The organism is Microbacterium sp. NPDC090007 (assembly GCF_044748345.1).
In the GTDB taxonomy this organism is placed as follows: Bacteria; Actinomycetota; Actinomycetes; order Actinomycetales; family Microbacteriaceae; genus Microbacterium.
The window spans coordinates 1,474,518-1,531,632 of the sequence record NZ_JBIVFV010000001.1 but is presented as its reverse complement, the minus strand read 5'-3'; the positions used below and the strand labels follow the sequence as shown (position 1 = coordinate 1,531,632).

At 70.9% G+C, this 57,115-nt stretch carries 52 protein-coding genes (1 of these 52 running past the window's edge); 15 read left to right on the top strand and 37 right to left on the bottom strand.

Going from position 1 to position 57,115, the window contains the following annotated elements:
• The 3 genes in view from ACIPVB_RS07165 to ACIPVB_RS07155 are tightly spaced (at most 47 nt apart) and all read right to left on the bottom strand, a layout consistent with a single transcriptional unit that may run on beyond the window.
• Nucleotides 1-460, bottom strand: the 5' end (the start) of a protein-coding gene (locus ACIPVB_RS07165; RefSeq protein WP_400367824.1) for a proline--tRNA ligase. 1,337 nt of this gene lie to the left of the window's left edge; the window shows 460 of its 1,797 coding nt (coding positions 1-460); the start codon lies at nt 458-460; its stop codon lies off the left edge, out of view.
• A 47-nt stretch (nt 461-507) separates the two neighbouring features.
• Nucleotides 508-1,641, bottom strand: a complete 1,134-nt coding sequence (locus tag ACIPVB_RS07160) for a hypothetical protein (protein ID WP_400367823.1) — start codon at nt 1,639-1,641, stop codon at nt 508-510.
• Nucleotides 1,638-2,165 carry an RNA polymerase sigma factor gene (locus ACIPVB_RS07155; RefSeq protein WP_400367822.1) on the bottom strand — a complete coding sequence of 176 codons (528 nt, stop codon included), beginning with the start codon at nt 2,163-2,165 and terminating at the stop codon, nt 1,638-1,640. The genes ACIPVB_RS07160 and ACIPVB_RS07155 overlap by 4 nt, the downstream gene beginning before the upstream one ends.
• Nucleotides 2,166-2,269: 104 nt before the next feature.
• Between ACIPVB_RS07155 and ACIPVB_RS07150 the strand changes: the two genes are divergently transcribed.
• Nucleotides 2,270-3,067: an NADH:ubiquinone oxidoreductase subunit 4 (chain M) gene (locus tag ACIPVB_RS07150; RefSeq protein WP_400367821.1), complete on the top strand. Its 798-nt coding sequence runs from the start codon at nt 2,270-2,272 to the stop codon at nt 3,065-3,067.
• A gap of 54 nt (nt 3,068-3,121) precedes the next feature.
• Here ACIPVB_RS07150 and ACIPVB_RS07145 read toward each other — a convergent pair whose 3' ends face one another.
• Nucleotides 3,122-4,306 (bottom strand): benzoate/H(+) symporter BenE family transporter, encoded by a 1,185-nt coding sequence (locus tag ACIPVB_RS07145; RefSeq protein ID WP_400367820.1) that lies wholly within the window; start codon nt 4,304-4,306, stop codon nt 3,122-3,124.
• Between the two features lie 60 nt (nt 4,307-4,366).
• The gene (gene ispG, locus ACIPVB_RS07140; protein WP_400367819.1) at nt 4,367-5,518 is read right to left on the bottom strand and encodes a flavodoxin-dependent (E)-4-hydroxy-3-methylbut-2-enyl-diphosphate synthase; all 1,152 of its coding nucleotides are present in this window, start codon (nt 5,516-5,518) and stop codon (nt 4,367-4,369) included.
• A 214-nt stretch (nt 5,519-5,732) separates the two neighbouring features.
• Here ispG and ACIPVB_RS07135 point away from each other — a divergent pair, with 214 nt between their 5' ends.
• Nucleotides 5,733-7,679, top strand: a complete 1,947-nt coding sequence (locus tag ACIPVB_RS07135) for a chorismate-binding protein (RefSeq protein ID WP_400367818.1) — start codon at nt 5,733-5,735, stop codon at nt 7,677-7,679.
• A gap of 95 nt (nt 7,680-7,774) precedes the next feature.
• Here the strand turns inward: ACIPVB_RS07135 and ACIPVB_RS07130 are convergent, their stop codons facing one another.
• Nucleotides 7,775-9,091: a M50 family metallopeptidase gene (locus ACIPVB_RS07130; protein WP_400367817.1), complete on the bottom strand. Its 1,317-nt coding sequence runs from the start codon at nt 9,089-9,091 to the stop codon at nt 7,775-7,777.
• Nucleotides 9,092-9,178: 87 nt separating this feature from the next.
• Here ACIPVB_RS07130 and ACIPVB_RS07125 point away from each other — a divergent pair, with 87 nt between their 5' ends.
• Nucleotides 9,179-10,843, top strand: coding sequence for a Mur ligase family protein (locus ACIPVB_RS07125; RefSeq protein WP_400367816.1), 1,665 nt, complete (start codon nt 9,179-9,181; stop codon nt 10,841-10,843).
• A 128-nt stretch (nt 10,844-10,971) separates the two neighbouring features.
• Here ACIPVB_RS07125 and dxr read toward each other — a convergent pair whose 3' ends face one another.
• Together dxr and ACIPVB_RS07115 are read right to left on the bottom strand one after the other, a co-directional pair.
• Nucleotides 10,972-12,054 (bottom strand): 1-deoxy-D-xylulose-5-phosphate reductoisomerase, encoded by a 1,083-nt coding sequence (dxr, locus tag ACIPVB_RS07120; protein ID WP_400367815.1) that lies wholly within the window; start codon nt 12,052-12,054, stop codon nt 10,972-10,974.
• A gap of 9 nt (nt 12,055-12,063) precedes the next feature.
• Nucleotides 12,064-13,074 carry an FKBP-type peptidyl-prolyl cis-trans isomerase gene (locus ACIPVB_RS07115; protein ID WP_400368204.1) on the bottom strand — a complete coding sequence of 337 codons (1,011 nt, stop codon included), beginning with the start codon at nt 13,072-13,074 and terminating at the stop codon, nt 12,064-12,066.
• Between the two features lie 123 nt (nt 13,075-13,197).
• Here ACIPVB_RS07115 and ACIPVB_RS07110 point away from each other — a divergent pair, with 123 nt between their 5' ends.
• From ACIPVB_RS07110 to dhaM, 4 genes are all read left to right on the top strand, one after another.
• Nucleotides 13,198-13,899, top strand: a complete 702-nt coding sequence (locus ACIPVB_RS07110; protein WP_400368202.1) for a lysophospholipid acyltransferase family protein — start codon at nt 13,198-13,200, stop codon at nt 13,897-13,899.
• 94 nt (nt 13,900-13,993) lie between these two features.
• Nucleotides 13,994-14,989, top strand: coding sequence for a dihydroxyacetone kinase subunit DhaK (dhaK, locus tag ACIPVB_RS07105; RefSeq protein ID WP_400367814.1), 996 nt, complete (start codon nt 13,994-13,996; stop codon nt 14,987-14,989).
• Nucleotides 14,986-15,621 carry a dihydroxyacetone kinase subunit DhaL gene (gene dhaL, locus ACIPVB_RS07100; RefSeq protein ID WP_400367813.1) on the top strand — a complete coding sequence of 212 codons (636 nt, stop codon included), beginning with the start codon at nt 14,986-14,988 and terminating at the stop codon, nt 15,619-15,621. The genes dhaK and dhaL overlap by 4 nt, the downstream gene beginning before the upstream one ends.
• Complete coding sequence (gene dhaM, locus ACIPVB_RS07095) at nt 15,618-16,361, top strand: dihydroxyacetone kinase phosphoryl donor subunit DhaM (protein ID WP_400367812.1); 744 nt, start codon at nt 15,618-15,620, stop codon at nt 16,359-16,361. Before dhaL ends, dhaM begins: the two co-directional genes overlap by 4 nt.
• Nucleotides 16,362-16,397: 36 nt before the next feature.
• Here the strand turns inward: dhaM and ACIPVB_RS07090 are convergent, their stop codons facing one another.
• The gene (locus ACIPVB_RS07090; RefSeq protein WP_400367811.1) at nt 16,398-17,363 is read right to left on the bottom strand and encodes a sugar-binding transcriptional regulator; all 966 of its coding nucleotides are present in this window, start codon (nt 17,361-17,363) and stop codon (nt 16,398-16,400) included.
• Between the two features lie 112 nt (nt 17,364-17,475).
• Here ACIPVB_RS07090 and ACIPVB_RS07085 point away from each other — a divergent pair, with 112 nt between their 5' ends.
• From ACIPVB_RS07085 to glpK, 3 genes are all read left to right on the top strand, one after another.
• Nucleotides 17,476-19,194, top strand: a complete 1,719-nt coding sequence (locus ACIPVB_RS07085; protein WP_400367810.1) for an FAD-dependent oxidoreductase — start codon at nt 17,476-17,478, stop codon at nt 19,192-19,194.
• Between the two features lie 121 nt (nt 19,195-19,315).
• Nucleotides 19,316-20,071 carry an MIP/aquaporin family protein gene (locus ACIPVB_RS07080; protein ID WP_400367809.1) on the top strand — a complete coding sequence of 252 codons (756 nt, stop codon included), beginning with the start codon at nt 19,316-19,318 and terminating at the stop codon, nt 20,069-20,071.
• Nucleotides 20,072-20,149: 78 nt separating this feature from the next.
• Nucleotides 20,150-21,661: a glycerol kinase GlpK gene (gene glpK / locus ACIPVB_RS07075; RefSeq protein ID WP_400367808.1), complete on the top strand. Its 1,512-nt coding sequence runs from the start codon at nt 20,150-20,152 to the stop codon at nt 21,659-21,661.
• A gap of 114 nt (nt 21,662-21,775) precedes the next feature.
• On the opposite strand, the gene ACIPVB_RS07070 is transcribed toward glpK, so the two are convergent.
• Both ACIPVB_RS07070 and ACIPVB_RS07065 read right to left on the bottom strand, forming a co-directional pair.
• Entirely contained in the window at nt 21,776-22,255 is a 480-nt protein-coding gene (locus ACIPVB_RS07070; protein WP_400367807.1) for a hypothetical protein, read from the bottom strand.
• A 167-nt stretch (nt 22,256-22,422) separates the two neighbouring features.
• Nucleotides 22,423-22,893 (bottom strand): OsmC family protein, encoded by a 471-nt coding sequence (locus tag ACIPVB_RS07065; RefSeq protein WP_400367806.1) that lies wholly within the window; start codon nt 22,891-22,893, stop codon nt 22,423-22,425.
• A 72-nt stretch (nt 22,894-22,965) separates the two neighbouring features.
• Here ACIPVB_RS07065 and ACIPVB_RS07060 point away from each other — a divergent pair, with 72 nt between their 5' ends.
• The gene (locus ACIPVB_RS07060) at nt 22,966-23,949 is read left to right on the top strand and encodes an asparaginase (protein WP_400367805.1); all 984 of its coding nucleotides are present in this window, start codon (nt 22,966-22,968) and stop codon (nt 23,947-23,949) included.
• Between the two features lie 14 nt (nt 23,950-23,963).
• Here ACIPVB_RS07060 and ACIPVB_RS07055 read toward each other — a convergent pair whose 3' ends face one another.
• The 17 genes from ACIPVB_RS07055 to prmC form a co-directional block, all read right to left on the bottom strand.
• Nucleotides 23,964-25,496 (bottom strand): APC family permease, encoded by a 1,533-nt coding sequence (locus tag ACIPVB_RS07055; RefSeq protein WP_400367804.1) that lies wholly within the window; start codon nt 25,494-25,496, stop codon nt 23,964-23,966.
• 44 nt (nt 25,497-25,540) lie between these two features.
• Complete coding sequence (locus ACIPVB_RS07050; protein ID WP_400367803.1) at nt 25,541-26,314, bottom strand: PP2C family protein-serine/threonine phosphatase; 774 nt, start codon at nt 26,312-26,314, stop codon at nt 25,541-25,543.
• A 117-nt stretch (nt 26,315-26,431) separates the two neighbouring features.
• Entirely contained in the window at nt 26,432-27,412 is a 981-nt protein-coding gene (locus ACIPVB_RS07045; RefSeq protein ID WP_400367802.1) for an aldo/keto reductase, read from the bottom strand.
• 72 nt (nt 27,413-27,484) lie between these two features.
• On the bottom strand, nt 27,485-28,216 hold the full coding sequence (locus tag ACIPVB_RS07040) for a large exoprotein (RefSeq protein WP_400367801.1): 732 nt from the start codon (nt 28,214-28,216) through the stop codon (nt 27,485-27,487).
• 100 nt (nt 28,217-28,316) lie between these two features.
• A complete protein-coding gene (locus ACIPVB_RS07035; RefSeq protein ID WP_400367800.1) occupies nt 28,317-29,066 on the bottom strand; it encodes a YaaA family protein in 750 nt (249 codons plus the stop codon).
• 69 nt (nt 29,067-29,135) lie between these two features.
• On the bottom strand, nt 29,136-29,396 hold the full coding sequence (locus tag ACIPVB_RS07030; protein ID WP_400367799.1) for a F0F1 ATP synthase subunit epsilon: 261 nt from the start codon (nt 29,394-29,396) through the stop codon (nt 29,136-29,138).
• A gap of 1 nt (nt 29,397) precedes the next feature.
• A complete protein-coding gene (atpD, locus tag ACIPVB_RS07025) occupies nt 29,398-30,846 on the bottom strand; it encodes a F0F1 ATP synthase subunit beta (protein WP_400367798.1) in 1,449 nt (482 codons plus the stop codon).
• Between the two features lie 22 nt (nt 30,847-30,868).
• Complete coding sequence (locus tag ACIPVB_RS07020; RefSeq protein ID WP_400367797.1) at nt 30,869-31,771, bottom strand: F0F1 ATP synthase subunit gamma; 903 nt, start codon at nt 31,769-31,771, stop codon at nt 30,869-30,871.
• 25 nt (nt 31,772-31,796) lie between these two features.
• Entirely contained in the window at nt 31,797-33,428 is a 1,632-nt protein-coding gene (gene atpA / locus ACIPVB_RS07015) for a F0F1 ATP synthase subunit alpha (RefSeq protein ID WP_400367796.1), read from the bottom strand.
• Between the two features lie 62 nt (nt 33,429-33,490).
• The gene (locus ACIPVB_RS07010) at nt 33,491-34,279 is read right to left on the bottom strand and encodes a F0F1 ATP synthase subunit delta (RefSeq protein WP_400367795.1); all 789 of its coding nucleotides are present in this window, start codon (nt 34,277-34,279) and stop codon (nt 33,491-33,493) included.
• Nucleotides 34,279-34,851 (bottom strand): F0F1 ATP synthase subunit B, encoded by a 573-nt coding sequence (locus ACIPVB_RS07005; RefSeq protein WP_400367794.1) that lies wholly within the window; start codon nt 34,849-34,851, stop codon nt 34,279-34,281. The genes ACIPVB_RS07010 and ACIPVB_RS07005 overlap by 1 nt, the downstream gene beginning before the upstream one ends.
• A gap of 29 nt (nt 34,852-34,880) precedes the next feature.
• On the bottom strand, nt 34,881-35,120 hold the full coding sequence (gene atpE / locus ACIPVB_RS07000; RefSeq protein ID WP_055834851.1) for a F0F1 ATP synthase subunit C: 240 nt from the start codon (nt 35,118-35,120) through the stop codon (nt 34,881-34,883).
• A 43-nt stretch (nt 35,121-35,163) separates the two neighbouring features.
• Nucleotides 35,164-35,967 (bottom strand): F0F1 ATP synthase subunit A, encoded by an 804-nt coding sequence (gene atpB, locus ACIPVB_RS06995; RefSeq protein ID WP_400367793.1) that lies wholly within the window; start codon nt 35,965-35,967, stop codon nt 35,164-35,166.
• A 152-nt stretch (nt 35,968-36,119) separates the two neighbouring features.
• Nucleotides 36,120-36,581, bottom strand: coding sequence for a hypothetical protein (locus tag ACIPVB_RS06990; protein WP_400367792.1), 462 nt, complete (start codon nt 36,579-36,581; stop codon nt 36,120-36,122).
• Entirely contained in the window at nt 36,578-37,732 is a 1,155-nt protein-coding gene (locus ACIPVB_RS06985; protein WP_400367791.1) for an MraY family glycosyltransferase, read from the bottom strand. Before ACIPVB_RS06985 ends, ACIPVB_RS06990 begins: the two co-directional genes overlap by 4 nt.
• A complete protein-coding gene (locus ACIPVB_RS06980; protein ID WP_400367790.1) occupies nt 37,729-38,484 on the bottom strand; it encodes an L-threonylcarbamoyladenylate synthase in 756 nt (251 codons plus the stop codon). Before ACIPVB_RS06980 ends, ACIPVB_RS06985 begins: the two co-directional genes overlap by 4 nt.
• Nucleotides 38,485-38,550: 66 nt before the next feature.
• Complete coding sequence (gene prmC, locus ACIPVB_RS06975; protein ID WP_400367789.1) at nt 38,551-39,444, bottom strand: peptide chain release factor N(5)-glutamine methyltransferase; 894 nt, start codon at nt 39,442-39,444, stop codon at nt 38,551-38,553.
• Nucleotides 39,445-39,543: 99 nt separating this feature from the next.
• On the opposite strand from prmC, the gene cysK reads away from it, so the two are divergent.
• The 3 genes from cysK to ACIPVB_RS06960 are packed head-to-tail and all read left to right on the top strand — an operon-like array spanning nt 39,544 to nt 42,493.
• The gene (cysK, locus tag ACIPVB_RS06970; RefSeq protein WP_400367788.1) at nt 39,544-40,482 is read left to right on the top strand and encodes a cysteine synthase A; all 939 of its coding nucleotides are present in this window, start codon (nt 39,544-39,546) and stop codon (nt 40,480-40,482) included.
• Nucleotide 40,483: 1 nt separating this feature from the next.
• A complete protein-coding gene (epsC, locus tag ACIPVB_RS06965; RefSeq protein WP_400367787.1) occupies nt 40,484-41,053 on the top strand; it encodes a serine O-acetyltransferase EpsC in 570 nt (189 codons plus the stop codon).
• A gap of 39 nt (nt 41,054-41,092) precedes the next feature.
• A complete protein-coding gene (locus ACIPVB_RS06960; protein ID WP_400367786.1) occupies nt 41,093-42,493 on the top strand; it encodes an amidase in 1,401 nt (466 codons plus the stop codon).
• 1,381 nt (nt 42,494-43,874) lie between these two features.
• On the opposite strand, the gene prfA is transcribed toward ACIPVB_RS06960, so the two are convergent.
• From prfA to lysA, 6 genes are all read right to left on the bottom strand, one after another.
• Nucleotides 43,875-44,951, bottom strand: coding sequence for a peptide chain release factor 1 (gene prfA / locus ACIPVB_RS06955; RefSeq protein WP_400368200.1), 1,077 nt, complete (start codon nt 44,949-44,951; stop codon nt 43,875-43,877).
• Between the two features lie 33 nt (nt 44,952-44,984).
• A complete protein-coding gene (gene rho, locus ACIPVB_RS06950) occupies nt 44,985-47,336 on the bottom strand; it encodes a transcription termination factor Rho (RefSeq protein ID WP_400367785.1) in 2,352 nt (783 codons plus the stop codon).
• 152 nt (nt 47,337-47,488) lie between these two features.
• Nucleotides 47,489-48,421 (bottom strand): homoserine kinase, encoded by a 933-nt coding sequence (gene thrB, locus ACIPVB_RS06945; RefSeq protein WP_400367784.1) that lies wholly within the window; start codon nt 48,419-48,421, stop codon nt 47,489-47,491.
• Entirely contained in the window at nt 48,418-49,500 is a 1,083-nt protein-coding gene (gene thrC / locus ACIPVB_RS06940) for a threonine synthase (RefSeq protein ID WP_400367783.1), read from the bottom strand. Before thrC ends, thrB begins: the two co-directional genes overlap by 4 nt.
• Before the next feature lies 1 nt (nt 49,501).
• A complete protein-coding gene (locus tag ACIPVB_RS06935) occupies nt 49,502-50,860 on the bottom strand; it encodes a homoserine dehydrogenase (RefSeq protein WP_400367782.1) in 1,359 nt (452 codons plus the stop codon).
• A complete protein-coding gene (gene lysA / locus ACIPVB_RS06930; protein WP_400367781.1) occupies nt 50,857-52,308 on the bottom strand; it encodes a diaminopimelate decarboxylase in 1,452 nt (483 codons plus the stop codon). Before lysA ends, ACIPVB_RS06935 begins: the two co-directional genes overlap by 4 nt.
• A gap of 269 nt (nt 52,309-52,577) precedes the next feature.
• Between lysA and ACIPVB_RS06925 the strand changes: the two genes are divergently transcribed.
• Complete coding sequence (locus tag ACIPVB_RS06925) at nt 52,578-53,699, top strand: hypothetical protein (RefSeq protein ID WP_400367780.1); 1,122 nt, start codon at nt 52,578-52,580, stop codon at nt 53,697-53,699.
• Nucleotides 53,700-53,711: 12 nt separating this feature from the next.
• Here the strand turns inward: ACIPVB_RS06925 and ACIPVB_RS06920 are convergent, their stop codons facing one another.
• The 3 genes from ACIPVB_RS06920 to ACIPVB_RS06910 all read right to left on the bottom strand — a co-directional run bounded on the left by ACIPVB_RS06920 (nt 53,712) and on the right by ACIPVB_RS06910 (nt 57,077).
• Nucleotides 53,712-54,494 carry a DUF2993 domain-containing protein gene (locus ACIPVB_RS06920; protein WP_400367779.1) on the bottom strand — a complete coding sequence of 261 codons (783 nt, stop codon included), beginning with the start codon at nt 54,492-54,494 and terminating at the stop codon, nt 53,712-53,714.
• A 3-nt stretch (nt 54,495-54,497) separates the two neighbouring features.
• Nucleotides 54,498-56,162, bottom strand: a complete 1,665-nt coding sequence (argS, locus tag ACIPVB_RS06915; RefSeq protein ID WP_400367778.1) for an arginine--tRNA ligase — start codon at nt 56,160-56,162, stop codon at nt 54,498-54,500.
• A 111-nt stretch (nt 56,163-56,273) separates the two neighbouring features.
• Nucleotides 56,274-57,077 carry a transglutaminase family protein gene (locus ACIPVB_RS06910; protein WP_400367777.1) on the bottom strand — a complete coding sequence of 268 codons (804 nt, stop codon included), beginning with the start codon at nt 57,075-57,077 and terminating at the stop codon, nt 56,274-56,276.
• Nucleotides 57,078-57,115: the final 38 nt, after the last annotated feature.

The following is a 57,115-nucleotide window of genomic DNA, read 5'->3' as shown; positions in this document are numbered from 1 at the left end:
CGCGCAGGAGTCCCGCGCGGGGACGCGCCTCGTCGCGGTACTTGTCCTGGATCTGGTAGATCGTCAGCGGCAGGTCCTTGTACGACGAGTACAGGTCCTTCACCAGCAGGGTGAACATCTCTTCGTGCGTGGGCGCGAGCAGGTAGTCGGCGCCCTTGCGGTCCTGCAGGCGGAACAGCGCGTCGCCGTACTCCTCCCAGCGGCCCGTGACCTCGTACGGCTCACGGGGCAGCAGCGCCGGGAAGTGCACCTCGAACGCGCCGGCGTTCGCCATCTCGTCGCGCACGACGGCCTCGATCTTGGCCTTGACCTTCAGGCCCAGCGGCAGCCACGCGAAGACGCCCGGGGCGTTGCGACGGATGTAGCCGGCGCGCACGAGCAGGCGGTGGCTCGTGACCTCGGCATCCGAGGGGTCTTCGCGAAGCGTGCGGAGGAAGTAGTTCGACAGACGGGTGACCACGAGAGACGAGTCTAGGCCGCGCGGGTAGGAGGGGCGGATGCCCCCGGTCACTCGAGAGCGCCGAGGATTCCCGCCGTGATGGTCGCAGCAGAATCCCGGGCGAGGTTGCTGAACTCCACTTCGACGACCCCTCCCGGTGCGGATGCGAGGATGCGCGCGCCGATTCCTCCCTGAGACGGGATCCACCAGGCGCTGTCCGCGCCGGTCACGCTGATGGGGTCACCGCCGAAAGCTGCGACGTCCTCGGCATCCGATCGAGCGCCCGCCGCCAGGCTGACCCGCAGACTCGGAGCGTCGACTACTGCATCCGCCGCCGCGGTGAAAGAGCACCAGGCCGCGTGACCGCGGGCGGTTAGAACGTCCCAGACCTGACCGTGCGGAACGTTGTCGGTGCCGATGGGGCGCAGGTCGTCGCGCCCCAGTCCGGTTGCCACCGCGTTGCGAACCTGCTCCTCGCAATCGACCAGCCGCCAAGCGGTCGCAGCGAGCGGTCTGTCGCCTCCCGGGAACAGCGCTGCACGGGCACCGACCTGGTCCGCCGCCGAGACGGCGGTCGAGGCGTCGGAAGCGGCCACGACGACCCAGGCCGCACCGTAGCGTTGCGAATAGTCGCAGATCGCGCCACCCTCGCACTCAGGGACGACACCCGACTTCGCACGTTGCGCCTCGGGGACGCTCGCCCACGGCAGCACCGTCACGCTCAGCGCCTGCCACGTCTCGGTGTCGACGGCCCGCCACCCGCAATCCACTCCCCCCAACCATCTCGCGTCCCAGACCGGAAGGAAAGACGCCGCCCGCATCGGCGTCCCCGACAGCTCGGTCGCCGCCTCGTCCGTGAGGACTTCGGAGCAGTCCCCGCCGAACGCCGCGCTCGGGGCAGCCTGCGTCGGCGGCACCGTGGGAGTCGGAGGAGTCGACGGGACCGGGGTCGGTGTCGGCTCCGGTGTCGGTGTCGGCTCCAGGGGAGCGCTCGGCGTCGGAGACGGCGTGCTCGCCACCGGCGGCGCGCTGAGCGTCGCCGTCGCGGCCACTCCCCCGGCGAGCGCGACCACGAGCAGTGCCGCCACGGATCCGGCGATCCACGCGCCCCGATGGGCTCCCGCGGGCGTGATGTCACGGGCCCCGCCCACGATGCGTGCACGCAGGGCGGCGCGCTCGTCGGGCGACAGTTCGTCGTTCATGCCCGTACCCCTTCCAGCGCGAGCTCGTCGCGCAACCTCGCCTTCGCGCGGGAGAGCCGCGACTTCACCGTTCCAGCCGGGATGCCCAGCGCCTGGGCGATCTCGCGCTCGGGGTAGCCCTCGAGCACCGACAGCACCACGACCGCCTGTTCCCTCTCGGGCAGCCGCTCGAGCGCCGAGAGCACCCCGCTGTCGTCATGCCCCGCTGACGTGCTCTGCGCCACCGGCGCCCGATCGAGCAGAGCGCGATACCGCCTGCTCGACCTCTCGAGATTCCGCGCGCAATGGGCGACCGTCGTCAGCAGCCACGGGAGGGGCGACCCGTCGACCAGCCGCACCGAGGCGCGCTTGCGCCACAGCTCGAAGAACGCCACGGTCACGGCATCCTTCGCGTCCTCCCGATGGGTCAGCAGGCGCGACGCGTGCCGGAACAGCCGTGCGTCGTATCGGTCGAACAGCGCGGCGAGCGCGAGCTCGTCGCCTTGGCGCACCCGGGTCCACAGCCCGGCGTCGTCGTCATCCACACTCAAGAGTGTCCGCGAACGTGCACTCGGTTCTCGCCGAGACGCCGTTTTCGATAACGAATCCGCAACACCCATCGCCGCGCGCGGACGCCTATCGTGAGCACATGCGCGCACGATGGACCCTCGTCCTGGGGTTCTCGCTCGCCCTGCTCGTCGGAGTGGGCGCCTGGGTCGGTGTCTCGGCTCTGGGCGCGGACGACTCCCGCTCCCCCTCCCCGGCCGACGGGGACTTCGCGATCACCGCGTCGTACGGCCTCACCCCCGACGGCGCGCTCGACCCCGCACCCGACGAGCGCGCGCAACGCGTGTGGGACGAGTTCATCCGCGTCGCGACGCCCGAGTTCGTCCGCACGAACGTCACGGGCTACCGCGTCGGCGACGACGGCACCAGCGACACCCTGGCCTACGTCGTCAGCGACGACGACGACCCGACCCGGTGGGTGTTCGCCGCCAACCTCGCCTTCGCCGACGATCCGCGGTTGCTGCTGACCACCCTGGTGCACGAATACGCGCATCTGCTCAGCCTGGGCGTCGACGACGTCGATCGGGATGCCGAGACCTGCGACACCGAGTGGAGCGGGGCCGGATGCCTGTCGGCCGACGCCGACCTGCAGGTCTTCGCCGACCGCTTCTGGGCCGTTTACGACGACGCGCCCGCGCGAGACAACGTGGACGCCGACGTCGCCGCGGAGTTCTACGCCGCGCACGAGGCGGACTTCGTCAGCGATTACGCGGCCACCAATGCCTCGGAGGACTTCGCCGAGACCTTCGCGACGTTCGTCCTCGAACCCGAGATCGTGGGCGACTCGGTCCTCGCCGACAAAATCGCCTCCTTCGCCGCGCTCCCCGAGTACGCCGAGGCGCGCGAGCGGATCCGCGCCGACTTCGCCCTGGGCGCCTGACCGGCTGAGCGCCGGAACACGAGGACCGCGGCATCGGTGCCGCCCGGCGGGGAGTCAGCCCGCGCGGCGCCCCAGATGCAGCACGCCCCGCACCAGCAGTCCCGCCACCAGAGCCCAGAACGCCGCGCTCACCCCGAACACCGCGATACCGGATGCCGCGACCAGGAACGTCACCACGGCCGGCACCCGCTCGCCCGGATCGTCGATCGCCTGCTGCACCGCCGCCCCGAAAGCACCGAACAGGGCGACGCCGGCGACGGCGGGGATCACCCCGGCCGGGGCGAGCAGTACGATCGCCGCGAACGCGGCCGAGAGCGCACCGAGCACCAGGTAGGTCGCCCCGGCGGACAGCCCGGCGACCCAGCGCCTTCTCGGGTCGGGGTGCGCGTCGGGACCGGCGGCGATGGCCGCGGTGATGGCGCCGAGGTTCATCACGTGGCCGCCGAACCCCGCCGCCGCCGCCGACCCCAGACCGGTCACGACCATCGCGGGTCGCCAGGGCACGGTGTAGCCGAGGCTCTTCATCACCGCGACCCCGGGGACGTTCTGCGAGGCCATGGTCACCACGAACAGCGGCAGGGCGATGCCGATCACGGAGCCGACGCTGAGCGCGGGCACGGTGAACTCCAGGCGCGGCAGCAGGGTCGCGGCATCCATCCGTGCACCCGAGCGGGCCAGCTCGATCGCGACGACCGCGATCGCGGCGACGAATGCGAGAGGCACCGCCCAGCGGGGCAGCAGACGGGATGCCACCAGCCACACCACGAGGACGGGCGCCACGCCCCAGGGGTCGTCGACGAGCCCGACGAACGGCGCCACGCACAGGGGCAGCAGGACCCCGGCGAGCATGGCCTGGGCGATCGACGGCGGGATGCGCGCGATGAGCGCCCCGAGCGGGGGGAAGAGCGCGGTGCACAGGATCAGCGCGGCCGTCACGAGGAACCCGCCGACCACCGCCGGCCACCCGCCCTCGACCGCTCCCGTCGCCGCGAGCAGCGCCACTCCGGGCGTGGACCAGGCGACCGTGATCGGGATGCGGGAGCGCCCGGCCAGCACGATGCAGCCGATCCCCACCGCGAGGGTGATGGCGAGCAGGCCGCTCGCGGCCTGTTCGGCGGTGGCGCCCACCGCGCGCAGACCGGTCAGCACCACGGCGAAGGTGCTCGTGAAGCCGACGAGGGCGGTGACCACCCCCGCGGTCAGCGGACGAGCGAGCGTGGCGTCGGACGATGCGGTCATGTGACCTCCGACGCTATCGGACGGCCGCCCGGTCTCCGGGCGCCACGATGCGCGCGGGCGTCAGGCCGTGATGACCTGGGCGGTGCCGGTGGCCGCGTCGGGGCCCATCTCGTCGGCGAGGCGGTTGGCCTCTTCGATCAGGGTCTGCACGATCTCGGCCTCGGGCACGGTCTTGATGACCTGGCCCTTGACGAAGATCTGCCCCTTGCCGTTGCCCGACGCGACGCCCAGATCGGCGTCGCGCGCCTCGCCGGGGCCGTTCACGACGCAGCCCATGACGGCCACGCGCAGCGGCACGGTCATGTCTTTCAGGCCCTCGGTGACGTTGTCGGCGAGCGAGTACACGTCCACCTGCGCGCGGCCGCACGAGGGGCACGAGACGATCTCGAGCTTGCGTTCGCGCAGGTTCAGCGACTGCAGGATCTGGTGGCCGACTTTGACCTCTTCGGCCGGCGGCGCCGACAGCGACACGCGGATGGTGTCGCCGATGCCCTCGGACAGCAGGATGCCGAACGCCGTGGCGCTCTTGATGGTGCCCTGGAACGCGGGGCCGGCCTCGGTCACGCCGAGGTGCAGGGGCCAGTCGCCCCGCTCCGCGAGCAGGCGGTACGCCTTGACCATGACGACCGGGTCGTTGTGCTTGACCGAGATCTTGAAGTCGTGGAAGTCGTGCTCCTCGAACAGCGAGGCCTCCCAGACCGCGCTCTCCATGAGCGCCTCGGGGGTGGCCTTGCCGTACTTCTCGAGCAGGCGGCGGTCGAGCGAACCCGCGTTCACGCCGATACGCAGCGACACGCCCGCCGCCTTCGCGGCCTTGGCGATCGCGCCGACCTGGTCGTCGAACTTGCGGATGTTGCCGGGGTTCACGCGTACCGCGCCGCACCCCGCGTCGATGGCCTGGAAGACGTACTTCGGCTGGAAGTGGATGTCGGCGATGACCGGGATCTGGCTCTTCTTGGCGATGATGTGGAGCACGTCGGCGTCGTCCTGCGAGGGCACGGCGACGCGCACGATCTCGCACCCGGATGCCGTGAGCTCGGCGATCTGCTGGAGGGTCGCGTTGATGTTGGTCGTGGGCGTCGTCGTCATCGACTGGACGCTCACCGGGGCGTCGCCGCCGACGAGGACCTTGCCCACCTTGATCTGGCGGGTCTTGCGACGAGGCGCGAGGACCTCCGGCACGCGGGGCATTCCGAGATTCACAGCAGGCACGGGCTCAGCCTACGCCGCCCGCGCTGAACGGAGTCCGAACCGGCCGCGAATGCTCGCTGTGATAAATTCGGCGCCATGCGCGCGTCCTGCAAGTGGTGGCCCACCGTCTAGGCGGTGTGCACGCGTGCGACAGACCGCCCTCCCTCGGGATCCGGGCGGTCTTCGTGTTCTCGGCGGCCGCGTAGGACCCTCGCTCACAGACGGAAGTACTTCGATGACCGGGCCCGACCCCTCCTCCCTCCTGCACGACCTCCTGACCGGCGACGCCCCGTTCGCCCTGATCGCGCGAGACCTCGACACCGTCGAGGTGCTCACCGGCGACGTCGTCGACGTGGATCTGCTGGCCGACATCCCCCTGCTGGACGCCGCGGGCGTCCCGCGCGAGGTGCTCGCACTCGTGCCGTTCCGACAGGTCCGCGAGCGCGGCTTCGTCTGCCACGACGACGGGGCGCCGCTGCGATGCCTGGTCATCGGCGAGCGCAACGTGCTGCCGCGGGCGGAGGTCATGGCATCCCTCCCCTCCTCCCCCGTGGAGCTCGAGGGAGCCGGTTTCGACATCGCCGACGAGGAGTACGCCGACATCGTCCGCCGGGTCATCGCCGACGAGATCGGTCGTGGAGAGGGGGCGAACTTCGTCATCCGCCGCGATTTCGTCGCGGGTGTCGCCGCCGACCCCCGCGAAGCCGCGCTGACGTGGTTCCGCGCGCTGCTCGCGCACGAGAAGGGCGCCTACTGGACTTTCGCCGTCGTCACCGAGGGGCACATCGCCGTCGGCGCGAGCCCCGAGGCGCACGTGAGCGCCCAGGACGGCATCGTCACGATGAACCCGATCTCGGGCACCTTCCGTCACCCGGCGGGCGGCGCCACCGCCGACACGCTCGCGGAGTTCCTGCGCTCGACCAAAGAGACCGAGGAGCTCTTCATGGTCGTCGACGAGGAGCTGAAGATGATGAGCGCCGTCTGCACCGACGGCGGACGCATCACCGGGCCGCACCTCAAAGAGATGTCGCGGCTGACCCACACCGAATACATGCTGCGCGGTCGCAGCGACCTCGACCCGCGCGACATCCTGCGCGAGACGATGTTCGCCCCCACCGTCACCGGCTCGCCCATGCAGAACGCGTGTACCGTCATCGCGCGCCACGAGACCGCGCCGCGCGGCTACTATTCCGGTGTCGCCGCGCTGTTCACCCCGAACGGGGCGACCGATGGGCCGACCCACGACCTGGACGCCCCGATCCTCATCCGCACCGCCTACCTCGTCGACGGGCGCCTGCGCGTTCCGGTCGGTGCGACCCTCGTGCGCCACTCCGACCCGTACGGCGAGGTCGGCGAGACCCACGGCAAAGCCGCGGGCGTGCTCGGCGCGATCGGGGCGATCCCCCGCGACGTGCCCACCGCCCCCGCCGACGCCGACCCCGACGCCCCGGCCGGAGCGCGGCGGCCGCTGGCCGAGGATCCCGCGATCGCCGAGCTGCTGGCATCCCGCAACGATCGACTCGCCCCGTTCTGGATGAACCCGCAGGACCCGGATGAGATGGGTCCCTTCGCCGGGCGCACGGCCCTGGTCGTGGATGCCGAGGATCGTTTCACCACCATGCTGGCGCACCAGCTGCGCCACCTCGGCCTCGATGCGAGGATCGTGCACTGGTCGCGAGTGACGGACACCGAGCTGGATGCCGCCGACCTGGTCGTCTCGGGCCCCGGTCCCGGCGACCCGCGCGACGACGACAGCGCGCGCATCGCCGCGATGCGTCGCGTCGTGTCGCGGCGCCTGCACACGGGCGCTCCCCTCCTGGCGGTGTGTCTCAGCCACCAGATCCTCGCCGATCAGCTGGGCATCGACCTGGCACCGCTCGCGCAGCCGCACCAGGGCCTGCAGAAGAGCGTCGACGTGTTCGGCGAGGCGGCGTCGATCGGCTTCTACAACACCTTCACCGCGCGCGTCGCGCCCGGGACCACCGGCCGGGGGCTCTCGGTCGGCGACGGGTTTTCGGCGCCGGCGCGCGACATCCCGGTCGAGGTGGCCGCGGATGCCGAGACCGGCGACGTGTACGCCCTGCGGGGCCCGGCGGTCGCGAGCGTGCAGGGGCACCTCGAATCGATCCTGTCGCGCGACGGGATGCGCACGCTCGAGCGGCTGATCGCCCACGCGCTCTGACGCCGCGGGTCCGGTGCGGCGCCCGGCCCTCGACGGGCTCGGGACCTCGGTCGCGCACGATGGCGGAGCCCGTCGCAGCCCCCGCGTCCCGCGCGTTACAGCAGCTGCACGGGGTTGAAGATGTCGGCGAGGAACAGCACGCCGCCCATGCCCACCAGCAGCACCACGACGACGAAAGTCACGGGCACGAGCTTGGTGGCGTCGACCGGCCGCGCCACCGTGCCGCGCAGGCGGGCGACCAGGCGCTTGATGCCGTCCCACAGCGCCACGACCACGTGTCCGCCGTCCAGCGGCAGCAGTGGGATGAGGTTGAACACGAACAGGGCCACGTTCAGCCCGGCCAGCAGGGCGATGATCGATTGCACGCGGGCCAGGATGGGGGCGTCCACGGCCGCGATCTCCCCCGCCATGCGACCGGCGCCGACCACGCTCATGGGGCTGTTCTCGTCGCGCGGCTGCCCGCTCAGGGTGTCGGCGGCCGCGTCGTAGATGCGCACGGGCAGCTGCGCCATGATCTGCGCGACGGTGCCGATGTACTGACCCGTCGCCTCGACGCTGGTCGTCAGCGGCTGCGGCACGAGCGCCTCCTGCGCGCGGAGCCCCGCAAAGCCGACCGTCTCGTATTCGGGTGCGCCGGTCGCATCGGTCACCGTGCGTCCACGATCGTCGGACACGGCGCGATCGGTGCTCTGCGGGGTGAACTGCACCGTCTGCGGCGTGCCGTCGCGATCGATGACGACCGACAGCCGTTGTCCCGGTGAGCGCTGGATGATGGCCGCCGCGTCGGCGAACGTCGCGACCGCAGTGCCGTCGATCGACACCAGCCGGTCTCCGGGCTGGATGCCGGCGGCCGCGGCCGGGGCGACCGGATCGGCCGTCGTGCACGCGTCGCGCTGCTGACTCGCGGGGATCACGCACTCGCTCACCGAGGCGACCGTGGTGGTCGCCGTCTGCACGCCGATGCCGCTCAGGGCGATCGCGAAGAGGACGACCGCCAGCACCAGGTTCATCACCGGGCCGCCGAGCATGACGATGACGCGCTTGAAGACCGGCAGCTTGTAGAAGACGCGGTCATCCGCGGCGATGAGCGTCTCGGCGTTGGCGTCGCGGGCGTCCTGCACCATCGTGGCGAAGAAGCGGGAGCGCTTCTTCCCGGTTTCGGCGTCGTCCGGCGCCGGCGGGTACATGCCGGCCATCGAGATGAAACCGCCCAGCGGCAGCGCCTTGAAGCCGTATTCGGTCTCGCCGATGCGCTTGGACCAGAGCGTCGGGCCAAACCCGATCATGTACTGACCGACGCGCACGCCGAACAGCTTCGCGGGCAGCAGGTGCCCGATCTCGTGCAGTGCGATCGAGATGGCCAGGCCGATCACGAGCACGAGCACGCCGATGAGGAAGGCGATCGCGGTCACCCGCTGACGATACCGCCGCCGAGCTTTGAACGACCCGTGCGGCCGCGATGCGAAGTCTGTGGGATGCCGGATGAGACAATGGAGGCGATGTCGACCGACGCTGCCTCGAACCTCCCGCCCGTGCTCCGACCGGAGCGGCCTCCCCGCCGCGACCTCGCCGAACTCGCCCGCCTCTTCGGCGCGCGCGCATTGGGTGACGTCGAGGGCACCACCCTGACCGGCCTCACGCTGGCGACCGCCGATCTGCGCGAAGGAGAGGCGTTCGTCGCCATCCGCGGCGTCAACCGCCACGGTGCCGAGTTCGCCGCGACCGCGGCCCAGCGGGGGGCCGTCGCGGTCATCACCGACGAGGACGGCGCCGCGATCGCGGCATCCACGGGTCTGCCGATCGTCGTGGTCGACGATCCCCGCGCACTGCTGGGCGATCTGTCGGCCTGGGTGTACGGCACCGGGCTGCACGACGACCTGCCCCGCCTGCTCGCCACCACCGGCACCAACGGCAAGACCAGCGTGTCGCACCTGCTCGAGGGCATCCTCGATCAGCTGGGCGTCGTCACGGGACTGTCGTCGACGGCCGAGCGGCACATCGCGGGCGAGGTGATCGTGTCGCGCCTGACGACCCCCGAGGCGTCCGAGTTCCACGCCCTGCTCGCGCTGATGCGCGAACGCGGGGTCGAAGCCGTCGCGGTCGAGGTCAGCGCGCAGGCGCTCACGCGTCACCGCGTCGACGGCCTGGTCTTCGACGTCGCCGGGTTCACCAACCTCACGCACGACCACCTCGACGATTACGCCGACATGCGCGAGTACTTCGAGGCGAAGTTGCCGTTGTTCCGGCCCGACCGCGCGCGACGCGGCGTGGTGTGCCTCGACACCGCGGCGGGGATCGAGATCGCCGCGCGCGCCGAGATCCCCGTCGTCACCATCGCGACGCCCGCGATCGCCGAAGACGCCGCGGCCGCGGCATCCGCCGACTGGATCGTCGACATCGTCGACGAGCGCCAAGAGGGGACCGCGTTCACCCTGTCCGACGGCAAGGGGCGTTCGCTCACGACCGTCGTCCCGGTCATCGGCCGTCACATGGCCGCCAACGCGGGTCTCGCCATCGTGATGCTGCTCGAGGCGGGCTACACCTGGGAGCACCTGTACAGCACGCTCGACGCAGAACGCATCGACGCCTCTCTGCCGGGGCGCACGCAGCTCGTGTCAGGCCCCGACGGCCCCGCCGTCTACGTGGATTTCGGCCACTCCCCCGACGCGTTCGAGAAGACGCTCGCGGCCGTGCGCCGCGTGACCCCCGGCAAGGTGGTCATGGTGTTCGGCGCGGACGGCGACCGCGACGCCACGAAGCGCCTCGACATGGGACGCACCGCCGTCGAGGGCAGCGACATCCTGGTCGTCACCGACCACCACCCGCGTCACGAGGATCCGGATGCCATCCGCGCGGTCCTCGTCGAGGGCGCCCGCCGTGCCCGGCCCGACGCCGAGATCCACGAGTTCACTCCGCCCGAGCGCGCCATCCTCGAAGCCGTCAAGCTGGTCGGCGAGGGCGACGCCATCCTGTGGGCCGGGCCGGGGCACCAGGACTACCGCGACATCCGCGGCGTGCGCACGCCCTACTCGGCACGCGAGCTCTCGCGCCGCGCGTTGCGCGCCGCCGGGTGGGCCGTGCCCGACCCGCAGTGGCCCGTGCCGTATCCGGTCGACGCCACCCCGTCGTCCGACCCCGAGCGTCCGGTCGAGTTCCCCGCCTGACGGCGGGGTCGGTGACGGATCGGGCCTCCCGTCGCCGGCGCTGCACAACTCCTGCGCATCCGCACCGAACGCCGCGAGAACCGCGGTCAGCGACGCTCTTGCAGGAGGTGTGCGGCGCTCACGCGCCCTCAGCGCGAGGCGATGATCTCGTCGGCCGTGCGACGCGCCCAGGCCTCGGCCTCGGCGAGCGACTCCCGGGTGAGCGACGCGGGCGGCTCGTGGCGGTCGACCACCCGCTCGATGAGCTCGACGATCTCGAGGAAGCGCAGGCGTCCTTCGTGGAACGCATCGACGGCCTGCTCGTTCGCCGCGTTGAACACCGCGGGATAGGTGGCTCCGGCGCGCCCGACGCGCTTGGCCAGCGCGACCGAGCCGAACGCCTCTTCGTCGAGGGGCTCGAAAGTCCACTGCGCGGCGCGCGTCCAGTCCAGGGGTGCGCCGACACCGCCGATGCGATGCGGCCAGTCCAGCCCCAGCGAGATCGGCAGCCGCATGTCGGGGGGCGAGGCCTGGGCGATGGTCGAGCCGTCGACGTATTCGACCATGGAGTGCACGATCGACTGCGGATGCACGGTGACGTCGATGCGGTCGTACGCCACGTCGAACAGCAGGTGCGCCTCGATGACCTCGAGGCCCTTGTTGACCAGGGTCGCCGAGTTGGTGGTGACGACGCGCCCCATGTCCCAGGTGGGGTGGGCGAGCGCCTGCGCGGGTGTCACCTCGGAGAGCTCGGCGCGCGAGCGTCCACGGAAGGGCCCCCCGGATGCCGTGAGCACGAGCCGCCGCACCTCGCTCGCCGCGCCCGAGCGCAGCGCCTGCGCGATGGCCGAGTGCTCTGAGTCGACCGGCACGATCTGCCCCGGAGCGGCGAGCGCCGTCACGAGCGCCCCGCCGACGATCAACGACTCCTTGTTGGCGAGGGCGAGGGTGCGGCCCTCTTCGAGGGCGGCGACCGTCGGGCCTAAGCCCACCGACCCCGTGATGCCGTTCAGCACCACGTCGGCGTCGACATCGCGGACGAGCTGTTCCGCCTCGACCGCGCCGAGGGCGACGTGCTCCACCCCGAACGCGGCGGCCTGCGCCTCGACACCGGCGCGGTCGGAACCGGCCGCCAGTCCGACGACCTCGAATCGGTCCGGATTGGCGCGGATGACGTCGAGCGCCTGCGTCCCGATCGAACCGGTGGAACCGAGGATGAGGACGCGGCGCATGCCGTCAGCCTACTGAGCGGGTGCGGTGGCGTGCTGGACGCCGAGGATGTCGACCACGAAGACGAGCGTGGAGTTCGCCGGGATCTCACCCTGCGCCTGGTCGCCGTAGCCTTGTGCAGGCGGGATGACCACGAGCACCTGCGACCCCACGGTCTGGCCCTCGAGGGCCTGGCGGAAGCCGTCCACCACCTGGTTGGTGACGAACTGCGCGGGCGTGCCCCGCTCCCAGCTGGAGTCGAACACGGTGCCGCCGTCGTACAGGGCGCCGGTGTACTGCACGATCACCTGGTCGCCGGGGTTGACGACGTCGCCGGCGCCCTGGCGCAGGTTCTCGATGCGCACCTCGGTGGGAGCCGGGGTCGAGGGCATGGTGATGGTGGGGGCGCCCTGGTCGTCGAAGGTGACGGTGGGAAGGCCCTCGACCGGAGCGACCTCGGCGCCCTCGGCGCGCGTGGGCTGCTCCGAGATGGCATCCGCGACGAGGACGAACGCGGGCGACCCCTCACCGAGCGTGCCCGCGGGGAACGACGACACCGTGCGGGAGCCGATCGTGGAGCACTCGAGCGCAGCTCCGAAGATCTGCTGCGAGGCGATCAGCGTGTCCATACCGTCGGGAGCGGTGTCGAGCGACTTCAGCTGCGTCTCGCCGGAGGCGGCGTCGATGAGGGTGTAATTGGCCTTCAGCACGTCGCCCGCGCGGACCTGCGGACCGGAGCCCTCGATGAGGGTGGTGCGCTGCAGATCGGCCGGGTCGTATCCCGCCGGCAGGGCCACCTCGACCTGGGTCGAGAAGTCGCCCGTGACCTCGAGGCCGTCGGGCGCGGGGGCCTCGGTGAGCGCGCTCTGGCACTGGTCCGCGTCGGCGGAGCCCGTGGCATCCGGAGTCTGCGCCTGGTCGGGAGAGCCTGAGCAGCCCGCGAGCAGCAGCACCGCGGCGGCGGCGACGGACAGGGAAGCGATCGGGCGGAAGCGCACGGCAGACCTCTCGAAGGGGATCGGGAAGCTCCCATCTTTGCGCATCACGCTTTGGCGAGGCTGGGAGGGGGGTGTCCGCCCATGCACGCCCGGGAATGCCGCGCCGAGTAAAGTCGTCGGGTGAGTTCCGACCCGACCGCCGAGACCCCCGCCGCAGAGCCGCAGCAGATGGGCGCGGCCTACGGTCTCGGACGATTCCTGATCGCCCCCCTGGCCCGCGCCGTCTACCGGCCCCGCATCGAAGGACGCGACAACGTCCCCCGGACCGGGCCGGTGATCTTCGCCAGCAACCACCTGTCGTTCATCGACTCCATCGCCATCCCGGTCGCCGCTCCCCGGCCCGTGCACTTCATGGCCAAATCCGCCTACTTCGAGAAGTGGGCGTCTCGGCAGTTCTTCACCGCGATCGGCGCGATCCCCGTCGAGCGGGGAGCGGGCCAGAAGGCCCTCGACGCCCTCGACCAGCAGCGGGTGCTGCTGGAGGACGGGCGCGCGGTCGCCCTCTACCCCGAGGGCACCCGGTCGCTCGACGGTCGCCTGTACAAGGGACGCACGGGCGTGGCGTTCCTCGCCCTGCAGACCGGCGCCCCGGTCGTCCCGGTGGGGCTGATCGGCACCGACAAGGCCATGCCCGTGGGCGCGAAGTTCCCCAGCACCACGGAGCGCGTCACCGTCCGCTTCGGCATGCCGCTGGACCTCTCCCCGCACGGTCCCGCTTCATCGGGGCGCGCCCGACGCGGTGCGACCGACGAGATCATGGCGGCCATCCACGCCCTGAGCGGCCAGGAGCTCGCCCACGCGTACAACGAGGCGCCCGCTCAGAACCCGATCGAGCGCATCAAGCAGGTCCTGCCGCACGAGCGCCTCTGAACCCGGCACGCCGTCCGCCCTTGACGCGGGGCGGCCCGGCGAGCATCGTCGTGGGAGACGGCCCGAACCGTCGACGCCACAACGAGGAGGCACCGTGAAGAAGTTCGTCAACGACCCGGCAGACGTGCTGGCCGAGGCCCTGCGCGGCATCCGCGCGGCACACCCCGAACTGAGAGTGGATGCCGAGAACCGGGTCATCCTGCGCGCAGAGCCCACGCGCGCGGGCAAGGTGGCGCTGGTCTCGGGCGGCGGGTCGGGACACGAGCCCATGCACGGCGGGTTCGTCGGGCGGGGCATGCTCGACGCCGCCGCCGCCGGCGAGGTGTTCACCTCGCCCACCCCCGACCAGGTGCTCGCCGCGACCCAGGCGGTCGACTCGGGAGCCGGCGTGCTGCACATCGTGAAGAACTACACCGGGGACGTGCTCAACTTCGAGATGGCCGCCGAGCTCGCCGCGGCCGAGGGCGTGCAGGTCGAATCGGTCGTGGTGGCCGACGACGTCGCCGTGCAGGACTCCACGTGGACGGCCGGTCGGCGCGGCACCGGAACGACGGTCGTCCTCGAGAAGATCGTGGGCGCCCTCGCCGAGGAGGGCGCCGATCTCGCCGCGGTCGCCGCCCTCGCGCGGCGCGTCGCCGAGGCCGGGCGCTCCATGGGCGTCGCGTTGACCAGCTGCACCGTGCCCGCGGCGGGGCGGCCCACGTTCGAGCTTCCCGAGGACGAGATGGAGGTCGGCGTCGGCATCCACGGCGAACCCGGCCGCTCGCGGGTCAAGCTGGCATCCGCACACGAGATCGCGAAGCTGATGGTCGACCCGATCGTGCACGACTTCGGCGACGCGTCGGGTCCGGCGATCGTCCTGCTGTCGGGGCTGGGCGGCACGCCCCTGATCGAGCAGTACCTGCTGTGGGGCGAGATCGCACCGCTGCTCGCCGAGGCGGGGGTCGACGTGCAGCGCGTGCTCGTCGGCGACTACATCACCAGCCTCGACATGGCGGGAGCCTCGCTCACGGTCGTCCGGGCCGATGACGAGATGATCCGCCTGTGGGATGCCCCCGTCGTGACCCCCGGCCTGCGGTGGGGCGCATGACCGGCGACGTCTCGACCGACGATCTCGTCTCCTGGATCCACGGCTTCCGCGACGCCGTCGCCGCCCACAAGGACGAGTTGACCCGTCTGGACTCCGAGATCGGGGACGCCGACCACGGTTCGAACATGGCGCGGGGCCTCGACGCCGTCGTCGCCAAGCTCGACCCCGCACCCGCGAACGCCGCCGAGCTGTTCAAGACCGTCGGGATGACGCTCGTCTCGACCGTGGGCGGGGCGAGCGGTCCCCTCTACGGCACGCTCTTCCTGCGGATGGGCCCCGCCCTCGCATCCGCCGAGCGGATGGATGCCGCGACCCTCGGGGCGGCGCTGCGTGCCGGCGTCGAGGGCGTCATCGCCCGCGGCAAGGCGGAGCTGGGCGACAAGACCATGATCGACGCCCTCTCCCCCGCCCTCGATGCGTGGGACGGGGCCGCCGATCAGGGGCCGCCCTCGGCCGCGCGGGCCGCGGCCGAGGCCGCCGCGCGCGGCCGCGATGCGACCGAACCGCTCGTGGCCCGCAAGGGGCGCGCGAGCTATCTCGGCGAGCGCAGCGCGGGGCACCTCGATCCGGGCGCCGCGTCGGCGACGCTGCTGCTCGAGGCGCTGCGCGACACGCTGGCGGACGCCGCGTGATCGGCATCGTCGCCGTCTCGCACAGCCGCGCCCTGGCCGAGGCGGCGGTCGAGTTGGCCCTGCAGATGGGCGGCGGGAGTCCTCCTCGGGTGCGGATCGCCGCCGGCGGTCCCGACGGCGATCTGGGGACGGATGCCGTCGCCATCGCCGAGGCGATCGACGAGGCGGACGCGGGCGACGGCGTCCTCGTGCTCATGGACCTCGGATCGGCGATCCTGAGCGCCGAGACGGCCCTCGAGTTCATCGCCGATGCGGATCGCGTGACCCTGAGCCCCGCCCCCTTCGTCGAGGGCCTGGTGGCGGCGGTGGTGACCGCGGCCGGCGGCGCCGATCTCGCCGCGGTCGCCGCCGAGGTGCGCGGGGCCGCCGAGTCCAAGCGACGGCATCTCGGCGACGCGGACGACGCGGGCGTCCCGGCATCCCCCCGCCTCGCGACCGGCACGACGGGCGGATCCGATGACGACGTCGCCTCGTTCGAGGCGGTGATCGTCAACCCTTCGGGTCTGCACGCGCGGCCCGCGGCGACCTTCGTCAAGGCGGCGTCGCGGTACGACGCCGATGTGCGCATCGTCGACGTCGATGCGGGCTCGGACGAGGTCTCGGCCCGCAGCCTGCTGGCGCTCATGGCGTTGGGGGTGCGGCAGGGCGCCCGGGTGCGGGTCAGCGCCACGGGTCCGCAGGCGCGTCAGGTGCTCGACGAGTTGCGGGCGCTGATCGACGACGGCTTCGGCGAGGGCTGACGGCCGCGCCCGCGGGTCACGGGGTCCGGCCGATGCTCAGCGCGTCACGCTGAGCAGGCGGCGCGCCAGGGACTCCTCGACGACGAGCTCGGTGATCAGATCGGCGGCGAGAGCACCGCGCAGACCGTCGAGCTTCGACAGGCTCGAGACCACGCAGAAGCGCCGCGGGACGCGCCGGACGGTGTCGAGGTCCGGCCCGCTGGAGCGCTCGTTCAGCTCGGGCACGTCGCTGGAGCCGTCGGCGCGGTAGAACACCGTCGCGCAGTCGCCGACGATGCCCTCGCGCTCGATCACGGCGCGGTCGCGCTCGTCGAAGTAGTCGCCGCTGTAGACGTGCGAGGGCACGTCGGCGTGGGGCGAGCCGAGTCCGAACACGAAGAGGCCGACGCGTTGCTGGATCTCGAGCACCGAGCGCACCGAGCGCTCGCGCCACATCGCCTGTTTGGTCCGCGGATCGTCGAAGAGCGCCGGTACGGGGAACTGGTGCACGGACGACGACCATGCCGCGCCGAACTTGGAGAGGATCTCCCCCGCGTAGGGGATGCCGGAGGTGCGGACGTTCGCGGCGCCGTTCATCTGCACGATGTGCGTGTCGTGCACGTCTTTGAGGGGCACATGGCGGGCGACCGCCGAGAGCGTGGACCCCCAGGCGACCCCCACGGTCATCGAGGACTCGACCCGCTCGGCGAGGATTCTCGCGGCCGTGAGCGCCGTGCGCTCCAGCCGCTCCGCCTCGGAGGTGCGGGTGGGGGTGGGCACGACGTGCGCGGTGATCCCGAAACGATCGGCGATCCGCTGCGCCATCTGCCCGCGGGCATCGTCGGGCGGGCTGATCGAGATCGTCACGAGCCCGACGTCGCGGGCGTGCTGCAGCAGGCGCGACACCGACGAGCGCGAGACGCGCATCTCGTGGGCGATGGCATCCATCGTGAGGTCCTGCATGTAGTACAGCTGGGCCGCGCGCAGAGCGTCGCGCGAACGCTCCTCCGCTGCCGTCGTCACGGTCGATACTCCTGCATGGACACCATTGTGCACGTTTGTTCAAGGGGCTTGCAACAACGTGCAGAGAGGCGCATCCTGATCGTCGTACCAACAACGAAAGGTCGCAGTCGACATGTCGTCCCCCGCTTCTCCGCTCCGCGCCGACGTCCAGGCGCTCCGCGACGCCGAAGATCTCGACGTCCTCATCATCGGTGGAGGCATCAACGGCCTCGCCACCCTGCGCGACCTGGCCCTGCAGGGCGTCAGCGTCGCCCTCGTCGAGCGCGGGGACTTCGTCTCCGGCGCCTCCTCGGCCTCGAGCCACATGGTCCACGGCGGCATCCGCTACCTCGAGAACGGCGAGTTCCGTCTCGTCAAAGAGGCGGTCACCGAGCGCAACGACCTGCTCAAGACGGCCCCGCACTACGTCAAGCCGCTCGAGACCACGATCCCGATCTACAAGACGTTCTCCGGCATCCTGTCCGCCCCGTTCCGACTGCTGGTGACGCACGGACGCGGGAAGCCGAACGAGCGCGGCGCCCTGCTGATCAAGGTCGGGCTCATCATGTACGACACCTTCTCGCGCGACGGCGGCAGCGTGCCGCGTCACAAGTTCCTGGGCAAGAAGAAGTCGCTCGCGGAGCTGCCGAAGCTCAACAACGACCTCGCCTACACGGCGACGTACTTCGACGCATCGATGCACGACCCCGAGCGCATCGCCCTCGACGTCCTGCGCGACGGCATCGAGGCGGGCGCAGGGCGCACCCAGGCCGTCAACTACGTCTCCGCCGTCGGTGCCGACGAGAACGGCGTCCGCGTCCGCGACGAGGTCTCGGGCGAGGAGTTCAGCGTCCGGGCCAAGGTCGTCCTGAACACCGCCGGCCCGTGGACCGATCTCGCCAACCAGGCCATGGGACTTCAGACGCAGTTCATGGGCGGCACGAAGGGCTCGCACATCGTTCTCGACAACCCGGAGCTGCTCGCGGCGACCGGTGGCCGCGAGATCTTCTTCGAGCACTCCGACGGCCGCATCGTCCTGATCTACCCGCTCAAGGACCGCGTGCTCGTGGGCACCACCGACATCGACGCCGACCCGTCGAAGCCCGTCGTGTGCACCGACGACGAGATCGAGTACTTCTTCGACCTCATCGGGCACGTCTTCCCCACCGTCGGTGTCGACCGCTCGCAGATCGTGTACACCTTCAGCGGCATCCGTCCCCTCCCCCGCCACGACGACACCGCCCCCGGTTTCGTGTCGCGCGACTACCGCATCGTCGAGGACGAGATCGCCGGCGTCCCGGCGATGAGTCTGGTCGGCGGCAAGTGGACCACCTTCCGCGCCCTCGCCGAGCACCTCAGCATGAAGACGCTGCAGAAGCTGCGCCGCCCGCACCGCGTGAGCACGCAGGGCCTGTCGATCGGCGGCGGCGCCGGCTTCCCGGCCACGCCCGAGCAGCGTCGACGCTGGGTTTCGTCGCGCACGAATGCGCACTCGGCGGAGCTGGTGGATGCCATGCTGGAGCGCTACGGCACCCGTGCCGATGTGATCCTGGCGGCCCTGCCCGGCGAGCCCACGCCGGTCCCGGACGCTCCCGGGTACTACCGCGAGGAGCTCGCCTGGATCGCCGAGAACGAGCAGGTCGTGCACCTGATCGACGTGCTGCTGCGCCGCACCCACCTCGCCTTCGTGGGCGGGATGACCGAGCGGACCCTCCGCGAGGTCGCCGAAGCCGTCGCCGGTCCGCTCGGATGGGACGCCGCACGCATCGACGACGAGGTGGCGGAGACCGCCGAGACGCTGCGTTCGGCCCACCGCGTGGACCTCGCACAGGCGGGGGTCGCCCGAATCTGAGAGAACGTGCGGGCGTGCCTTCTGTTGCACGCCCGCACGCGCCCCATAGGTTCGGATCACCGAGCCGCAACACCACCCGAGCCGAAGGTGTCCGGGTGTCAGAAGAAAGGTCGATGACGACATGCAAGAAGTGAATCTGGGGCTGTACTTCCTCTCGGAGGTGGTGGGCACCGCGATGCTGATCCTGTTGGGTTGCGGTGTGGTCGCCAACGTCGCCCTCGCCAAGACCAAGGGCAACGCCGGCGGAACGCTGATGGTCAACTGGGGCTGGGGCCTGGCGGTCTTCGCCGGTGTCATCGTCTCGGCGTACTCCGGAGCACAGCTGAACCCCGCCGTCTCGATCGGCCTGCTCGTGGCCGCCAAGATCGGCTTCGTCCAGTTCCTGGTCGCCGTGGCCGCGCAGCTGGTGGGTGCCATCATCGGTGCCGTGCTCGCCTGGGCGTCCTACAAGCAGCACTTCGACGACGAGCCCGATCCCGCCGCCAAGCTGGGCGTGTTCTCGACGGGTCCGGCGATCCGCTCGTACGGCTTCAACTTCCTCACCGAGGTCATCGCCACCTTCGTCCTGGTGTTCGTGATCTTCGGCTTCAGCGACTACGGCGTCGCCGACATCGGCGTCCCCGGCGGCATCGGCGGTCTCGCCGCCGTTCCGGTGGCCCTGCTCGTCGTCGGTATCGGCGCATCGCTCGGCGGTCCCACGGGCTACGCCATCAACCCGGCCCGCGACCTCGGCCCCCGCATCGCGCACGCGATCCTCCCCATCAAGGGCAAGGGGTCGAGCGACTGGGGCTACGCCTGGGTGCCCGTCGCCGGCCCCCTCGTCGGCGGTCTGCTCGCCGGTGTGCTGGCGCCGGTCCTGCTGGGCCTGGGCAACTGATCCCGCGCGGGGGCGTCACCCGGCGCCCCCGCATCCTCCCTCTTCACCATTCACCGAAACAGACAAAGGAGTCCATCCATGGCCGACTACGTCCTCGCCATCGACCAGGGCACGACCTCGACGCGCGCGATGATCTTCGACAAGTCCGGGAGCGTCGTCTCCGTCGGACAGAAGGAGCACGAGCAGATCTTCCCGCGCGCGGGATGGGTCGAGCACGACCCCGCCGAGATCTGGCGCAACACCCAGGAGGTGATCGGCCTGGCCCTCAGCCGCGCCGACATCACCCGCCACGACATCGCCGCCGTGGGCATCACCAACCAGCGCGAGACCGCGGTGGTCTGGGACAAGAACACCGGCAAGCCCGTGTACAACGCCATCGTCTGGCAGGACACGCGCACGCAGTCGATCGTCGACCGCCTGGCCGACGGCGACCCCGAGCGCTACAAGAGCATCGTCGGCCTGCCGCTGGCGACCTACTTCTCGGGGACCAAGATCGTCTGGATCCTCGAGAACGTCGACGGAGCCCGCGAGAAGGCCGAGGCCGGCGACCTGCTGTTCGGCACGACCGACACGTGGGTGCTGTGGAACCTCACCGGCGGCACCGACGGCGGCGTGCACGCGACCGACGTCACCAACGCCAGCCGCACCCTGTTCATGGACCTCGAGACCCTGTCGTGGCGCGAGGACATCCTCGCGGACTTCGGCGTGCCGGCCTCGATGCTGCCCGAGATCCGCTCGTCGTCCGAGGTGTACGGCACGGTCGAGTCCTCGTCGCTGCTGCGCGAGACCCCGATCGCGGGCATCCTGGGCGACCAGCAGGCCGCGACCTTCGGTCAGGCGGCCTTCGACCCGGGCGAGAGCAAGAACACCTACGGCACGGGCAACTTCCTCATCTTCCAGACGGGTGAAGAGATCGTCCGCTCCGAGAACGGTCTGCTGACGACGCTGGGGTACAAGCTGGGCGACCAGCCGGCGCGCTACGCGCTCGAGGGGTCGATCGCCGTCACGGGTTCACTCATCCAGTGGCTGCGCGACCAGCTGGGCATCATCTCGTCCGCTCCCGAGGTCGAGGCGCTCGCCTCGGGCGTCGACGACAACGGCGGCGTGTACTTCGTGCCGGCGTTCTCGGGCCTGTTCGCACCGTACTGGCGCCCCGACGCCCGCGGCGCGATCGTCGGGATGACCCGCTACGTCAACAAGGGGCACATCGCGCGCGCGGCGCTGGAGGCGACGGCCTTCCAGTCCCGCGAGGTGCTCGACGCCGTCAACGCCGATTCCGGTGTCGACCTCGCCGAGCTCAAGGTCGACGGCGGCATGACCGCCAACGACGCGCTCATGCAGTTCCAGGCCGACATCCTGGGCGTCCCGGTCGTTCGTCCGGTCGTCGCCGAGACCACCGCTCTGGGTGCCGCGTACGCCGCGGGCCTCGCTGTCGGCTTCTGGGACAACCTCGACGACCTGCGGGCCAACTGGCAGGAGGACAAGCGCTGGGAGCCGAACATGGACGGCGCCGAACGCGACCGCCAGCTCCGCCTCTGGAAGAAGGCCGTGACGAAGTCCATGGACTGGGTCGACGACGACGTGGAGTGACCCCCACGTGAGTCAGGGAACCCCGTCGGCCTCGCGCCGGCGGGGTTCCGTCGTCCCCAGCACTCTGCGGTCCCCGGGCGCGTCGAGGGGCACCGGCATCCGGATGCCGAGGACTCAGCGCCGCGGCTTGGGGAATGCCGCGCGTATGGTGTCCGACTGCAGGTAGTCGCTCACGCCGATCAGCAGGATCGCGAACAGGATCTGCTCGGTGACCACCCAGAACGGGTACAGACCGGGGATCGCCGCGAGCACCAGCGCCACGACGGGGAAGATCCGGCTGAACAGCTGCAACCGTCGGAAGGCCCAGTACCAACCCGCGTGCGCGCGCCAGAGGAAGTAGAACAGCGTCGTCGTGATCGCGAGCACCACCAGGCACCGCATCCACACGGCGATACCGACGTCGTCGCCGTTCGCCGTCATGACCAGGGCGACGACCACCGTGGCGACCCCCAGCATGAAGCCGGCGCTCAGCAGCACCGTGATGGCACGGAAGGCGCGGCGCACCGCGGGTTCGGGCGAGACGTCGACGCGGTGATCGGCCTGGCGACCCCCGGCGATTTTGTCGAGGCGGCGCAGGGTGGGTTCGAGCTGCATGCGCTCACTGTACGACGCGACGTGCGGGCCACGATCTCGATCGGGACCGCGTCACCGTGCCCGCGCGCGCGGCGGCGTTCGGATCACACCACCCGTTTCGCCAGCCGGTTCGAACCAGGTCATCCTCGCGCGGTCTCCTCCGCCGCCCAGAGCACCGCCGCGACGCATCACCCGACGGTGACGACGGGCTCGTGCCGCACCGGGAAGTTCACGGAGTTGGCGATGAAGCACCACTCCCGCGCCTTCCGGTGGGCGGCGACGGCGGCCTCCACCATCGACTCGTCCGCGACGCTCACGCGCGGGCGCAGAACGACCTCGGTGAACGCTCCCCCGCTGTTGCCGTCCTCCTGCAGCGTCCCCGACGCCTCGTCTTCGTATCCGGTCACCACGACACCGGTCGTGACGCACGCGTGCAGATACGACAGCAGATGGCACTCGCTGAGCGCGGCGAGCAGCAGTTCCTCGGGGTTCCACTTGGCGGGGTCGCCGCGGAAGGGCCTGTCGGCGGATGCCGCGAGGGCGGGCTTGCCGTCCACCTGCAGCGTCACGGACCGGTCGTAGTCGCGGTACCCGCTCGTGCCGGTGCCGCGGTCGCCGGTCCAGGTCGAGCGCAGGCGGTAGTGGTGCTCTCCGTTCATCCCCCCAGTCTGCCCCTCTCGCGCGCGCGCACGGGCCGGTGGCCCGCACGGTCGCCGGGATACGATGGAGGGATGCCCGCCACGCCCCCCGCCTCCGTCGAACTCGCCGTCGTCGAACGCAGCGGCTTCGTCGAGTCACGCCACGACGGCGTCGCCATCGTGCTCGCCCCCGACGGTACCGAGAAGCTGACCCTGGGCGAGGCGACGGCTCCCTTCCTCCCGCGCTCGAGCATGAAACCGCTGCAGGCGCTCGCCTGCCTGTCGGCCGGCGCCGATCTCGCCGATGAGCGCCTCGCGATCGCGATGGCGAGCCACTGCGGCACCGAGCGCCACGCCGAAGTGGTGCGCGGCATCCTGCAGTCGGCCGGACTCACCGAGGACGCCCTGGGGTGTCCGGCCGCGTGGCCCACCGACACCGCCTCGCGCGACGAGATGGTGCGCGATCACGCCGCGCCGTCCCCGCTGCGCATGAACTGCTCGGGCAAGCACGCCGCGATGCTGGTGACCTGCGTCGCGAACGGGTGGCCCACCGAGGGCTACCTCGAGGTGCAGCACCCGCTGCAGGTGCACATCCGCGAGGTCATCGAGCGCCTGGTCGGCGAGCGCATGACCACGACCGCGATCGACGGGTGCGGCGCCCCCGTGTACGCCATGAGCCTGGTGGGATTGGCGCGCGCGATCCAGCGCATCGCGACGTCGTCGGAGCGCTCCCCCTTCGCCCTGCACCGCAGCGCGGGTACCCTCGTGCGCGCCGTCCGCGAGAACCCCTGGACCATCGACGGTCCCGGCCGCCCCGACACGGTGGTCATCGAGCGGCTCGGCGTGTTCAGCAAGATGGGCGCCGAGGGCGTGCAGGTCATGACGGCCCCCGACGGGACCACCGTCGCCCTCAAGATGCTCGACGGCTCCAACCGCGCGGGGTGGGCCGTGGCCCTGCGCCTGCTCGAGCGGGCCGGCGCTCTGGCGGCGCAGGACGTCTCGGACACCCTCGCGCTGCTCCCGCTGACGATCTCGGGCGGCGGCCACGAGGTCGGCGCCATCCGCTCCGCGGTCTGACGCCGACCCCGGACTCAGATGCCGCCGTCGACCGAGCGCGGGTAGGCGATCGGTTCGTCGGGTACGAGCACCTCGGTGTCGCGGTTCAGGCTCTCGCCGCGGAAGAACGGCTTCGCGCCCGGGAACGCGAACCAGACGAGCATCAGGACGACGCCGATGGCGAGGGCGCCGATGCCCACCACGAACGTGCCGCCGATCCCCAGCAGCACCGTGTTCCCGTACTCGGGATCCCACATGTCGATCGCGGACTGCACGAAGGCGTACGTCAGCATGAGCGCACCGAGCAACGGCAGGATGCCGCGGTAGACGAGGTTCCTGGCCGACGAGAACAGTTCGCGGCGGAAGTACCAGACGCACGCGTACCCGGTCATCGCGTAATAGAACGCGATGGCCAGGCCCAGCGACAGGATCGAGTCCTGCAGGATGTTGTCGCTGATGATCGTCATGCCGAGGTAGTAGACGCTCGCGACGACGCCCATCACCAGGGTCGAGAAGGACGGCGTGCGATACCGCGGATGCACCGTACGGAATCGCGACGGCAGTGCCTTGTACGCCGCCATCGCGAGGGTGCCGCGCGCGGTCGGCAGGATCGTCGTCTGGGTCGACGACACCGCCGAGATGAGCACCGCCACCACGAGCAGCCAGCCGAACGGTCCGAACAGTCCGTCCTTGAGGGCCAGGAAGACGTCGTCGGCGTTGTCGGGGTTGGCCAGGCCCGCCCCGTCCTCGCCGACGCCGGCGTACATCATCGCCGCGACCGTCACCGTGACGTAGGTGCCGAGCAGGATGACGGTGGTCAGCAGTGCCGCCCGACCCGGGATGCGCTTCGGGTCCTTCGTCTCCTCGTTGAGGGCGAGACAGGTGTCCCAGCCCCAGTAGATGAAGAGGGCGAGCAGCACCGCCTCGGTGAAGCCGCTCCAGTCGGTGAAACCCAGCGGGTTGAACCAGGCGATGTCGAAGGGCGTCGGGTTGGGTGCCGTCCCGTCGAAGAACTTCCACAGTGCCAGCACCACGAACAGCACCAGCACGAGGTACTGCACCGCGAGCAGCACGTTCTGGATGCGCTCGCCGATCTCGACCCCGCGGTAGCTGACGTAGGTCATCGCGGCGATGAAGGCGACGCCCGTGGCCGTGACCAGGGGCACGTTCTCGGCGAGCGAGCCGTCACCCACCAGCGTCCACAGGTAGATGCCGGCGATCTGCGACAGGTTGGCGAGCACGACCATGCCCGCCACGGCCACGCCCCAGCCGCCCATCCAGCCGATCCAGGGACCGAACGCCTTCGTCCCCCACGTGAAGGTCGTACCGCAGTCGGGCACGTCGTTGTTCAGTTCGCGGTAGGCGAAGGCGATGAACAGCATCGGGATGAAGGCGAGGACGAAGGCGATGGGGGCCGAAGCGCCCACCGCCAGGACGACGAAGCCCAGAGTGGCCACGAGCGAGTACACCGGTGCGGTGGATGCCAGACCGATGACGGTCGAGCCCCAGAGCCCCAGAGTGCCGCTGGCCAGTCCTTTGCCGTCGGTCCGTTCGGGTGCGGAGGTCATATGCCGAACGTAGAATCCGCGGCTGGCGCGGTCAAGGAATATTCTCAGGCGGTGCGGCGAGACACGTCGAGCACGACGATCGTGATGTTGTCGCGGCCGCCGTTCTCGAGCGCGGCGCCCAACATCGATTCGACGGCGGCGGCCGGGTCGGCGTTCGCTTCGAGGAAGTGCCGGATGCCGAAATCCGTCAGCTCTTTCGTGAGGCCGTCGGAGCAGATGACGAAGCGGTCGCCGTCGAGGACGTCGAGACGCAGGTAGTCGGGCTTGACGCTGTCGCTCGGGCCCACGGCGCGCGTGATCACGTTGCCGTAGGGGTGGTTCTCGGCTTCTTCGGGGCTCAGGCGACCCGCGGCGATCAGTTCCTGGACCACGGAGTGGTCGGTCGTGACCTGCACGATCTCTCCGTCGCGCAGCAGGTAGACACGCGAATCGCCGATGTTCAGCGTCACCCAGTGCGGTTCGTCGGTGTGCGTCTCGAGGTACACGCCGGTGAGCGTCGTCCCCGTGCCTTCGTCGGTCGTGTCGGGGTGCGAGATGATGTCCTTGACCGCACGCGAGAGGGCCTTCTCGATGTTCTTCGTCGAGACGGATCCGCCCGCGACCATCGCCCGTAGACGGTCCACGGTGCTCGCGCTGGCGATCTCGCCGCCCAGGTGTCCGCCCATCCCGTCGGCGACCACGAACAGGGGGTAGTCGGCGAGCACCGCGTCCTGATTTACCTCGCGACGACGACCCGTGTCGGTGGTGGCGGCCCAGGACAGCTCGAGGGTGCTCTCGCCCAGGGGGACGCTGTGCGTGTGTGTGGTCACCTCGGGCACGAACGATCCTCCGGTTGGCCGACAGCTGCGCCGGCGGATGCGCACGGCGTTGTCATCCTAGTCGACGCCGGGGCCCGATCCGGGGAGGCTCCGCTGCGTCGGCCTCGCGGTCGCGGCTCATCCCGCTGCGGGATCATCGGGGAGAGGCAGGATGCCGTCGATCTCGGCGAGGTCGTCGGCGGTCGGCGTCCAGGCGGTCGCCGCGGCGGCGTTGGCGCGGACCTGCTCGGCGCTGGTCGCTCCCGCGATCACGCTGGAGATGAGCGGGTCGGCCAGGAACCACCCGAACGTGGCCTCCAGCATGGTGATGCCGCGCTGCGCGCAGAATGCCTCGTAGCGCTCGAGGGCGTCCCAGGGCGCTTCACGCCACAGGTGGGGGCGCTGACGCATGATGCGACTGCCCTCGGGCCCGCCCGCACGGGTGAACGCGCCGGTCAGCAGCCCGTTGTGCAGGGGGAAGAACGGCAGGAAGCCCAGTCCGAAGCGCTCGACGGCCGGGAGGACCTCGCGCTCGGCCGCGCGGGCGAGCAGACTGTACTGGTTCTGCGCCGACACGAAGCGCTCTCGCGTCGCCCGGTGATCGGCATCCGCGATCTGCCATCCCGAGAAGTTCGAATGGCCGATGTAGCGCACCTTCCCCTCTCGGATGAGGTCGCTCAGCACATCGAGGGTCTCGTCGATCGGGGTCGTCGGGTCGGGCGTGTGCAATTGGTACAGATCGATCCAGTCGGTGCGCAGACGCCGCAGCGACGCCTCGACCGCGCGTCGCACGTGCGCCCGTGACGCCTTCGCTCCGCCGGTGAGGGCGGGCGCGAGGGCGGCGTGCCCGAACTTCGTCGCGAGCACGACCTCGTCGCGCCGACCCTCCAGGGCCTCCCCCATGAGCGTCTCGGAGAGTCCGACCTCGCGGCCGTAGACGTCGGCGGTGTCGAAGAAGGTGACTCCCGCCTCGATCGCGGCGTCGAGGACCGCGCGGGTGCCGTCGAGGGTTTCGGTCGCCGTTCCGACGCGACCGAAGTTGTTGCAGCCGAGACCGACGGCCGAGACGCGGAGTCCGGAGCGACCGACGGGACGCAGAGGGGGTGGGGCGGGGATCATGCCTTCACGCTAGCCCCGCACGACGGCGACGAGCTCCCCGCCTCGCGGCGGAGAGCTCGTCGGTGCACGGTGTCAGACCCGGGGGCCGGCGGGCGGGGCCGGCGGAGGGGGCGTGGTGCCCGAGGCGGGCGGGGCCGGCGGAGGGGGCGTGGTGCCCGAGGCGGGCGGGGTCTGCGGGGGCGTGTAGCCCTGCGCCGGCGGGGCTGGGGGGGTGCCGTACGCCGAGCCGGGGTAGCCCGAGCCGCCGTAGCCGGGACCGTTCGTGCCCCCGGCGACCTGTTGACCGGGCTGGACGGGGATGCCGTTCCACACCGTCTTGTCGGCGAGGAAGCTGTTCGCCCACGGAGCGGGTCGGATCGCGGGGTTCCAGGGGTTTCTGCCGAAGGCGAGGATCGCGAGGAAGATCCACTGACCGAGCGGGCCGAGCAGGAACAGCAGCAGCAGCGGCCACTCACGTCCGAACTTCGCATTCACGCGATACGAGATCATGACCAGAGCCACGACCAGCCCGAGACCCGCGAGGACGTTCAGGATCGGGATGGCGCTGGCCACCGCCAAGCCCAGCACGATCCAGGGCGACACGTCACCGAGCTTGGCGAAGACCAGGTAGTTGTACAGCGGCACCCACGCGCGCCACTTGCCCTGCACCCCCGCCTTGTCGAAGATGCGCATGAGCAGGAACGACGAGATGACGTACCCCGCGATGGCGAGGAGGAACAGGAACAGGTACGTGATGGCCAGGAGCGCCGCCTCGCCCGCGCTCGGCGCCCCGTAGTCGGAATAGGCGAGATAGTTGATGTCCACATCGATCCTCTCGAACGGCGGACGCCCTCTGGGTCCGCCGGCGGGTGTCTCCCGCGCCACACATGCTAGCGAACCTGGGTGTTCCCTGACACTCCCGCTTTCAGACGACGAGTTCGATGTCGCCCGTGTCCGTCGTCCGAACGGTCCACGCGTTCGCGTGCGCCCATTCGAGCAGGTCCCCGAGGTCGTCGACCTCGGGCCGGGACATCGCGAGCGCGCGGACGAAGGCGCCCTTCGTGTGCTTGTTGAAGTGGTTGAGCGCGCGCACCGCCCCCGCCTCGCCCGCGGTGACCACGCGGACGTAGGCCGAGGCGACGTCGGCCGGGACGGGCCCGAGCGCGACATACGCCTCCGACCGCAGATCGAGTACGAACCCGGGATTCGCCTGCCCCAGCGACGCGGTGACCGCGGCCGCCCATAATCGCCGCAGCGGCGCCACGCCCGGCAGGCTCGTCCCCGCCGCGAGACGGTAGGCGGGGATGGCATCGAGGGCGCCGACGGGACCGAAGGGGGCGGAATGGATGCCGACGTGCGCGCCCAGCCAGGACCGCGCGGCGTCGTCGAGGGTGTCGGCATCGAGGGCGTCGAAGAGGACCCCGGTGTAGCGGTCGACCGCGGGCATGGTCGCGGCCGTGCGCAGAGCCGCGTTGTCGGCGATCTCGTGCCGGCGTCTCGCGCTCAGCTTCAGCACCCGCGCCGCTTCGTCCTCGTCGGCCGACAGCGCGATCAGCGCGTCGATGACCGATTCGCGTTGCGGCCGAAGGGCCGGCAGGGCGAGCGCGTCGACGTCGAGCGGCGCGCCCTCTCCCCCGGGACGCTTGGTCTCGGACGGCGGAAGCAGGACCAGCATGGACCCTCCGGAAACGGGCGACGCGCGCCGCCCGGAAGACCGGGCGACGCGCGTCGGCGAGGAAAGGCGTCAGGAAACGAGGGCGGCGTGTCCGGCGGCGATGGTGAGTTCGTCGTTCGCCATCGACAGGAAGCCGTCCTCGGCGTTGGCCAGGATCTTCGTACCGTCGGCGCGGGTGATGCGCACCTCGCCCTGGGCGAGGATCGCGAGCACCGGCTCATGCCCCTGCATGAAGCCGATCTCACCCTCGACGGTCTTGGCCACGACGAGCGAGGCCTCTCCCGTCCACACCTCGGCGTCTGCCGACACCAGGCTCACGCGCAACGACATGTCAGCCGTTCTCCTTCTGGATCTGCGCCCACTTGGCCTCGACGTCGGAGATGCCGCCGACGTTGAAGAACGCCTGCTCGGCGACGTGGTCGAAGTCACCCTTGACGATCGCGTCGAACGACTCGATGGTCTCCTTGATCGGGACGGTGGAGCCTTCGACGCCGGTGAACTTCTTGGCCATATAGGTGTTCTGCGAGAGGAACTGCTGGATGCGACGTGCGCGCGACACGACGATCTTGTCTTCCTCGGAGAGCTCGTCGACACCGAGGATCGCGATGATCTCCTGCAGTTCCTTGTTCTTCTGCAGGATCTGCTTCACGTTGGTGGCCACGCGGTAGTGGTCGGCACCGATGTAACGCGGGTCGAGGATGCGGCTGGTCGAGGTCAGCGGGTCGATGGCCGGGTACAGGCCCTTCGACGCGATCTCACGGGAGAGCTCGGTCGTGGCGTCGAGGTGGGCGAACGTGGTCGCCGGCGCCGGGTCGGTGTAGTCGTCGGCGGGGACGTAGATCGCCTGCAGCGAGGTGATCGAGTGACCGCGCGTCGAGGTGATGCGCTCCTGGAGCACACCCATCTCGTCGGCGAGGTTCGGCTGGTAACCCACGGCCGAGGGCATGCGACCGAGAAGGGTCGAGACCTCGGAGCCGGCCTGCGTGAAGCGGAAGATGTTGTCGATGAACAACAGCACGTCCTGCTTCTGCACGTCGCGGAAGTACTCCGCCATCGTCAGGGCCGACAGGGCGACACGCAGACGCGTCCCCGGCGGCTCGTCCATCTGGCCGAACACGAGGGCGGTCTTGTCGAAGACGCCCGCCTCTTCCATCTCGCCGATGAGGTCGTTGCCCTCACGGGTGCGCTCGCCGACACCGGCGAACACCGACACGCCACCGTGGTCCTGCGCGACGCGCTGGATCATCTCCTGGATGAGGACGGTCTTACCGACACCCGCACCACCGAAGAGACCGATCTTCCCACCCTGCACGTAGGGCGTGAGCAGGTCGATCGACTTGATACCCGTCTCGAACATCTCGGTCTTGGACTCGAGCTGGTCGAAGCTGGGCGCCTTGCGGTGGATGCCCCACCGCTCGGTGACCTCGATGGTCTCACCGGGGGCGGCGTTCAGCACCTCACCGGTGACGTCGAACACCTTGCCCTTGGTGACGTCGCCGACGGGCACCGAGATGGGGCCGCCGGTGTCGCGCACCTCCTGGCCGCGGACGATGCCGTCGGTCGGCTTGAGGGCGATGGCGCGGACGAGGTCGTCGCCCAGGTGCTGCGCGACCTCGAGGGTGATCTCGGTCGACTCGTCACCGATGGTGATCGTGGTCTTCAGCGCGTTGTAGATCTCGGGGATCGCGTCATGCGGGAACTCGATGTCGACGACCGGGCCGGTGACGCGCGCAACGCGTCCGACGACGGCCGCGTCGGTCTTCTCGGCGGTGAGGCTCATGGCTTCTTCTCTCCTTGGGAACTTACTTGCCGGATGCCAGGGCATCGGCGCCGCCGACGATCTCGGCGATCTGCTGCGTGATCTCCGCCTGGCGCGCGTTGTTGCGCAGACGGGTGTAGTCGGTGATGAGCTTGTCGGCGTTGTCGCTGGCCGACTTCATGGCCTTCTGGGTCGCGGCGTGCTTGGCGGCCGACGACTGCAGCAGGGCGTTGAAGATCCGACTCTGAACGTACGTCGGAAGCAGCGCATCGAGAACCGTCTCGGCGTCCGGCTCGAACTCGTAGAGCGGGTACACCTCGGACTGCGCGGGCGCCTCGTCGGCCTCGAGGACCTTGAGCGGGAGCAGGCGCACGGATTCCGGCGACTGCGTCATCATGCTGACGAAGCGGTTGTACACGAGGTGGATCTCGTCGACGCCGCCGTCGTTCTCGCCCCCGGTGCGGTAGGCCTCGATGACGGCATCCGAGATCTCTTCCGCCGTCGAGAACCGGGGCGTGTCGGTGTCCCCGACCCACTGCGCGACGCTCGGCATACGGCGGAACTGGAAGTATCCGACGGCCTTGCGGCCCACCAGGTAGTAGACGACCTCTTTGCCCTGCGAGCGCAGCAGCTCGGACAGCTCGAGAGCCTCACGGAGGATCTGCGAGTTGAACGCTCCGGCGAGGCCGCGGTCGGAGGTGAAGACGACGACCGCCGAACGACGGATGTCCTCGCGCTCGGTGGTCAGGGGGTGGTCGACGGAGGAGTGCGTGGCGACCGCCGAGACGGCGCTCGTCACGGCCCGCGCGAAGGGCGACGCCGCGCGCACACGCGCCATCGCCTTCTGGATGCGCGAGGCCGCGATGAGCTCCATCGCCTTGGTGATCTTCTTGGTCGTCTGAGCAGAACTGATCTTCTGCTTGTAGACCCGCAGTTGTGCGCCCATGATGTCCGTTCTCGTGTCGTCGCTGTCAGCGACGACCCTTGACGATCCGCTCCTGGTTGACGTCCTCGGCCTCGGCCGCTTCGACCTTCTCGGCGCCGACGACGTTGTCGTCCTTGCCGGGCTGGAACTCCTTGGCGAACGCGTCGATCTTCTCCTCGAGCTCGGCCAGCGTGTCGTCACCGAGCACGTTGGTCTTGCGCAGGGTGTCGAGCACGGTCGAGTTGCGACGCAGGTAGTCGAGCAGTTCGCGCTCGAAGCGGAGCACGTCGGAGACCTCGACGGTGTCGAGCTTGCCGTTCGTTCCGGCCCAGATCGACACGACCTGCTCCTCGACGGGGTACGGCGAGTACTGCGGCTGCTTGAGCAGCTCGGTCAGGCGCGCACCGCGGGCCAGCTGACGACGCGACGCGGCGTCCAGGTCGCTCGCGAACATCGCGAACGCCTCGAGGGAGCGGTACTGCGCGAGCTCGAGCTTCAGCGTTCCCGAGACCTTCTTGATCGACTTGACCTGCGCGTCGCCGCCGACGCGCGAGACCGAGATACCCACGTCGACCGCGGGGCGCTGGTTGGCGTTGAACAGGTCGGACTGCAGGAAGATCTGGCCGTCGGTGATGGAGATCACGTTGGTCGGGATGTACGCCGAGACGTCGTTCGCCTTGGTCTCGATGATCGGAAGACCCGTCATGGAGCCGGCGCCGAGCTCGTCGGACAGCTTGGCGCAGCGCTCGAGCAGACGCGAGTGCAGGTAGAACACGTCACCGGGGTACGCCTCGCGGCCCGGCGGGCGGCGCAGCAGCAGCGACACGGCGCGGTAGGCCTCGGCCTGCTTCGACAGGTCGTCGAAGATGATCAGCACGTGCTTGCCGCCGTACATCCAGTGCTGGCCGATGGCCGAACCGGTGTAGGGGGCGAGGTACTTGAAGCCGGCGGGGTCGGAGGCCGGAGCCGCGACGATGGTGGTGTACTCCATCGCGCCGGCGTCCTCGAGCGCACCCTTCACCGAGGCGATGGTCGAGCCCTTCTGGCCGATCGCGACGTAGATGCAGCGCACCTGCTTGTCGACGTCGCCGGACTCCCAGTTGGCCTTCTGGTTGATGATCGTGTCGATCGCGATCGCCGTCTTACCGGTCTGGCGGTCACCGATGATGAGCTGACGCTGGCCGCGGCCGACGGGGATCATGGCGTCGATCGCCTTGATGCCGGTCTGCAGGGGCTCGTGCACGCTCTTGCGCTGCATGACGCCGGGAGCCTGGAGCTCGAGGGCGCGGCGGCCCTCGGTCGCGATCTCGCCGAGACCGTCGATCGGGTTTCCGAGCGGATCGACGACGCGACCGAGGTACCCGTCGCCGACGCCGACCGAGAGCACCTCGCCGGTGCGGGTGACGCTCTGGCCCTCTTCGATGCCGGAGAACTCGCCGAGCACGACGACGCCGACCTCGTTCTCGTCGAGGTTCTGAGCCAGGCCGAGCGTGCCATTCGCGAAGCGGATGAGCTCGTTGGCCATGACGCCCGGAAGGCCCTCGACGTGCGCGATGCCGTCGGCCGCGTCGACGACCGAGCCGACCTCGGTCGCCGCGGCGCCGGTGGGCTCGTAGGCGTTGACGAAGTCCTTCAGCGCGTCACGAATGACCTCGGGGCTGATAGAGAGATCTGCCATTGTCTTCCTTCGTTCGTGGGGCCCACGGCCCCCAAGATCACGCCCGCTCGGGCGGAAAGTCTTCAGCCGGCGATCCGCTGGCGGAGGTCAGCGAGGCGTGCGGACACGCTCGCGTCGATGACGTCGTCGGCGATCTGCACGCGCAGGCCGCCCAGGACGGTCGGGTCGATCACGGTGTTCAGCGTGACCGCCGATCCATAACGTGCGCTGAGAGCGTTCTGCAGACGGGTCTGCTGGTCCGCGCTCAGGGGGGCCGCCGTGGACACCGTGGCGACGATGCGCGCACGCTGCTCCGCGACGATGCGCTCGGCGCGACGCAACAGGGCACGGACACGGCGTCCGCGGGCCCGGCTCACGAGCGAGGTCACGATCAGTGCCGTGCCCGCGCTCACCCGGCCCTCGAGCAGCGACGACACGAGAGCGCTCTTCGCCGAGGAGTCGCCCATGCGGCCGCCGAGGGCGAGTTCGAGTTCGCCGTTGGAGGCAACCGTGCGCGAGAACGAGAAGAGCTCCGCCTCGATGTCGGCCGACTCGGCGACCGAGGTCGCCCGGATCGCCAGCTCTTCGAGACCCTCGATGAACTCGGCGGAGTTCGACCAGCGCTGCTGCGCGGCGCCGGCGAGGATGGCCACCGTCGCGGGGCGGTACGACGAACCGAACACGGCCGAGACCAGCCCCGTGCGGGCGTCGGCCGGAACCGACGAGTCGGACAGCGCGCCGCTCAGCTGAGCGGAACCGCTGACGGCACCGATCGCCGCGAACAGCTCGCGTGCGACGTCGAGGTCGACGTCGGACGTGGCGGCCAGGGCCCGAGCTGTCGCGGTCCGCGCCTGAGTCGTCGCGCTGCCCATCAGTTGCCCACCGGACCGTGAGCGCGTCGTGCGGTCTCGGACGCCTCGAGATCGGCGAGGAAGCGGTCGACGACGGCGTTGGCACGCGCGTCATCCGACAGGGTCTCACCGATGACGTTGCCCGCGAGGTCGACCGCGAGGGTTCCGACCTCGGAGCGCAGCTGCACGAGCGCGGTCTGACGCTCGGCCTCGATCTGCGAGTGGGCGGCGGCGGTGATGCGTGCGGCGTCGGCCGCAGCGTTCTCGCGTGCCTCGGCGACGATCTTGCGACCGTCCTGGGTGGCGTTCTCGCGGATCTCACCGGCCTCGCGACGCGCCTCGGCGAGCTGCGCCGTGTACTGCTCGAGAGCGGCCTCGGCCTGTCGCTGTGCCTCATCGGCCTTGGCGATGTTTCCCTCGATGGCCGCGCTGCGCTGGTCGAGGACCGCACCGATGCGCGGGAGCGCGACGCGCCACACCACGACGGCGATGATGGCGAAGCAGACCAGGGACCACGTGATGTCGTAGATGGCCGGCAGCAGCGGGTTGCCGCCACCCTCTTCGGCAGCGACCGTGACAAGAGCTTGCAGCATCCTGTCTCCTTACTCGGGGATCGGGTGGATCAGAGTGCGCCGAAGATGAAGGGCGTGGCGATGCCGATCAGCGCGAGGATCTCGATGAAGGCGACACCGATGAACATGGTGGTCTGCAGGCGACCGGCGAGCTCGGGCTGACGGGCCGTCGACTCGATGGTCTTGCCGATCATGATGCCGAGACCGATCGCGGGGCCGATGGCAGCGAGACCGTAGCCCACGGTCGCGATGTTGCCCGTGACCTGAGCGAGAATCGTCGTTGCGTCCACTGAGGGTTTCCTTTCGTTGGGCGAACAGCCGGTCGGCTGGTCGTCAGTGCTCTTCCGCCACCGCGAGCTGGATGTAGACCGCGGTGAGGATCGTGAAGACGTAGGCCTGCAGCAGCGCGACGAACACCTCGAAGAGGGTGAACGCCAGGCCGAGGGACAGCGTGCCGGCCGCAAGCGGGGTCAGCCAGTTGAAGCTGAAGAAGAAGAAGTTGGTCGCCGAGAAGAACAGGACGAGCATGAGGTGCCCGACGATCATGTTCAGCAGCAGACGCAGGAAGAGCGAGACGGGTCGGGCGATGAAGACCGAGATCAGCTCGACGACCGCGATGATCGGGATCAGCGCCTTGGGCACACCACTGGGCACGAGGGAGTACTTGATGAAGTGTCCCAGGCCGTGTCGGCGCAGACCCGCGTAGATGAACGCGATGTAGGCGGTGAGCGCGAACACCAGCGGCGCACCCGCCACCGAGGTGCCGGGGATGTTCAGGAACGGGATCACGCCGGTGAGGTTGAGCGCGGTGATCGTGAGGAACATCGCGGTCAACAGCGGCAGGAAGCGCTTGCCGTCCTTCTCGCCGAGCACCTGATAGGCGATCTGCTCGCGGACGAAGCCGAACCCGAGCTCGACGACGCTCTGGAAGCGCCCCGGGACCACCTTCATGCGGCGGGTGCCGATGACGATGATCAGCACCATCACGGCGGTCGCGAGCAGCTGTACCAGAGTGATACGCGTGATCGCGAACGGGGTTCCGGCGAAGAGCAGCTCGGGCGGGAAGAAGTCCGAGATGGAGGGCGGAGAGAAATAGGGCGCGTCAGCAGCGTGCGCGATGGAAATCGCCTGAGTCAACGGAGTGGCTCCAGCTTCTCGGACCGCGTTGAAACGGTTCGGGGAGGGTGGGAAACGGCTCTCCCCGGGGCCTCGGCGTCACCGCCGCACACCGGCCGAGGTGCGTGAGAACAGACTATCAAAGATCGAGGGAAACCCTGCATCCGCATGCCCTAGACCGCATCCGGATCGGTGTGCTGGGGCAGGACGGTCTCGGATACCGCGGGAAGCCGCATCCGCGAGATGACGACGAGATCGACGACGAGCGAGCCCACCGCGGTCGCGAGCAGGGCGAAGAAGAACACCGGCGCGACCACCCACTCCAGTCGCAGCAGCAGGAGGAAGGCCACGATCACGAGCACGAACTTCAGCAGCCACCCGCCGAGGACGACGCCGAAGAAGATCTGCAACCACGCGGGGTGACCGTAGAAGCGGTTGCCGATGAGGATGCTCACCGCGGTCAGCGCGGGGAAGATCGCGCCGACCGCGGCGCCGATCCCTCCGCTCAGCGCTCCGTCGCCACCGGCGACGAGGGCGCCGATCGCGACCGCGACGATGAGGAGGACGCCGGTGACCACGGCGGACCACAGCAGGGCTCTGCGCAGGATCGGAGTACTGGAGATCGGAGGGGTCATCGGACTTCCTTGCGGGTGATTCGACGTCGCAGACGTCGGGACGGGAGGAGAGTGAGGACGGCGCACGCGATGACGCCCACGGCGCCGAAGGCCACGCCGATCGCGTAGTCGCCGGGCCAGCTCTGCTGCGTACCGATGTACATCAGCAGGAACGCCAGGCTGACGACGGCGGTCCAGGCGTAGAAGATGAGCACGGCGTCGCGATCGCTGTGCCCCATGTCGAGCATGCGGTGGTGCAGGTGCTTGCGATCCGGCGAGAAGGGCGAGCGTCCGGCCCATTGCCGCCGCGCGACGGCGAGTCCGAAGTCGAGCAGGGGCAGCAGCACGATGACGACGGGCAGGAGGATGGGGATGAACGCACCGAGCAGCTGCGAGCGCCCGATCCTCTCGGGGTCGAGCACGGCCGGGTCGAGCTGGCCGGTGATCGCGACCGCCGAGCTGGCCATGAGCAGGCCCAGCATGAGGGCTCCCGCGTCGCCCATGAAGAGCTTCGCGGGGGTCCAGTTCATCGGGAGGAAGCCCAGGCACGCGCCCACGAGCACCGCGGCGATGAAGGAGGCGAGGTTGAAGTACGTGCTCGCCCCGGTGTCGCGCACCAGGAGGTAGGAGTAGGCGAAGAAGACGCCGTTCGCGATGAGGCAGACCCCGGCGACGAGCCCGTTGAGACCGTCGATGAAATTGACGGCGTTCATCACGACGACGAGGGCGAACACCGTCAGCAGGAAGCTCACCCAGCTCGACCCGACGGTGAGCGCACCGATGGGCAGCGAGAGGATCTGCAGCTGACCGAACCAGGCGATGACCCCCGCGGCGACGAACTGCGCCCCGAGCTTGATCATCCAGTCCAGGTCCCAGAGGTCGTCGGCCACGCCGACGAGCACGATCAGCAGCACCGCCGCGAGCAGCGAGAGCACCGGCACGGGGTCGGTCCAGAAGATGGCGAAGTACGGGTTGCGGCTGGACAGGGCGAACGCCGCCACGACACCCAGGAACATGGCCACCCCGCCCAGGCGGGGCGTCGGCGTCTTGTGCACGTCCCGATCGCGGATGCCCGGGTAGAGCTTGAAGCGCAGGGCGAGCTTCCACACCACCCACGACAGCGCGAGCGTGACCGCCGCCGTGAACAGGATGGTGAGGAGGTACTGGGTCACGGACCCGGAGCCTCGGCATCCGGAGCCGCGTCGCCCGTGGTCGACGCCGGGGGGCGTCCGGCCGCTGCCGCAGAGTCGTCGTCGACGGGGTCGGGCTCGAGCAGATCGCCCAGCACCGCGCGGAGGCGGTCCCTCGAGATCGCGCCCTCGCGCAGGACCCGCACCTGCGGCGCGGTGCCTCCGACGAGGGTCGTCGCGTCCACGATGGTCGAGGCCACTCCGGTCTCGCTGGGCCCGGCGTCCAGATAGGCCGCCACGCTGTCGCGCAGCATGTCGCGCGCGGCGTCGATGTCGACCGCGGCGGGCATACCCGTGAGGTTCGCGCTCGACACCGCGAGGGGCCCGGTCTCTTCGAGCAGCTCCAGCGTCAGCTTCTGCGCCGGCATGCGGACGGCGACCGTGCCGTGGGTGTCGCCGAGGTCCCACGACAGCGACGGCTGCGCGGGCAGCACGATGGTCAGTCCGCCCGGCCAGAACTCGCGCACGAGGTCTTCGACGGCCGCGGGGATCTCGGCCACCAGGGCCCGCAGCGTCCCGATGCCCGGGACGAGCACCGGCGGCGGCTGTTGCCGACCGCGGCCCTTCGCCTCGAGAAGGCCCGCCACGGCGCGCGCGTTGAACGCGTCCGCGGCGATTCCGTAGACGGTGTCGGTGGGAAGCACGACGAGTTCGCCTCGGCCGATCGCCTGACGCGCATGGCGCATCCCGGACAGCAGTTGCGACTCGTCACGGCAGTCGTAGACGGGAGACATGTCGCGCGCCAGTCTAGTCGCGCAGCCGTCGCCCCGCTGAGCGACGGGCGTACCGTCCGGCGCCGGTCAGGGACGGATGGCGGTCGTCGCCCGGTCCCGCGTCGTGAGGTCGGGGTGCGTGGCGGCCGATCGCCACCCGTCGGCCGTGAGGATCTCGCGGATCGCGGCCCCCTGCCACTCGCCGTGCTCGATGACGATCGTCGCGCCGGGATGCCCCAGCCGCCATCCCACCCGGCTCAGCCGGCGCACGGCATCCAAGCCGTCCGGTCCCCCGTACAGGGCCGCGGGCGGATCGTACAGACGCACCTCGGGGTCGCGCGGGATGGCATCGTCGGGGACGTAGGGAGGATTGGATGCCACGACCGACACCGTGCCGTCGAGCTCGGCGAACGCATCGGCGAGGTCGATGAAGGCGAGGGTGACGTTGTCGGCGCCGACGCGGGCGACGTTCTGCGTGGTCCAGACGAACGCGTCGACGGAGTTCTCGGCCGCGAAGACCCGAGAGTGCGGGACCTCGGTGGCCATCGCCAGCGCGATCGCCCCGCTGCCGGTGCCGAGATCGACGGCGATGGGCGCGTCGGATGCCACGGCGCGCAACGCGTCGATCGCGAGCTGAGCGACCATCTCGGTCTCGGGGCGGGGGACGAACACCCCCGGACCGACCGCCAGCTCGAGGGAGCGGAACGGCGCGGTGCCGGTGAGGTGCTGGAGAGGTTCGCGGGCGCAGCGGCGGTCGACGAGCGGCGCCAGCGCCCGAGCGGCCGACGGCGGCATCAGGTCACCGCGGACCCCGGCGGCCTGCACGCCCCCGCGGGAGGATTCCAGCACGTGGGCGACCAGCAGTTCGGCGTCGACCCGGGCATCGGGCACGCCCGCGGCGGCGAGGCGGTCGGCGGTGTCGCGGACGGCCTCGGCGACCGAGACGGCCGCGGAGGCGGGGAGCGGGATGGAGTCCGTCATGACGGGGACCCAGCCTAGTCGCGCGGCGTCACACGGCCGATCGCGCCGGAGGGCTCGCCTAAAATGGTCGCGTCCCCGACCGACGGCGAAAGGCGAGCCATGCCCGGCATCCACTCCGACATCACCACCGCATTCGGCGACACGCCGCTGGTGCGGCTGAACCGCGTCGCGGAAGGAGCCGGGGGGCAGATCCTCGCGAAGCTGGAGTTCTACAACCCCGCCTCCAGCGTCAAGGACCGCCTGGGCATCGCGATCGTCGACGCCGCCGAGGCGTCGGGCGAGCTGAAGCCCGGGGGCACCCTGGTGGAGTCGACCAGCGGCAACACCGGCATCGCCCTGGCGATGGTGGGAGCGGCACGCGGCTACAAGGTCATCCTGACCATGCCGGCGTCGATGTCGAAGGAACGCCGCATCCTGCTCAAGGCGTTCGGCGCCGAGCTCGTGCTGACCGACCCCACCAAGGGCATGTCGCACGCGGTCGAAGAGGCCAAGCGCATCGTCACCGAGACCCCCGGCGCCGTCTGGGCGCGCCAGTTCGAGAACGAGGCGAACCCGGCCATCCACCGCAGGACGACGGCCGAGGAGATCCTGCGCGACACCGAGGGCGAGGTCGACTACTTCGTCGCCGGCATCGGCACCGGAGGGACCATCACGGGCGTCGGCCAGGTGCTCAAGGAGCGCGTGCCCGGGGTCAAGGTCGTGGCCGTCGAGCCCGCCGACTCCCCCGTGCTGACCAAGGGCCACCCCGGCCCCCACAAGATCCAGGGCATCGGACCCAACTTCGTCCCCGCGATCCTCGACCGCGACATCATCGACGAGGTGATCGACGTCGAGTTCGACGACGCCATCCGTCTCGCGCGCGAGACCGCCGCCAAGGACGGCATCCTCGTCGGCATGTCGTCGGGCGCGGCGATCTGGGCCGCCCTCGAGATCGCGCGCCGCCCCGAGGCGGCCGGCAAGAACATCGTCGTCATCATCCCCTCGTACGGCGAGCGGTACCTGTCGACCGCCCTCTACGAGCACCTGCGCGAAGACTGACGTGGGGGCTCTCGCGCGCATCCGCGAAGACATCTCCTCGGCCAAGCTCCGCGACCCGGCGGCGCGCGGCGCCCTCGAGATCGCCCTTCTGTACCCCGGCCTGCACGCCGTGTGGTCGTATCGGGTCGCCCACCGTCTCTGGCTGCGCGGCCTGCGTTTTCCGGCACGGGCGCTTTCGCAGGTGACGCGCTGGCTCACCGGCGTCGAGATCCACCCCGGCGCCACGATCGGCCGGCGGTTCTTCATCGACCACGGCATGGGTGTGGTCGTGGGCGAGACGGCGGAGGTGGGCGACGACGTCCTGCTGTACCACGGCGTGACGTTGGGAGGTCGACAGCGCGAGGGCGGGAAGCGCCACCCCACCCTGCACGACGGCGTCGCCGTGGGCGCGGGAGCCAAGATCCTCGGACCGATCACGCTCGGCGCACGTTCGGTGGTCGGCGCGAACGCCGTGGTCACCCGCGACGCCCCGGCTGACAGCGTCCTCGTCGGCGTCCCGGCGAAGGCCCGCATCCGGCGCAGCGGCGAGGACACCCGCGCCCTGCTCACCACGCCCGAGTACTGGATCTGATCAGATCCGCCTCTGCGCGGTGAGCCGTAGGCTCGGACCGTGACCCGTCTGCACGACCTCTCGCTCACGGCGCAACTCGATCTTCTGCGCGACGGCGATCTCGCCCCCCGCGAGCTGACGGCGCACTACCTCGATCGCATCGACCGCCACCGCGCCCTCGGCGCGTTCGCCGAGGTGACCCCGGATGCTGCACTGACCCGATCGTCGTCGCTGGAGCGGCCGGCGCGCGGGTCGCTCTGGGGCGTCCCCCTCGCCGACAAGGATCTCGTCGCCCGCGCCGGCGTGCCGACCCGCTACGGCTCGCGGTCCCGCGCCGACCACGTGCCCACGGCATCCGATCCCCTCGCTCGGGCCCTCGACGATGCGGGAGCGGTCAACGTGGGCAAGACCAGCACCTCGGAGTTCGGTCTGACCGGCTTTACCGAACCGCTCATCCACGACCCGGCGCGCGACCCCTGGCGCCCCGCGGCCGGTGCGGGCGGCTCGAGCGGCGGGGCGGCGGTCGCCGTCGCCGCGGGACTGCTCCCCGCGGCCGTCGGATCGGACGGGGGCGGATCGATCCGCATCCCCTCGGCCACCGTGGGCGTCGTGGGCCTCAAGCCCTCGCGCGGGCGACTGCCGATCGGCTCCGGCTTCGACTCCCCCGACGGCCTGTCGGTCACGGGGCCGATCGCGCGCAGCGCCGAGGACGCCGGGTGCCTGCTCGACGCGCTCGTCGGTCTCGCGCCGTTCCCGTACGCGACCATCGCGCCCGGTACGGGTCCGTTCGCCGACGCCGCGCGGCGCGATCCCGGACGCCTGCGTATCGGGACGACGACCGTCTCGCCGTGGGACGACGCCGAGCACATCGTCCTCGACGCCGACGCGCGCTCGGGCTTCGAGACCGCCGCCGCCGGGCTCGCCGACGCCGGACACGACGTCGACGACGCCGGCTGGCATCCCCGGGGCTACCCCGAACTCTTCCGCGTGCTGTGGCGCGCCAGCGCCGCGCGCATCCCGCTCACCGAGGCGGATGCCGCCCTGGTCGAACCCCTGACCGCGTGGCTCGTCGACGAGGGACGGCGCCTGAGCGCGCTCGACCTGCTCGAGGGCCTCACCGCCGCCCGCGCCTTCGAACGCCGCACGATCGAGGATTTCGCGCGCTTCGACGCGGTACTCACCCCGGCGCTCGCGCAGGCTCCGCAGCCGGTCGGCGCCTACGCGGGCCATTCTCCGGAGCGCACCTTCGCGATGCAGGTCGAGTACGCGCCGTACTCCAGCTTCGTCAACGTCGCGGGACTTCCGGCCCTGACGCTGCCGGTGACGACGGATGCCGCCGGCCACCCCGTCTCGGTCCAGCTCATCGGGCGACCGGGCGGCGAGGCGACGCTGCTCTCGCTCGCCGCGCAGCTGGAACGTCGACGCGGGCCACTCCCCCATCCCCCGTCCTGGTACGCCTGACCGAGCCTCTCCCCGCCCGTCCTCGCCCGCACCCTTCGCTGACGTGCGCTGTATGCCCCCCGCGCGGGAGCCTGCGCCGGCATTCGCCGCGAGTCACGTGGTCGGCCTCACGTGCACGAGCGCCCTCCACGAGGCGGACAAGAAGTCCGGGGCGGCGGAAGAGCATCTCCCGAGTCACGCGAATCATCCGCCAACCGGCGGCGGCCAGACGCTCGTATCGCTCGATGTCCCGCTGCCACTGGGCGGCATCCGTTCGGTGTCGGTCACCCTCGTACTCGACGCCGACGCGGAGATCCGGGTAGGCGAGATCGACGCACGCGATGAACCCCGTGGAGTCGTAGACGTCGTGATTCGGCTCGGGCTCGGGGAGTCCGCCGTCCACGAGCGTCAATCTCGTCCAGGTTTCCGTTCGCGAACGCACGCCGGCTCGCACGCGAGGCAGCGCCTCCCGGATCGCGACGATGCCGCGTCGCTTGTCGACCATCTCGACCGCCTGCCTCAGGTCGTCGACCGAGGCGAGGGCGTCACGGACGATCCGTCCCCGTGGTCCCGCAATGCGGACGTTCGACACGACGGCATCTCCCACAGCGATCAGATCGTATGGATGCCGCAGAGTCGCCCCGAGAAGAGTCCACGTCGTCGCCGGATCGGTGAGTCGCACTCCCGCCGCCGTCTGTCGGAGGGAGACGCCACGGGGATGAAGCTGATGCCCGCGAACGCCCCGGCCCGCGGGCGCTCGTGCCGGGTGGAGAACGGCGACGTGGAGGTCAAGGTCCGACATCGGCGGGAGGGGGAGCCCCCACAAGAGCGCGGCGGTCGTGTGCGAGAAGAACGCCGCACGAGTCATGATCGTTCGGTAGGCCTCCACGCGCGCGAGGATCCGGCGTTCGTGCCGGCTCGCGGGGTGCGATGTCGGGTCGAGGAGCGGGCGCGGCATCCGGACACCGTGGAAGGGCCGGTCCCACTCCGCGGCGTCGACGAACCGTCGCGTCGCTCCGGCTCTGCGTGCGTCGCCCGAGGCGAACGGGCCGGACGGCGTCGCTGTCATCCCGATATCTTGCTGTCGCCCTCACCCGTGCCTCGGAAGTTCTCCACAACCCGCGTCCTCAGCGACGTTGACTGGCGCCGAATGCTCGTCGCCACGCATCCCATGCGCGCATACGACGCAAGTCACCGTTCCCGTCGAGCTCCCGGCGACCGCTCGCCGAGCCCCCGCCGTGCTCGCGCGGAGCGCCACCTCGCTGACTTGCGCGATATGGACGCGGACAGCGCGGTTCCGGGAGCATACGGCGCAAGTCACGCAACGGGGACCGCCACGAGCGTCGTCCACGCGGCGGGGACGGGGACGGCGGCGGGGACGGCGAGGAGCGGGGAGCGAGGGCTACTCGCTGGCGAGGGCCGCGAGGCGCGCCTCTTCGTCGGCGGTGATCGCCGACTCGATGATCGGCCCGAGGGCGCCGTCCATCACCTGGTCCAGGTTGTAGGCCTTGTATCCGGTGCGGTGATCGGCGATACGGTTCTCAGGGAAGTTGTAGGTGCGGATCCGCTCCGAGCGGTCCATACCGCGGATCTGGGAGCGGCGGGCGTCAGCGGCGACCGCGTCGCGCTCCTCCTGCTGCCTGGCGAGCAGGCGGGCGCGGAGCACGCGCATCCCGGCCTCGCGGTTCTGCAGCTGCGACTTCTCGTTCTGCATCGACACGACGATGCCGGTGGGAAGGTGCGTGATGCGCACGGCCGAGTCGGTGGTGTTCACCGACTGTCCTCCGGGCCCCGACGAGCGGAACACGTCGATCTTGAGGTCGTTGGGGTCGATCGCGACCTCTTCGGGCTCGTCGACCTCGGGGAAGACCAGAACGCCCGTCGTGGAGGTGTGGATGCGCCCCTGCGACTCGGTGGCCGGCACCCGCTGCACCCGGTGCACACCGCCCTCGTACTTCAGGTGCGCCCAGACTCCCTGCGCCGGGTCGCTCGAGGATCCCTTGATCGCCACCTGCACGTCCTTGTAGCCACCGAGGTCGCTCTCGGTGCGCTCGAGCAGCTCGGTCTTCCACCCCATCGACGCCGCGTACTGCAGGTACATCCGCAGCAGGTCGGCCGCGAACAGGGCGCTCTCGGCCCCGCCCTCGCCGCCCTTGATCTCCATGATCACGTCGCGCGCGTCGTCGGGGTCGCGCGGGATCAGCAGGCGGCGCAGACGTTCCTGCGTCTCGACCACGCGCTCCTCCAGCGCCGGGACCTCGTCGGCGAAGGCCGCGTCCTCGCGGGCGAGTTCGCGGGCGGCATCGAGATCGTCGGATGCCGCCCGCCACGCCTCGTAAGAGTGCACCACGCGGTTCAGTTCGGCGTAGCGACGGTTGACCCGCTTCGCCCGCGCGGGGTCGGCGTGCACCGCCGGGTCGTTGAGCTCGAGCTCGATTTCGCGGTGCTCGTCGAGGAGTCCGCGGACGGACTCGACGATGCCGGACGCTTCGGCAGGCTCGGCGGACACGGGTCAGCGGATGCTGTTGTCGTCACCGCCGCGCGCGGGCGCCGGGATGGACTTCTGCATCTGCACGAGGAACTCGACGTTGGACTGCGTCTCTTTGAGCTTGCCGAGCACGACCTCCAGGGCCTGCTGCGGCTCGAGCCCGGCGAGGGCGCGACGCAGCTTCCAGGTGATCTTGACCTCGTCGTTGGACAGCAGCATCTCTTCGCGGCGCGTGCTCGACGCGTTGACGTCGACCGCCGGGAAGATGCGCTTGTCGGCGAGCTGGCGGTTCAGGCGGAGCTCGCTGTTGCCGGTGCCCTTGAACTCCTCGAAGATCACGTCGTCCATCTTGGAGCCGGTCTCGACGAGAGCGGTGGCGAGGATCGTGAGCGACCCGCCGTTCTCGATGTTGCGCGCGGCACCGAAGAAGCGCTTCGGCGGGTACAGCGCCGACGCGTCGACGCCGCCCGAGAGCACGCGGCCCGAGGTGGGGGCGGCGAGGTTGTACGCGCGACCCAGTCGCGTGATCGAGTCGAGCAGCACGACCACGTCGCGGCCGAGCTCGACCAGACGCTTCGCGCGCTCGATGGCGAGCTCGGCGACGGTGGTGTGGTCTTCGGCCGGACGGTCGAACGTCGAGGCGATGACCTCGCCGCGCACCGTGCGCTGCATGTCGGTGACCTCTTCGGGGCGCTCGTCGACGAGCACGACCATGAGGTGGACCTCGGGGTTGTTGTGCGCGATCGCATTGGCGATCTGCTGCAGCACGATCGTCTTGCCGGCCTTGGGCGGGGCGACGATGAGGCCGCGCTGGCCCTTGCCGACCGGGGCGACCAGATCGATGATGCGCTGGGTCAGCTTCTCGGGACCGGTCTCGAGGCGCAGGCGCTCCTGGGGGTACAGGGGCGTGAGGTTGTTGAACTCGACGCGCGACGCGGCGTCGTCGACCGACAGGCCGTTGACGGAGTCGACCTGCACGAGCGCGTTGTACTTCTGACGCCCCTGCTGCTCGCCCTCGCGGGGCTGCTTGATGGCGCCGACGACGGCGTCGCCCTTGCGCAGGTTGTACTTCTTGACCTGTCCGAGCGAGACGTAGACGTCACTGGGGCCGGGCAGGTAGCCGGTCGTGCGCACGAACGCGTAGTTGTCGAGGATGTCGAGCACGCCCGCGATCGGGACGAGCACGTCGTCCTCGCCGATCTCGGTCTCGAACTCGTCGCCGGTCGTCGTCTGGCCGCGGCGCTTGTTGCGCTGGCGGTTGCGGCTGTTGGCCGGACCCTGCTGCTGCTGCTGCGCCTGCTGACCGCCCTGCGAGGCGTTGTCGCGCTGGCCGTTCTCGCGCTGGCCGTTCTCGCGCTGGCCGTTCTCGCGCTGGCCGTTCTCGCGCTGACCGTTCTCGCGCTGGTTGCTCTCGCGCTGGCCATTGTCGCGCTGACCGCCCTGGGGGGCGTTGTCGCGGGGAGCGCTCTGCTCGGCGTCGTCGGCCGAGGCGACCGCCTCGCCCTTGTCGGCCGCGTCCGCTTTGTTGCGGTTGCGGTTGCGCGAACGGCTTCGACCGCGCCCGCGGGCGGGCGTCTCGTCGGCAGGCTCCGTGGCGTCGTTCGCCGCGCCGGACTCGGCCGAGGCCTCGTCGGTCGCGGCGACGGCGGATGTCGAGTCGGCGTCGGACGCGGCGGGGGCCTCAGTCGCGGATGCGCTGTCGGCTGCGGCCTCGGACGAGGGGGCGTCCACGTCCGCGTCGGCGGCGACGTCGGCCGCGGTGGTCACCGGGGTGGTCGGCTCCGTCGCGGCGGCGTCGGGCGCGTCGACGACGGGGGCCGCCTGGTCCGCGACCTCGGCGGCGGCGGTCTCTGCGACGGCGGTCTCTGCAGCGGCGGCCTCGGCGGCGGCGGCCTCGGCGACGGCGGCCTCGGCCGCGGCCTTCTCTTCGGCTGTGGCGCTCTTGGCACGGCGGGGCGCGCGCTTGCGGGGGGCGCGGGCGGGCTTCTCGGCCGGGGCGGGGTCGGCGACGGGCGCGGCTGCCTCGGCGGGCGCGGTCTCGTCGACCGACGCGTCGGTGGTCGGCGCGGGCTCGTCGACCGACGCGTCGGTGGTCGGCGCGGGCTCGGCCGGCGCGGGCTCGTCGGCCGGCGCCGCCTCGTCGGCGGGCGCGGCCTCGGCCGCGTCGCCCGCGAGCGCGTCGTCGGTGAACAGGGCCTCGGGCTGCGCCGCGGCCTGGTCGGCATCGGGGGCTTCGACGCCCTCGTCCGTCGCGGCCTCGACCGTGTCGGTCTGCTCGGTGTCGGTGCCCTCGGCGGCAGCGGTGGGCTGCTCGTCGGTGGGGATCTCGGCACCCTCGGGCGCGTCGACGGGCTGGGTCTCGGAGATGGACTCCACGAGTGCTCCTCAGAATGAAACGTGATCAGATCGCGCTTCGCCGTGCAGAAAGGCAGACGAAGGACACCAGCGGTTCGGAAGACTGCAGCCGATACCGGGTTCGCGATGTGTTGCGGATTTCGCAGGTGGCGCAGAGGCTCAGATTCGCGAATTTACGCGGAACCCTCTGCGTTTTTCACTGTACCACCCTTGACGTCGACGGCGAGCATGAGCGCCTGCCACGGGGTGTCGACGACGGATGCCGTAAGATCGGCCGCCGCGAGACGCTGACCCGGGCCGTCGGCCAGCACCAGCACGCTGGGTCCGGCCCCCGAGACGACCGCCGCGTAACCCGCGGCGCGCAGCGCCCGCACGAGCCGGTCGGTCTCGGGCATGGCCTGCGCCCGGTAGTTCTGATGCAGCTTGTCCTCGGTCGCCGCCATGAGCAGCTCGGGGCTCTGCGTCATCGCCGCGATCAGCAGCGCTGAGCGCGAGACGTTGAACACGGCGTCCTCGCGCGGTACCTGCAGGGGCTGCAGACTGCGCGCCACGGCGGTCGACATCGTGAAGCTCGGCACCAGCACGAGCGGCGAGACACCCCGGTGCACGATCAACTGCTTGTGCTGGGGGCCGGCGGCATCCATCCAGGCGATCGTCAGCCCGCCGAACAGCCCCGGGGCGACGTTGTCGGGGTGACCCTCCAGCTCGGTCGCCAGACGGAGCAGGTCGACGTCGGTGAACGAGACCTCGCCCTCGAGCAGGCCCGCGGCGGCGAGGATGCCGGCGACCACCGCGGCCCCCGACGACCCCATGCCGCGCCCGTGCGGGATGACGTTGCGCGCCGTCAGCCGCACTCCCGGGAGCGTGCGGCCGACCGAGGCGTACGTGTGCGCCATCGCGCGCACGACCAGGTGTGAGGCGTCGCGGGGGACGTCGGCCGTCCCCTCGCCCTCGACCTCGATCTCGAGGCGGTCGCCGTCGAGCTGCTCGACGACGAGTTCGTCGTAGACGCTCAGCGCGAGGCCGAGGGTGTCGAAGCCGGGCCCGAGGTTCGCGCTGGTCGCGGGAACACGAACGGCGACCCGGCGTCCGGGGCCTGCGGTCACGCGGTCACCGGCTGCAGGTCGAGCACCGAGGCGACCTCCGAGGTCGTCGCATCCACGACGGTGGGCTCGACGGTCGTCCCGTCGGCCCGGCGCAGGGCCCACTGCGGGTCCTTGAGTCCGTGGCCGGTGACGGTCAGCACGACCTTCGCCCCAGCGGGGATGAGACCCGCCTCGGCGCGGTCGAGCAGACCCGCGACGCTGATCGCCGAGGCGGGCTCGACGAACACGCCGACCTCGCCGGCGAGGATCTTCTGCGCCGCGAGGATGCCCTCGTCGTCGATCGCGCCGAACCAGCCCTGGGTGGCGTCGCGCGCCTCGAGGGCGAGGTCCCACGATGCCGGATTGCCGATGCGGATGGCGCTGGCGATCGTCTCGGGCTGGCGGACGACCTCGCCGCGCACGAGCGGGGCGGAGCCGGCGGCCTGGAAGCCGAACATGCGCGGCACCTTCGTGGCGACGCCACGGGCGGCCTCTTCGCGGTACCCGCGCGAGTAGGCCGTGTAGTTGCCGGCGTTCCCGACGGGGATGAAGTGGAAGTCCGGGGCGTCGCCGAGTTGGGCGACGACCTCGTAGGCGGCGGTCTTCTGCCCCTCGATGCGGTCGGGGTTGACCGAGTTGACCAGGTGCACCGGGTAGTGGTCGGCGAGCTCGCGCGCGATCTCGAGGCAGTCGTCGAAGTTGCCGCGGATCTGGATGAGCCGGCCGTTGTGGGCGACCGCCTGGCTGAGCTTGCCCATCGCGATCTTGCCCTCGGGCACGAGCACGGCCGCCGTGATGCCCGCGTGGGCGGCGTACGCCGCGGCCGAGGCCGAGGTGTTGCCCGTCGATGCGCAGATGACGGCCTTGGCGCCGTGCTCGACGGCGCGCGAGAGCGCGACCGTCATTCCGCGGTCCTTGAACGATCCCGTGGGGTTCATCCCCTCGAACTTGACGAAGACGTCGGCGCCCGTGCGGTGCGACAGCGCCGGGGCGGGAATGAGCGGCGTGCCGCCCTCGCCGAGGGTGACGACGGTGGAGGCGTCAGTGACACCCAGACGGTCGGCGTATTCGCGGAGGACTCCGCGCCAGAGGTGTGCCATGTCAGTTCCCTTCCACACGCAGTACCGAGACCACGCGCTCGACGACCCCGCTCGCGGCGAGACGCTCGACGGTCTCGCTCAGGTGCTGCTCGCGGGCCTTGTGTGTTCCGATGACCAGCCGGGCGGATCCCGCGCCGGCCGCTGAGCCTGTCGACGCGCCCGGGTCCGCGGCATCCGTCGATGCCTCGATGACCGTCTGCTCGACGGTCGCGATCGAGACGCGCCCGTCGCTCAGGATGCCGGCGACCGTGGCCAGCACGCCCGGCCGGTCGTCGACCTCGAGGGTGATCTGGTAGCGCGTGATGACGTGTCCGATCGGCACGGCGGGGAGGTTCGCCCGCGTGGACTCGCCCACGCCGACTCCGCCGGCGATGTGGCGACGCGCGGCCGACACGACGTCGCCGAGCACGGCCGACGCGGTCTGCACGCCCCCGGCGCCCGCGCCGTAGAACATCAGGTCGCCGGCCGCTTCGGCCTGCACGAATACCGCGTTGTTGGCGCCGTGGACGCTCGCGAGCGGGTGCGTGCGCTCGACGAGGGCCGGGTAGACACGCACCGAGATCGCCTCGGTCGCGCCCTCTTCGGTTGCGGCGAGTCGCTCGCACACGGCGAGCAGCTTGATGACGTAACCGGCGTGGCGCGCGGACTCGATCATCGCGGCGTCCACCGAGGTGATGCCCTCGCGGTGCACGGCGTCCAGGGGCACCGTGGTGTGGAAGGCGAGGCTGGCGAGGATCGCGGCCTTCTGCGCGGCGTCGTACCCCTCGACGTCGGCGGTGGGGTCGGCCTCGGCGTACCCGAGCGCCTGCGCCTGCGCGAGGACGTCGGCGAAGTCGGCACCCTCGGTGTCCATGCGGTCGAGGATGTAGTTGGTCGTGCCGTTGACGATGCCCATGATGCGCACGACCCGGTCGCCCGCGAGCGAGTCGCGCAGCGGACGGATGATGGGGATCGCCCCGGCGGCGGCGGCCTCGTAATAGACCTCGGCACCGACCTGATCGGCGGCCTCGAACACCTCGGAGCCGTGCGTGGCCAGCAGTGCCTTGTTCGCGGTGACGACGTCGGCGCCCGAGGCGATCGCGTGCAGCACCTGCGTGCGGGCCGGTTCGATCCCGCCCATCAGCTCGATGACGATGTCGGAGCCGACGATGAGGGTCTCGGCATCCGTGGTGAACAGCTCGCGCGGCAGGTCGGCGTCGCGCTTGGCGTCGAGGTCGCGCACGGCGATGCCGGCGAGTTCGAGCGTGGCGCCCGCGCGGTCGGCGAGCTCGTCGCCGTGCTTGAGCAGCAGGTCGGCGACCTGCGAGCCGACGGCGCCGGCGCCGAGGAGCGCCACGCGCAGCGTGCGGTAATCGGTCATTCGGTGTCTCCGTGGGGTGAAGCGGCCGAGCCGCGGGAAAGAGAGGGGCCGGTGGATGCCGCGACCCCGACGTCGCGCGCGAGCAGGTCGTCGATGGTCTCGCCGCGCACGATGACGCGGGCCTCACCGCCGCGCACCGCCACCACGGGCGGGCGGGGGGTGTAGTTGTAGTTGTTCGCGAGCGAGAAGCAATAGGCGCCGGTGGCGGGCACGGCGAGCAGATCGCCGGGCGCGACATCGGCGGGGAGGTACTCGGCATCCACGACGATGTCGCCGGACTCGCAGTGGTGACCGACCACGCGCGAGAGGGCCGGGGTCGCGGAACTGGTGCGCGAGACGAGGCGGGCCGAGAAATCCGCCCCGTACAGGGCCGGGCGGGCGTTGTCGCTCATGCCGCCGTCGACGCTGACGTAGGTGCGATCGACGCCCTCGCCGGCCGTGACGGTCTTGACGGTGCCGACCTCGTACAGCGTGATCCCGGCCTGACCGACGATGACGCGGCCGGGCTCGGTGGCGACGTCGGGAACGGGGATGCCGCGCACCGCGCACGCATCGGCGATGGCGTCCACGATGCCGTCGGCGATCTCTTCGAGGGGGCGGGGGTCGTCGACGGAGGTGTAGGAGATGCCGAAGCCGCCGCCCACGTTGAGCAGGGGGATCTCACCACCGGCGAGCAGGTCGGCGTGCAGGTCGACCAGACGGGCCGCCGACTCGCGGAAGCCCGAGGAGTCGAAGATCTGCGAGCCGATGTGGGCGTGCAGTCCCACGAACCGCAGGCTGGGCAGTTCGCGGATGCGGGCGACCGCGGCGGAGGCCGATTCGAGCGAGAACCCGAATTTCTGGTCCTCGTGCGCGGTCGCCAGGAACGCGTGCGTCTCGGCGTGCACGCCCGTGCGCACGCGGACGAGGACCGGCTGCACCGCGCCGCGACGCTCGGCGATCGCAGCGAGGCGCTCGATCTCGATCGGGCTGTCGAGCACGACCGAGCCGATGCCCACCTCGACGGCGCGTTCGAGCTCGGGGACGCTCTTGTTGTTGCCGTGGAAGCCCAGGCGCGCGGGGTCGGCGCCGGCCGCCAGGGCGACCTCGAGCTCACCGCGGGTGCACACGTCGACCGCGAGACCCTCGTCGCTCACCCAGCGCACGACCTCGGTCGACAGGAACGCCTTGCCCGCGTAGTAGACGCGAGCGCGGATGCCGTGACGAGCGGCCGCGGCCTCGAAAGCCCGTCGGGCGCGCCGCGCGTGGGAGCGCACCTCGTCCTCGTCGAGGACGTACAGCGGGGTGCCGAACCGCTCGCGCAGGTCGAAAACCGAGACACCGCCGACGTGGACGGAACCATCGGCGACGCGATGCGCGGAGGAGGGCCAGACGGGGGCGACGAGCTCGTTCGCTTCGGCCGGGGCGGTGAGCCACTCGGGCACGAGCGCGGAGTGCGAGGCGGACACAGGGGGACCAATCGGTTTTTGCGGCGACGCGACGGCCGCGGATCACGGCTCCCACCCCCGCGGAGAGTCACGCGGTGGGCAGTCCTTGCAGTCTAGGGCACGGCGTCCGCCGTGCTTTTCGCCCCCCGGTGCCCGGTGCGCTGAGAGGGCGGCCCCCTCCCGCACGGGGTGATTCGTCGAGTCCGATCGGGTGATGAAGCGGGCGACGCGTTGCCCCGAGGTCCGGCGGGACGCCCGTCCCGCCACACGCCGCGTCTACCGTGACGACCATGACCTCGCCCCGCCCGTCTTCGCTCGTCGTCGACGCGGTCGGGGTGCGGGTGCGCATCGACGTGGGAGGCCTCTCCGATCCCGAGCGCGCGGCCGTCGGGAGCGCGTGGGCGGATGCCCGCGCCGTCTCGGACGCCCCCGTGGATGCCGTCGTCCGGGCGGTGCGGTCCGATCCGCCCGAGCGGATGCTGTCCGCGCTGTCGAGCGCCGTGACGCAGGCGGCGATCGCCGCGCGACGCGGCTCGTCGTGGATGCTGCACGCCGGCGGTGTCGCCGCCCCGGACGGCGGCGTGATCGCGCTCGTCGGCCCCTCCGGCGCGGGCAAGACCACCGCCACGCGCACTCTGGCGCGCAGGTGGGGGTACGTCTCGGACGAGACGGTCGGCATCGACCTCGGCGGAGGCGTCCACCCCTACCGCAAACCGCTGTCGGTCATCACCCCCGGTCACACGGTCAAACTGCAGCACTCCCCCACGAGCATCGGTCTGCGCCCGCTGCCCGACGCCCCCCTCCGGCTGCGCCGGATCGTCCTGCTCGACCGCGCCGACCGACACGTCCGCGCCCGACTCGTCCCCGTCGATCCCGTCGAGGCGCTGATCGCCCTGGCTCCGCACTCGAGCGCGCTCGCGGCGATGCCGCGCCCGCTCACCACCGTCGCGACCGTGCTGGCGCGAACGCGGGGCCTGTGGCGTGCCGAGTACGCCGAAGCGGTCGACCTCGAGGAGCTGGTGCACGGCGTCTTCGCGGACGGGGACGACGCGAGCATGCCCTCGGATCCGGGGGACGAGGAGCGGCGGCCGGCAGGGGCGCAGCCCGCCGTCGGCGGCGGGACGAGCACCGCGGCGACACCGGCGGGGCGCCGGTTCCGTCGCGCGCCGGCGGTCGAGACGATGCCGCTCCCCCAGGAACGCCTGGCGGTGCTGACCGCGAGCGGCGAGGGAGGCGGGCTCCTGCACGTGCTCGCCGGAGCGGCCCCCGCCCTGTGGGACGCCGCCGACACGCTCACGCGCGACGACCTGATCCGCGCCGTGTGCGACGGGGCGGGCGATCAGGAGGCCGATGACGCGATCGACGGCATCCTGGACCAACTGGTGCGGGCGGGACTGCTCACCGTCGTGTGAACGTCGACCCCCTCAGCCGCAGGTGCCGTCGGCCTGCAGCGCCGGATCGCTCAGCAACGCTCCCGCGACGTCGAAGGTGGCGACGAGGTCCTGGCCCTGCACCGTCGCCGAGGTGAGTGTCAGGCCGGCCGGCAGCCGATCGGCGATGCACAGGCTCTGCGTCTGCACCAGAGGTTCGGCGACGCCGCCGAGCTGACCGCGCAGGGTGTCGGCGTCGATCAGGTTCCCCGCGATGCGGAACCCCACGGGGGTGAGGGTGAGATCGCCCTCGGCGGCCCCCGGTGTCGCCGTCACGCCGACCGGGATGCCGACGCCGAACAGGGTCACCGTCGTCTCGAACGACACGTCGGGGGCCACAACGTCGAGCGTGCCCGCGGGCAGGTTCGGGATCTGGCCGAGCAGCGCGCGCAGCTGCTCGCCGTCCAGACGCACCGAGGCGGAACCGCCGTCCGCCGCCGACGCGCCCGAGATCGGCACGCCGCGCAGATCGACGCGGACGTCGCCGGTGATCGGGCCGAGGGCGACGTCGTCGGACGCCACCGCGACCTCGTCCAGACGCCCGGTGATGACCTGCGGCAGAACCAGCCCCGCCAGCTGCACGTCGACGTCCTGGTCGGCGGGCAGGCCCACGTTCTGCACCACGAGGCTGCGGACCGTGCTCGTCACGACCGAGCGGGCGATGAACTCCGCCGCCACGACCGCCGCGACCAGCAGCACGACGAGCACGACGAGCACGGCGACGATGCGCCCGGTCCGCCGACGCGGGCGGGTCGGCGGTGACACGGCATCCGTCATCTCTTACATCCGTTCCGGGGCGCTCACGCCCAGCAGCGTCAGGCCGTTGCGCAGCACCTGGCCCGTGGCGTCGTTGAGCCACAGGCGGGTGCGGTGCAGCGTCTCGACCGGGGCGTCGGACAACGGGATGACACGGCAGTTGTCGTACCACCGGTGGTACAGGCCGGCGAGCTCCTCGAGATAACGCGCGACACGGTGCGGTTCGCGGACCTCCGCCGCATACGCGACGACGCGGGGGTACTCCTGCAGGGCACCGAGCAGCGCCGACTCCGCCTCGTGCGAGAGCAGCTCGGGAGCGAACTCGGAGCGTTCCACACCCGAGTCGGCGGCGTTGCGCGCGACGTTGTGGGTCCGGGCATGCGCGTACTGCACGTAGAAGACGGGGTTGTCGTTGGTGCGCTTCTGCAGGACGTCGAGGTCGATGTCGAGGTTCGAGTCGGCCGAGCTGCGCGTGAGCGCGTAGCGGGCGGCATCCACCCCGACGATCTCGACCAGGTCTTCGAGCGTGACGACGGTGCCGGCCCGCTTGGACATGCGCATCGGCTGGCCGTCGCGGACGAGGTTGACCATCTGACCGATGAGCACCTGCAGGTTGACGTTCGGCTCGTCGCCGAAGGCGGCGCACATCGCCATGAGGCGCTGCACGTAGCCGTGGTGGTCCGCTCCGAGCATGATGATGCAACGGTTGAAGCCGCGCTCGCGCTTGTCGAGGTAGTAGGCCAGGTCGCCCGAGATGTAGGCCGGCTGCCCGTCGGACTTGATGATGACGCGGTCCTTGTCGTCGCCGAACGCGGTCGAGCGCAACCAGGTCGCCCCGTCGGCCTCGAAGATGTGCCCGAGCTCGCGCAGGCGCGCGACGGCGCGTTCGACGGCGCCGGAGTCGTGCAGGTCGTTCTCGTGGAAGTACACGTCGAAGTCCACGCCGAACTCGTGCAGCGACGACTTGATCTCGCCGAACATCAGCGACACACCGTGCGCGCGGAAGACCTCTTGGCGGCTCGCGGCGTCCAGCAGGTCGATGTCGCCGTCGTAGCCCTCGACGACGCGCTGGGCGATGTCGTGGATGTACGCCCCGCCGTAGCCGTCCTCGGGAGTGGGGTCGCCCTGGTGGGCGGCGACGAGGCTGCGGGCGAAGCGGTCGATCTGTGCGCCGTGGTCGTTGAAGTAGTACTCCCGGGTGACCTGCGCGCCCTGCGACGACAGGATGCGCGCAAGGGCGTCTCCCAGCGCCGCCCACCGGGTCCCGCCGAGGTGGATGGGGCCGGTGGGGTTGGCGCTGACGAACTCGAGGTTGATCACCTCGTCGGCGCGGGAGTCGTTCGTGCCGAACGCCGATCCCCGATCGACGATTGTCTTGGCCAGGGCGCCGGCGGCCGCGGCATCCAGGCGGATGTTGATGAAGCCGGGACCCGCGACCTCGACGCTCGCGATGCCGTCGACGCTCTCGAGGCCCGCCGCGATCTGGGCGGCGAGCTCGCGCGGACCGACGCCGACCACCTTCGACAGCTTGAGCGCCGCGTTGGACGCCCAGTCGCCGTGGTCGCGGTTCTTCGGACGCTCCAGGGGCAGGTCGGCGACGGTCAGCCCGGCGGACGACCCCTCTCGCCGCGCCTCGGCGAGCGGGGCGATGACGTCGAGCAGGGCGGCGGAGAGGGCTGCGGGATCCATAACCCTGCCAGTCTACGGCGGAGCGCCCGCGCCCTCGGCCCGCCCGTCAGGCGCGCATCCCGACGCCCGGAAGAGGGCGCTGCGCCCCGGGGCGAGGGCGCACGGACGGCGTCAGGCGATCTGGACGAGCGCCTCGTGATCGTCGGCCGTGGCCTCGTCACCGGCCTCGAGCACGGCATCCACGTGCATCGCCTCGAGGCCGACGTACCCGCCGTGGTAGCTGAGGAAGGCGCAATCGGCGGCGTCGCGTCCCGTGGCAATGCGCACGAGCGAGCGTCGATCCGCCAGACGCGTGGCGTCGATGACATACCAGGCACCGTCCAGATAGGCCTCGGCGACGGCGTGGAAGTCCATCGGCGACAGCCCCGGGGCGTAGCACGCGGCGTAGCGGGCGGGCATGTCCATCGCCCGCAGCAGCGCAATCACCACATGGGCGTAGTCGCGGCACACGCCCTGACCGGTCATCAGGGTCGTGACGGCGCTGTCGGTGCCGAGGCTGAGTCCGGGGGTGTAGGTCACCGTGGTCGCGACAAAGGTCGACACCGCGGCGAGCAGGTCGGCGCCGCTGAGGCCCCGGAACTGCCGCCGCGCCTGCGCGAACACCTCGTCGGACTGGCAGTAGCGGCTCGGCCGCAGGTAGCTGATGGTCTCGAGGTCGCTGGTCCGCGGGCTCTGGGCCGGACCCCGGACCACCGCTTCGTACCGCACCTCGAGACGCCCGGGTTCCCCGGTGAGTCGGTGCAGACGGGTCCCCGACTGATCGACGATCTCGGTCGGGGTGTACACGCGCTCCCCCTGGGCGAAGGTCAGGGTCTCGCTCAGCAGGGGCACGCCCTGGGCGGCGGTGATCTGGAAGATGAGGTCGACGGACGCCCCCAGATCGAGGTCGAGTCGGGAGGTCACTCGGCGCGGCACCGGGCAATCCTCGCACGCCACGGCGGGCCCCCGGACCG

Coding starts and splice junctions, on each gene's coding strand:
- ACIPVB_RS07160 (WP_400367823.1), bottom strand. CDS start 1,641: ATGAACGACGAACTGTCGCCCGACGAGCGCGCCGCCCTGCGTGCACGC.
- ACIPVB_RS07150 (WP_400367821.1), top strand. CDS start 2,270: ATGCGCGCACGATGGACCCTCGTCCTGGGGTTCTCGCTCGCCCTGCTC.
- ACIPVB_RS07145 (WP_400367820.1), bottom strand. CDS start 4,306: ATGACCGCATCGTCCGACGCCACGCTCGCTCGTCCGCTGACCGCGGGG.
- ACIPVB_RS07135 (WP_400367818.1), top strand. CDS start 5,733: ATGACCGGGCCCGACCCCTCCTCCCTCCTGCACGACCTCCTGACCGGC.
- ACIPVB_RS07125 (WP_400367816.1), top strand. CDS start 9,179: ATGTCGACCGACGCTGCCTCGAACCTCCCGCCCGTGCTCCGACCGGAG.
- dxr (WP_400367815.1), bottom strand. CDS start 12,054: ATGCGCCGCGTCCTCATCCTCGGTTCCACCGGTTCGATCGGGACGCAG.
- ACIPVB_RS07115 (WP_400368204.1), bottom strand. CDS start 13,074: ATGCGCAAAGATGGGAGCTTCCCGATCCCCTTCGAGAGGTCTGCCGTG.
- ACIPVB_RS07110 (WP_400368202.1), top strand. CDS start 13,198: ATGGGCGCGGCCTACGGTCTCGGACGATTCCTGATCGCCCCCCTGGCC.
- dhaL (WP_400367813.1), top strand. CDS start 14,986: ATGACCGGCGACGTCTCGACCGACGATCTCGTCTCCTGGATCCACGGC.
- ACIPVB_RS07085 (WP_400367810.1), top strand. CDS start 17,476: ATGTCGTCCCCCGCTTCTCCGCTCCGCGCCGACGTCCAGGCGCTCCGC.
- ACIPVB_RS07080 (WP_400367809.1), top strand. CDS start 19,316: ATGCAAGAAGTGAATCTGGGGCTGTACTTCCTCTCGGAGGTGGTGGGC.
- glpK (WP_400367808.1), top strand. CDS start 20,150: ATGGCCGACTACGTCCTCGCCATCGACCAGGGCACGACCTCGACGCGC.
- ACIPVB_RS07070 (WP_400367807.1), bottom strand. CDS start 22,255: ATGCAGCTCGAACCCACCCTGCGCCGCCTCGACAAAATCGCCGGGGGT.
- ACIPVB_RS07065 (WP_400367806.1), bottom strand. CDS start 22,893: ATGAACGGAGAGCACCACTACCGCCTGCGCTCGACCTGGACCGGCGAC.
- ACIPVB_RS07060 (WP_400367805.1), top strand. CDS start 22,966: ATGCCCGCCACGCCCCCCGCCTCCGTCGAACTCGCCGTCGTCGAACGC.
- ACIPVB_RS07055 (WP_400367804.1), bottom strand. CDS start 25,496: ATGACCTCCGCACCCGAACGGACCGACGGCAAAGGACTGGCCAGCGGC.
- ACIPVB_RS07045 (WP_400367802.1), bottom strand. CDS start 27,412: ATGATCCCCGCCCCACCCCCTCTGCGTCCCGTCGGTCGCTCCGGACTC.
- ACIPVB_RS07035 (WP_400367800.1), bottom strand. CDS start 29,066: ATGCTGGTCCTGCTTCCGCCGTCCGAGACCAAGCGTCCCGGGGGAGAG.
- ACIPVB_RS07030 (WP_400367799.1), bottom strand. CDS start 29,396: ATGTCGTTGCGCGTGAGCCTGGTGTCGGCAGACGCCGAGGTGTGGACG.
- atpD (WP_400367798.1), bottom strand. CDS start 30,846: ATGAGCCTCACCGCCGAGAAGACCGACGCGGCCGTCGTCGGACGCGTT.
- ACIPVB_RS07020 (WP_400367797.1), bottom strand. CDS start 31,771: ATGGGCGCACAACTGCGGGTCTACAAGCAGAAGATCAGTTCTGCTCAG.
- atpA (WP_400367796.1), bottom strand. CDS start 33,428: ATGGCAGATCTCTCTATCAGCCCCGAGGTCATTCGTGACGCGCTGAAG.
- ACIPVB_RS07010 (WP_400367795.1), bottom strand. CDS start 34,279: ATGGGCAGCGCGACGACTCAGGCGCGGACCGCGACAGCTCGGGCCCTG.
- ACIPVB_RS07005 (WP_400367794.1), bottom strand. CDS start 34,851: ATGCTGCAAGCTCTTGTCACGGTCGCTGCCGAAGAGGGTGGCGGCAAC.
- ACIPVB_RS06990 (WP_400367792.1), bottom strand. CDS start 36,581: ATGACCCCTCCGATCTCCAGTACTCCGATCCTGCGCAGAGCCCTGCTG.
- ACIPVB_RS06980 (WP_400367790.1), bottom strand. CDS start 38,484: ATGTCTCCCGTCTACGACTGCCGTGACGAGTCGCAACTGCTGTCCGGG.
- prmC (WP_400367789.1), bottom strand. CDS start 39,444: ATGACGGACTCCATCCCGCTCCCCGCCTCCGCGGCCGTCTCGGTCGCC.
- cysK (WP_400367788.1), top strand. CDS start 39,544: ATGCCCGGCATCCACTCCGACATCACCACCGCATTCGGCGACACGCCG.
- thrC (WP_400367783.1), bottom strand. CDS start 49,500: ATGGCACACCTCTGGCGCGGAGTCCTCCGCGAATACGCCGACCGTCTG.
- ACIPVB_RS06935 (WP_400367782.1), bottom strand. CDS start 50,860: ATGACCGATTACCGCACGCTGCGCGTGGCGCTCCTCGGCGCCGGCGCC.
- ACIPVB_RS06925 (WP_400367780.1), top strand. CDS start 52,578: ATGACCTCGCCCCGCCCGTCTTCGCTCGTCGTCGACGCGGTCGGGGTG.
- ACIPVB_RS06920 (WP_400367779.1), bottom strand. CDS start 54,494: ATGACGGATGCCGTGTCACCGCCGACCCGCCCGCGTCGGCGGACCGGG.
- argS (WP_400367778.1), bottom strand. CDS start 56,162: ATGGATCCCGCAGCCCTCTCCGCCGCCCTGCTCGACGTCATCGCCCCG.